Origin of the sequence: Natrialba sp. INN-245, from assembly GCF_009807105.1 — an archaeon.
GTDB classification, from domain to species: Archaea; Halobacteriota; Halobacteria; order Halobacteriales; family Natrialbaceae; genus Natrarchaeobius; species Natrarchaeobius swarupiae.
The window spans coordinates 56,184-113,854 of the sequence record NZ_WUBV01000046.1 but is presented as its reverse complement, the minus strand read 5'-3'; the positions used below and the strand labels follow the sequence as shown (position 1 = coordinate 113,854).

43 protein-coding genes and 1 pseudogene (2 of these 44 cut by a window edge) are annotated in these 57,671 nt (G+C 63.9%); 25 read left to right on the top strand and 19 right to left on the bottom strand.

Features of this window, described 5'->3' with window-relative positions; all coding sequences use genetic code 11:
* Nucleotides 1–101: the start of a bifunctional 4-hydroxy-2-oxoglutarate aldolase/2-dehydro-3-deoxy-phosphogluconate aldolase gene (locus GRS80_RS14565; protein WP_160048197.1), read on the bottom strand. Its footprint begins 553 nt before the window's first position; the window shows 101 of its 654 coding nt (coding positions 1–101); it begins with the start codon at nt 99–101; its stop codon lies beyond the left edge, outside the window.
* A 154-nt stretch (nt 102–255) separates the two neighbouring features.
* Nucleotides 256–1,317, bottom strand: a complete 1,062-nt coding sequence (locus GRS80_RS14560; RefSeq protein WP_160048196.1) for a TrmB family transcriptional regulator sugar-binding domain-containing protein — start codon at nt 1,315–1,317, stop codon at nt 256–258.
* A 166-nt stretch (nt 1,318–1,483) separates the two neighbouring features.
* Here GRS80_RS14560 and GRS80_RS14555 point away from each other — a divergent pair, with 166 nt between their 5' ends.
* Nucleotides 1,484–3,529, top strand: a complete 2,046-nt coding sequence (locus tag GRS80_RS14555; RefSeq protein ID WP_160048195.1) for a glucan 1,4-alpha-glucosidase — start codon at nt 1,484–1,486, stop codon at nt 3,527–3,529.
* A 68-nt stretch (nt 3,530–3,597) separates the two neighbouring features.
* Here GRS80_RS14555 and GRS80_RS14550 read toward each other — a convergent pair whose 3' ends face one another.
* The gene (locus GRS80_RS14550; protein ID WP_160048194.1) at nt 3,598–4,734 is read right to left on the bottom strand and encodes an ABC transporter ATP-binding protein; all 1,137 of its coding nucleotides are present in this window, start codon (nt 4,732–4,734) and stop codon (nt 3,598–3,600) included.
* Nucleotides 4,735–5,003: 269 nt separating this feature from the next.
* On the opposite strand from GRS80_RS14550, the gene GRS80_RS14545 reads away from it, so the two are divergent.
* Genes GRS80_RS14545 through GRS80_RS14535 form a run of 3 tightly spaced genes read left to right on the top strand, consistent with a single transcriptional unit; the run spans nt 5,004 to nt 8,181 of the window.
* Nucleotides 5,004–6,209 carry an extracellular solute-binding protein gene (locus GRS80_RS14545; protein ID WP_160048193.1) on the top strand — a complete coding sequence of 402 codons (1,206 nt, stop codon included), beginning with the start codon at nt 5,004–5,006 and terminating at the stop codon, nt 6,207–6,209.
* A 21-nt stretch (nt 6,210–6,230) separates the two neighbouring features.
* Nucleotides 6,231–7,259, top strand: a complete 1,029-nt coding sequence (locus GRS80_RS14540) for a sugar ABC transporter permease (protein WP_160048192.1) — start codon at nt 6,231–6,233, stop codon at nt 7,257–7,259.
* Between the two features lies 1 nt (nt 7,260).
* On the top strand, nt 7,261–8,181 hold the full coding sequence (locus tag GRS80_RS14535) for an ABC transporter permease subunit (RefSeq protein WP_160048191.1): 921 nt from the start codon (nt 7,261–7,263) through the stop codon (nt 8,179–8,181).
* A 42-nt stretch (nt 8,182–8,223) separates the two neighbouring features.
* Here the strand turns inward: GRS80_RS14535 and GRS80_RS14530 are convergent, their stop codons facing one another.
* The 3 genes from GRS80_RS14530 to GRS80_RS14520 all read right to left on the bottom strand — a co-directional run bounded on the left by GRS80_RS14530 (nt 8,224) and on the right by GRS80_RS14520 (nt 13,073).
* Entirely contained in the window at nt 8,224–10,479 is a 2,256-nt protein-coding gene (locus GRS80_RS14530; protein WP_343161592.1) for an alpha-amylase family glycosyl hydrolase, read from the bottom strand.
* Between the two features lie 172 nt (nt 10,480–10,651).
* On the bottom strand, nt 10,652–11,890 hold the full coding sequence (locus tag GRS80_RS14525) for a mandelate racemase/muconate lactonizing enzyme family protein (RefSeq protein ID WP_160048190.1): 1,239 nt from the start codon (nt 11,888–11,890) through the stop codon (nt 10,652–10,654).
* A gap of 112 nt (nt 11,891–12,002) precedes the next feature.
* Nucleotides 12,003–13,073, bottom strand: coding sequence for a glucose 1-dehydrogenase (locus tag GRS80_RS14520; protein WP_160048189.1), 1,071 nt, complete (start codon nt 13,071–13,073; stop codon nt 12,003–12,005).
* A 231-nt stretch (nt 13,074–13,304) separates the two neighbouring features.
* Here GRS80_RS14520 and GRS80_RS14515 point away from each other — a divergent pair, with 231 nt between their 5' ends.
* The 12 genes from GRS80_RS14515 to GRS80_RS14465 all read left to right on the top strand — a co-directional run bounded on the left by GRS80_RS14515 (nt 13,305) and on the right by GRS80_RS14465 (nt 25,343).
* Complete coding sequence (locus GRS80_RS14515) at nt 13,305–13,847, top strand: TlpA disulfide reductase family protein (protein WP_160048188.1); 543 nt, start codon at nt 13,305–13,307, stop codon at nt 13,845–13,847.
* 3 nt (nt 13,848–13,850) lie between these two features.
* Complete coding sequence (locus GRS80_RS14510) at nt 13,851–14,546, top strand: cytochrome c biogenesis protein CcdA (RefSeq protein WP_200840399.1); 696 nt, start codon at nt 13,851–13,853, stop codon at nt 14,544–14,546.
* 180 nt (nt 14,547–14,726) lie between these two features.
* Nucleotides 14,727–15,878 carry a chorismate synthase gene (gene aroC, locus GRS80_RS14505; protein WP_160048187.1) on the top strand — a complete coding sequence of 384 codons (1,152 nt, stop codon included), beginning with the start codon at nt 14,727–14,729 and terminating at the stop codon, nt 15,876–15,878.
* Between the two features lie 137 nt (nt 15,879–16,015).
* Nucleotides 16,016–16,804 carry a PHP domain-containing protein gene (locus tag GRS80_RS14500; protein ID WP_160048186.1) on the top strand — a complete coding sequence of 263 codons (789 nt, stop codon included), beginning with the start codon at nt 16,016–16,018 and terminating at the stop codon, nt 16,802–16,804.
* A 155-nt stretch (nt 16,805–16,959) separates the two neighbouring features.
* Nucleotides 16,960–18,864, top strand: coding sequence for a 2-oxoacid:acceptor oxidoreductase subunit alpha (locus GRS80_RS14495; protein ID WP_160048185.1), 1,905 nt, complete (start codon nt 16,960–16,962; stop codon nt 18,862–18,864).
* Nucleotides 18,865–18,866: 2 nt separating this feature from the next.
* Nucleotides 18,867–19,802, top strand: a complete 936-nt coding sequence (locus GRS80_RS14490; RefSeq protein ID WP_160048184.1) for a thiamine pyrophosphate-dependent enzyme — start codon at nt 18,867–18,869, stop codon at nt 19,800–19,802.
* 321 nt (nt 19,803–20,123) lie between these two features.
* Entirely contained in the window at nt 20,124–20,264 is a 141-nt protein-coding gene (locus GRS80_RS20460) for a hypothetical protein (protein WP_200840398.1), read from the top strand.
* Entirely contained in the window at nt 20,264–21,247 is a 984-nt protein-coding gene (locus tag GRS80_RS14485) for a putative sulfate exporter family transporter (protein ID WP_160048183.1), read from the top strand. Before GRS80_RS20460 ends, GRS80_RS14485 begins: the two co-directional genes overlap by 1 nt.
* A gap of 454 nt (nt 21,248–21,701) precedes the next feature.
* On the top strand, nt 21,702–22,679 hold the full coding sequence (locus GRS80_RS14480) for a substrate-binding domain-containing protein (RefSeq protein ID WP_160048182.1): 978 nt from the start codon (nt 21,702–21,704) through the stop codon (nt 22,677–22,679).
* A gap of 8 nt (nt 22,680–22,687) precedes the next feature.
* The gene (gene pstC / locus GRS80_RS14475) at nt 22,688–23,629 is read left to right on the top strand and encodes a phosphate ABC transporter permease subunit PstC (protein WP_160048181.1); all 942 of its coding nucleotides are present in this window, start codon (nt 22,688–22,690) and stop codon (nt 23,627–23,629) included.
* A complete protein-coding gene (locus GRS80_RS14470; protein ID WP_160048180.1) occupies nt 23,629–24,489 on the top strand; it encodes an ABC transporter permease subunit in 861 nt (286 codons plus the stop codon). Before pstC ends, GRS80_RS14470 begins: the two co-directional genes overlap by 1 nt.
* A complete protein-coding gene (locus GRS80_RS14465; protein WP_160048179.1) occupies nt 24,486–25,343 on the top strand; it encodes a phosphate ABC transporter ATP-binding protein in 858 nt (285 codons plus the stop codon). The genes GRS80_RS14470 and GRS80_RS14465 overlap by 4 nt, the downstream gene beginning before the upstream one ends.
* Before the next feature lie 736 nt (nt 25,344–26,079).
* Here the strand turns inward: GRS80_RS14465 and GRS80_RS14460 are convergent.
* Nucleotides 26,080–27,123 (bottom strand): alcohol dehydrogenase catalytic domain-containing protein, encoded by a 1,044-nt coding sequence (locus GRS80_RS14460; protein WP_160048178.1) that lies wholly within the window; start codon nt 27,121–27,123, stop codon nt 26,080–26,082.
* Between the two features lie 612 nt (nt 27,124–27,735).
* Here GRS80_RS14460 and GRS80_RS14455 point away from each other — a divergent pair.
* Together GRS80_RS14455 and GRS80_RS14450 are read left to right on the top strand one after the other, a co-directional pair.
* Complete coding sequence (locus tag GRS80_RS14455; protein ID WP_160048177.1) at nt 27,736–28,509, top strand: SDR family NAD(P)-dependent oxidoreductase; 774 nt, start codon at nt 27,736–27,738, stop codon at nt 28,507–28,509.
* Between the two features lie 391 nt (nt 28,510–28,900).
* On the top strand, nt 28,901–29,770 hold the full coding sequence (locus GRS80_RS14450; protein WP_160048176.1) for an SMP-30/gluconolactonase/LRE family protein: 870 nt from the start codon (nt 28,901–28,903) through the stop codon (nt 29,768–29,770).
* Nucleotides 29,771–29,961: 191 nt separating this feature from the next.
* Here GRS80_RS14450 and GRS80_RS14445 read toward each other — a convergent pair whose 3' ends face one another.
* On the bottom strand, nt 29,962–30,738 hold the full coding sequence (locus GRS80_RS14445; RefSeq protein ID WP_343161594.1) for an IclR family transcriptional regulator: 777 nt from the start codon (nt 30,736–30,738) through the stop codon (nt 29,962–29,964).
* A gap of 1,392 nt (nt 30,739–32,130) precedes the next feature.
* Here GRS80_RS14445 and GRS80_RS14440 point away from each other — a divergent pair.
* Nucleotides 32,131–33,192: an NAD(P)-dependent glycerol-1-phosphate dehydrogenase gene (locus GRS80_RS14440; protein WP_160048175.1), complete on the top strand. Its 1,062-nt coding sequence runs from the start codon at nt 32,131–32,133 to the stop codon at nt 33,190–33,192.
* A gap of 21 nt (nt 33,193–33,213) precedes the next feature.
* Here the strand turns inward: GRS80_RS14440 and GRS80_RS14435 are convergent, their stop codons facing one another.
* The 3 genes from GRS80_RS14435 to GRS80_RS14425 all read right to left on the bottom strand — a co-directional run bounded on the left by GRS80_RS14435 (nt 33,214) and on the right by GRS80_RS14425 (nt 36,563).
* Nucleotides 33,214–33,408, bottom strand: coding sequence for a hypothetical protein (locus GRS80_RS14435; RefSeq protein WP_160048174.1), 195 nt, complete (start codon nt 33,406–33,408; stop codon nt 33,214–33,216).
* A 107-nt stretch (nt 33,409–33,515) separates the two neighbouring features.
* Nucleotides 33,516–34,601 (bottom strand): M48 family metalloprotease, encoded by a 1,086-nt coding sequence (locus tag GRS80_RS14430; protein ID WP_160048173.1) that lies wholly within the window; start codon nt 34,599–34,601, stop codon nt 33,516–33,518.
* Nucleotides 34,602–34,703: 102 nt separating this feature from the next.
* Nucleotides 34,704–36,563, bottom strand: coding sequence for a S9 family peptidase (locus GRS80_RS14425; protein ID WP_160048172.1), 1,860 nt, complete (start codon nt 36,561–36,563; stop codon nt 34,704–34,706).
* 413 nt (nt 36,564–36,976) lie between these two features.
* On the opposite strand from GRS80_RS14425, the gene GRS80_RS14420 reads away from it, so the two are divergent.
* The 3 genes and pseudogenes from GRS80_RS14420 to GRS80_RS14410 all read left to right on the top strand — a co-directional run.
* A complete protein-coding gene (locus GRS80_RS14420) occupies nt 36,977–38,038 on the top strand; it encodes a glycosyltransferase family 4 protein (RefSeq protein ID WP_160048171.1) in 1,062 nt (353 codons plus the stop codon).
* Between the two features lie 87 nt (nt 38,039–38,125).
* Nucleotides 38,126–38,536 carry an HIT domain-containing protein gene (locus tag GRS80_RS14415; protein WP_160048170.1) on the top strand — a complete coding sequence of 137 codons (411 nt, stop codon included), beginning with the start codon at nt 38,126–38,128 and terminating at the stop codon, nt 38,534–38,536.
* A gap of 213 nt (nt 38,537–38,749) precedes the next feature.
* Nucleotides 38,750–38,977, top strand: a pseudogene (locus tag GRS80_RS14410) (DUF123 domain-containing protein); the annotation flags it as partial.
* A gap of 67 nt (nt 38,978–39,044) precedes the next feature.
* Here GRS80_RS14410 and gltB read toward each other — a convergent pair.
* Together gltB and proS are read right to left on the bottom strand one after the other, a co-directional pair.
* Nucleotides 39,045–43,601, bottom strand: a complete 4,557-nt coding sequence (gltB, locus tag GRS80_RS14405) for a glutamate synthase large subunit (protein WP_160048168.1) — start codon at nt 43,599–43,601, stop codon at nt 39,045–39,047.
* A 535-nt stretch (nt 43,602–44,136) separates the two neighbouring features.
* Complete coding sequence (proS, locus tag GRS80_RS14400; protein ID WP_160048167.1) at nt 44,137–45,624, bottom strand: proline--tRNA ligase; 1,488 nt, start codon at nt 45,622–45,624, stop codon at nt 44,137–44,139.
* Nucleotides 45,625–45,799: 175 nt separating this feature from the next.
* Here proS and GRS80_RS14395 point away from each other — a divergent pair, with 175 nt between their 5' ends.
* Complete coding sequence (locus GRS80_RS14395; protein WP_160048166.1) at nt 45,800–46,822, top strand: NADPH:quinone oxidoreductase family protein; 1,023 nt, start codon at nt 45,800–45,802, stop codon at nt 46,820–46,822.
* Nucleotides 46,823–46,902: 80 nt separating this feature from the next.
* Here the strand turns inward: GRS80_RS14395 and GRS80_RS14390 are convergent, their stop codons facing one another.
* The 4 genes from GRS80_RS14390 to GRS80_RS14375 all read right to left on the bottom strand — a co-directional run bounded on the left by GRS80_RS14390 (nt 46,903) and on the right by GRS80_RS14375 (nt 54,690).
* Nucleotides 46,903–47,490 (bottom strand): 8-oxo-dGTP diphosphatase, encoded by a 588-nt coding sequence (locus GRS80_RS14390; protein WP_160048165.1) that lies wholly within the window; start codon nt 47,488–47,490, stop codon nt 46,903–46,905.
* A 148-nt stretch (nt 47,491–47,638) separates the two neighbouring features.
* Complete coding sequence (locus tag GRS80_RS14385) at nt 47,639–51,406, bottom strand: ATP-dependent DNA helicase (protein ID WP_160048164.1); 3,768 nt, start codon at nt 51,404–51,406, stop codon at nt 47,639–47,641.
* Nucleotides 51,399–52,475, bottom strand: coding sequence for a PD-(D/E)XK nuclease family protein (locus tag GRS80_RS14380; RefSeq protein ID WP_160048163.1), 1,077 nt, complete (start codon nt 52,473–52,475; stop codon nt 51,399–51,401). Before GRS80_RS14380 ends, GRS80_RS14385 begins: the two co-directional genes overlap by 8 nt.
* Complete coding sequence (locus GRS80_RS14375; protein ID WP_160048162.1) at nt 52,468–54,690, bottom strand: hypothetical protein; 2,223 nt, start codon at nt 54,688–54,690, stop codon at nt 52,468–52,470. Before GRS80_RS14375 ends, GRS80_RS14380 begins: the two co-directional genes overlap by 8 nt.
* A 125-nt stretch (nt 54,691–54,815) precedes the next feature.
* On the opposite strand from GRS80_RS14375, the gene GRS80_RS14370 reads away from it, so the two are divergent.
* Nucleotides 54,816–55,223, top strand: coding sequence for a CBS domain-containing protein (locus tag GRS80_RS14370; RefSeq protein WP_160048161.1), 408 nt, complete (start codon nt 54,816–54,818; stop codon nt 55,221–55,223).
* A 66-nt stretch (nt 55,224–55,289) separates the two neighbouring features.
* On the opposite strand, the gene GRS80_RS14365 is transcribed toward GRS80_RS14370, so the two are convergent.
* Nucleotides 55,290–55,709 carry a hypothetical protein gene (locus tag GRS80_RS14365; protein WP_235019753.1) on the bottom strand — a complete coding sequence of 140 codons (420 nt, stop codon included), beginning with the start codon at nt 55,707–55,709 and terminating at the stop codon, nt 55,290–55,292.
* A gap of 68 nt (nt 55,710–55,777) precedes the next feature.
* Between GRS80_RS14365 and GRS80_RS14360 the strand changes: the two genes are divergently transcribed.
* Entirely contained in the window at nt 55,778–56,122 is a 345-nt protein-coding gene (locus GRS80_RS14360; RefSeq protein ID WP_160048160.1) for a hypothetical protein, read from the top strand.
* A gap of 182 nt (nt 56,123–56,304) precedes the next feature.
* Here the strand turns inward: GRS80_RS14360 and purB are convergent, their stop codons facing one another.
* Nucleotides 56,305–57,671, bottom strand: the 3' portion of a protein-coding gene (gene purB, locus GRS80_RS14355; protein WP_160048159.1) for an adenylosuccinate lyase. It continues 22 nt past the right edge of the window; the window shows 1,367 of its 1,389 coding nt (coding positions 23–1,389); the start codon falls outside the window, past its right edge — the gene reads right to left on this strand; it ends in the stop codon at nt 56,305–56,307.

The following is a 57,671-nucleotide window of genomic DNA, read 5'->3' as shown; positions in this document are numbered from 1 at the left end:
GCCCGCGCGACCGGCACGATCCGGTCCTCGTCGATCCCCCGAAGTACCGCGAGCACGCCGCTGTCGACGATTCGGTCCAGAACCTCGCTCGCGGCGGTCATTCGTTCCCTCCGTCTCCTGCCTGCGAGCGTGGTTTCGCCACTACCCGGTCGTTCGGAACGGACTCTCGGTTCCCAGATACTGATCGTCTCATCACGATTCGTCGATTCGCCACCCCAGGTCAAAACCGTTACTCACGAGCGAGGAAAAATCGGGCTACTCCTCGAGTCGGCGGAGCGTCACCGTCTCGGCCTCGAAGTCCTCGAGGAACGCACCGGTGCCGCCGACGGTGTAGCGCTCGCCGTCGACGGCCAGTTCGAACGCGTTCTCGATCGGGAGCGTCGAGGTCGCGGGCCGGACGAGGCTCTGGCGGACGTCGACGACCTCGCCCGTAAGCGTCGCGGGCAACTCGCGGTCGCCGACGGGCGAGCCGGTGACCTCAGCCTCGATCCGGGTATCCGTCGCCCGGTGTAACGCGAGCTGGAAGACGGCGTTTCGAAAGCCCTCCACGGTCCGAGGAAGCTCGCTCGGCGTCGTCACGTAGCGTTCCTCGGCGGTCGGCCAGTAGTTCGCCAGGAACGACCCCGCGAGCACGGGTGCGAGCTGGGGCTGAGTGAGCGAGATCGCGCGCGTATCGCTTCCGGAGTTGGTGAGCATCTGGCTGGGCGCAAGCAGTCCGTGTTGCTGGTCGACCGTCAACATCGTCGGCACGAGCGCGTCCCAGGTCCGGACCGTGCTCGCGGTTCCCGCGAGCGAAGCGATGTCCAGCCCCTCGCCTTCCGTCCCCCCCAGCAACAGGAGAACGAGCACGTCCCGTTTGACGGTCTCCTCGAGCGTCGATCGGATCTTCGGGAGTACGTTCGCCGGAAGCGAGAGCGTCACCTCCTCGTCGGCGCCAGCGAGCAACGTTTCGATTCGTTTTACGACCGTCTGGCGGGATTTGATCACCTCGAACTGCTCGCTCGAGCGTTCGGGCGTCGAGTACCGGGATCGAATCTCCGGCTCCATCTCCTGGACGTCACGCGTCAGCCGGTCGACGACCGTCTCGGGGTCGACGGGACGGATCACTGTCGGAACCGTGTGGTCGTCGACGGCGACCAGCCCGCGCTCCTCGAGTTCCTCGCTGATACTGTAGACGTACCGTTTCGAGACGTCTGCGGCGTCGGCGATCGAACTCGCTTTCGACTCGCCATGATCGAGGATCGCCAGATACGTGTCGATCTCCTTCTCGGAGAGCCCGAACCGCTCGAGAAGCGCCGTGAGCCCGTTGTCATCCATGAATTGTCAGTACGTCACAGGTTGCAACTCGAGGTGAAAAAATTCCCGGTCGGCCGTGGCGTCGATCGCGTACCCAGCATCGGTCTCGTCGCCCCGGCCCATTTTGAAAAGTAGGAATACATATTACAACAAATTTTAATCGGGTGGGGTCGTAGTGGCTGATACGATGGAACTTCACAGCGCCCTGAACGACGTCAAACGGTCGCGAGGGGACCCCCACCGATTTCCGGGTGAACGACGGTCGACGGCGGGTCTGTTCTCCGGTCTCGACGACCGACTCGTCCACGTCGCACCCGACGGCTCGCTCAGGGATTACTCGTATCCACTCACCGGCCTCGCCGGGATCGAACGGTCGCGCTTCGGGCTCGAGGAAGACGGCACGACCGACTGGTTCGACGGCGGCCAACAGCGCTACGTCGAGGACACCGCGGTCGTCGAAACCGTCCACGAGATCGACGGACACACCGTCACGCAGTACGACCTGACCGTCGACAGGACCCACCTGACTCGCATCGAGTGCTCGAGTGCTCTCGACGATTCCGACGTCACGCTCAGGGCGTGTCTCGGGTTCACACCGGAGGGTCGGGCCGGTCGCGTCGGCCAGCTTCGCCACGGGGACGCGGTCGAGATTCACCACGACCGCGAGCGCGATTTCGCCGCGACATCGACCGACGCCACCGTCACCGGACACGTTCCCGAACAGTTCGAGGAACTGCTCGCGGCCGAACCGAGTGAGTTTCCGCGGTCGACCGACGACGGCCGTTACGAGGAGGGGCGGCTCAGCCCGATCGCGATTCTCGACGTCTCTCTCGAGGGGGCGACGCCGGCTGCGACCATCGCGACGGTGCTTTCAGAGCCGGACGACGGCCGAACCGCCGGCCTTGAACGCGCCCGTGCCGCGGCATCCGATCACGGAAGCACGGACGCGCTCCTCGAGGCGGGACGCAAACAGTACGACCGACGGCTTCCCGACGGCGTGGGCGCAGACGGCCTCGAGGGAATCGCCACGGACCTCCGCGTGCTGGCGTTCCTTCGGGCGGCAAACGGCGCCCGGATCGCCGGCCCCGAGTTCGATCCGTTCTTCCGATACACCGGCGGCTACGGCTACACCTGGTTCAGAGACGACGCGGAGATTTCGTCGTTTCTTCTCGAGGCCGACCACCGCGCCGACATCGGGTTATCGGAGTGGCATCGCGAGAGCGCGCAGTTCTACGTGAAGACGCAACTCGCCGACGGAACCTGGCCCCACCGCGTCTGGCCACACAACGGGAGACTCGCCCCCGGCTGGGCACACGGCCGAGTGGAGGATGGGGACGCGGGATCGGTCGACTACCAGGCCGACCAGACGGCGAGTGTCGCGGCCTTCCTCGCGACCTACCTGCGACTCGTCGACTCGGACGACGACGGGGTTCGGGACGCACTGGCCGCCACGCTCGACGGCCTCGACGCCGTTCTCGAAGACGACGGCCTCCCGGGTCGCGTCCAGAACGCCTGGGAAAACATGACCGGCCGCTTTACCCACACCGCGGCGACCTACCTTGAGGCGTACGCGGCGATCGCCCGAGCGCCGCTTCCGGACGACCACCGAGATCACGCACGCGAGCAGGCCCAAGCGGTCTACGAGGGGATCGACGCCCTCTGGCTCGACGACCGTGGGCGGTACGCGTTGCGGCTCGAGGACGGTGAACTCGACGGCCGATTCGATGGGAGCACGTTCGCACTGGCGGCCGCTCACCGGGAGTACGACGCCCTCGCCGACGTCGACGACGATCGGATCAACCGACTCTGCCAGCACGTCGAGGCGACGCTCGAGGGACTGTATCGCGATCCCGACGGGCCGATCGAAGGAATCGCACGCTTCGAAGGCGATTCCTGGCGGACCAGCGACCAGATCGAACCGAAGATCTGGACGGTAACGACCGCCTGGGGGGCACAGGCTGCGGCCGAACTCGGCCAACTCCTCGAGGGCCACGACCCCGACGCCGCCGCCAGTTTCGAGGACCGCGGACGCGAGTTACTCGCGCTCGTCGACCCAGACGGACCGCTTCGCCGGGACGGCGGCTACCTCCCCGAACAGCTGTTCGACGACGGGACTCCCGACAGCGCGACGCCGCTCGGCTGGCCCCACGCCCTCCGGATCGCGACGGCGACGGCGCTCGAGACGGCCGCTCGAGCCGAGGATACCTCGAGTCAGCTTCCTGTACACGAGTAGGTGTGAGGAGGGGTTTCGAAAACGTACTTCTCGAGTCTTGTTGGACGAGTCCGCTCGTCTCGTCTGCGTCAGGGCGTCGCGGTCGGCGCTTCGTTCTCGACGCCGAAAATGTCGCGTCCGGTGTCGTGATCGAACAGGTGGACGTCAGACTCGTCGAACGTAAGCGATACGCGGTCGCCCGGGGAGAGATCGACGCCGGCGTCGACGCGGGCGATGAACTCGTCGTCGACGTCCAGGTGGAGGTAGCTGTCCGAGCCGACCGGTTCGACGACGTCGACCGTCGCCGTGATCGCGTTTTTCGCACCCGCGTCGGTGACCGAAACGTTCTCCGGACGGACACCGAGGGTGTACCGGTCCGCCTCGAGCGAAACGTCGTTGCGCTCGGCGTACCCTGCGGAGAGTTCGAACTGGAACCCGCCGGCGGGGTCCGACAGCTGTAACCGCCCGCCCGTCGCGTCGACGGCGACGTCGAGGAAGTTCATCGACGGCGAACCGACGAAGCCCGCGACGAACTCGTTGACCGGGTTCTCGTAGACGTCAGTCGGCTTCCCCTGTTGCTGGAGCGTGCCGTCGTTCAAGATGACGATCCGGTCGCCCATCGTCATCGCCTCGTGTTGATCGTGGGTGACGTAGACGGCCGTGATACCGAGTTCGTCCTGGATGCGCTGGATCTCGGCGCGCATGCTCGTCCGAAGCTTCGCGTCGAGATTGGAAAGCGGCTCGTCGAACAGGAACAGGTCGGGTTCCCTGACGATCGCTCGGCCGAGTGCAACCCGCTGTTTCTGCCCGCCGGAGAGTTCGTCCGGCTTGTCCTCGAGCAGTTCTTCGATGTCCATCATCTCGGCCGTCTCGACGACCCGCGTCTCCCGTTCGTCCGCCGAGAGATCGGTACTCATCCGGAGCCCGAACGCCATGTTCTCGAAGACGGTCTTGTGCGGGTACAGCGCGTAGTTCTGGAACACCATCGCGACGTCCCTGTTTTTCGCGTGAACGTCCGTTACGTCCTCCTCGCCGATCCGAATGCGACCCGAAGTCGGCCGTTCGAGCCCGGCTAACATCCGGAGCGTCGTCGTTTTCCCACAGCCAGACGGTCCGACAACGGTGACGAACTCCCCATCTTCGATCGCGAGGTCGAGGTCGTCGACGGCGACGACGGTTCCGACGTCGTACTCCTTCCGGAGCGATTCGACGCTGACACGTGCCATTTTCCGGGAGTTCGGTGAGGAGCTATAAAATGCTTTCTCAAAAGGTCCGATTTAGGATGAATTAGTACAGCATATATTTTCAGTCGGCAGTGGATGTCCACCCGATCTCCTCAGAACGTCGATCGGACCCCGAAGCACAATCACCACATATTCGGCGAATGACGCCCAAACCGCGCTAATTCGACGTTCAACGAAGTTGATACACCCCTGCTCGAGACGGTATCCTAACAATTAAATATATGAAGATATAATTCATCACTGTTTACGTCATGTCACTGGAACGCAGGCAACTACTCGCAGGGATCGGGGGGATAGCAACGCTGTCGGTCGCCGGCTGTCTCGGCGGAGACGACGACCAGCCGACGACGCTGTGGCACGACTTCTCGGACGCCGAGGAGACCGACCTCGTCGACCACGCCGAACGGTTCAACGAGGGACGAGACGACGAGTTGAACCTCGAGGCGATCTCCGAGATCGAAGATCAACTCAGTACGGCGATCCCGGCCGGCGACGGACCGGAAACGTTCGCGTGGGCACACGACTGGATCGGCAACTACCACGAACAGGGCTTTGCCTACGACGCCGCCGACGACGTGACTCTCGACCTCGACGCGACGTTTACGGACGCGGCGGCCGACGCCGTCCGATTCGACGGTGCAGTGTACGGGATTCCGTACGGTGCCGAGACGGTCGCACTCATGTACAACGAAGAACTGGTCGACGAACCGCCGGAGACGCTCGAGGAGATGGTCGAGATCATGGACGACTATCACCACCCGTCCGAAGGCCGATACGGCCTCTCGTGTCCGCCGGCGGATCCGTACTTCGTGAGCACGTTCCTCCACGCCTTCGGTGGCTACTTCTTCGACGACGAGACGGAATCGCTCGGCGTCGACGAGCCGGAGTTCATCGAGGGCGTCGAACTCCTCCAGGAGTCGATCTGGCCGTACGTTCCGGCCGACCCTGCCTACGAGTCCCAGGTGCCGGTGTTCGACGACGGCAACGCCCCGTTCGCGATCAACGGGCCGTGGGAGATCGACGGCTTCCGCGAGTCCGGAATCGAGACGACCGTCGCTCCGATGCCGGACATCGCTGGTGGCGATCCGACGCCGTTTACCGGCATCCAGGTCTGGTACTTCACCGCCACGCTCGAGGACGCCGACGAGGAAGCCCTCGAGACGGCGATCGACTGGGCGGAGTGGCACTCGACGAACGAGGACGTCATTCTGACGAACGCCGAGAACCACGGCTTCATCCCCGTCCACCAGGAGTACGCCGACGATGACGAGCTCGGTGACGACGTCGAGGCGTTCGCCGAAAACGTCGCGATGGGGGTTCAGATGCCGTCACACCCCCGTATGGATCAGGTGTGGAACCCCGTCGAGGACGCCCTCGAGCAGGTGTTCAACGAACAGGAAAGCGCCGAAGACGCAATGAACGCGGCCGCCGACGAGATTCGGGGCCGCTGGGAGTAACGACGGGTCTCTATCTCGTCTATGTCCACGTCATTCCTCGACCGCGTTACCGATCTCGGCCACCGACGGCTGAGAGCGGATCGAACCTCCCGAGACCTGTTCGGCTATCTCCTCGTCGGGCCGGGTATCGCCCTGTTTCTCTCGTTTATGCTGTTCCCGATCGCGTTCCTGATCTATCTCTCCGTTACCGACGCGACCCACGCCGGAACGGTCATCGGCGGGGAAGCGTCCCTCATCGGCGTCGACAACTACGTCGCCCTGTTCACCGACACCCAGTTCTGGAACTCACTCGGCATCACCTGGCTGCTCGTCGCCGTGAGCCTGCTGGCGAAACTCGTCGTCGCCGTGACGATCGCCGTCGTCCTCACCCACTCTCGAGTGCGAGGAAAACGGTACATGCGTGCGATCGTCATCGTTCCGATGGGCTTTCCCGAAATCTTCAGGGTGACGATCTGGCGAGGGCTGTTCAGTAGCGCCCGGTTCGGGCCGCTAAACGAGATACTCGCCATGTACAACGGCGCGGTCGAACGCGTCGTCGGCGTCGTCGACGCCGTCGCGTTCTTCGTCACCATAGAGGCGCCCGGACTGTTGCTCGTCGACATCCCGGTCGCCTGGCTTGGCGGTCGGTGGAGTACCTTCCTCGCGTACGTCACGACGGAGGTCTGGATGGCCTACCCGTTCATGGTGATCATCATCGTGAGCGCGCTCCAGGACGTCCCGATGGAACTCCACGACGCGGCGAAAGTCGACGGCGCGGGCTACCTCTACCGGTTCTACCACGTCACGTTGCCCGCGATCAAGCGACCGGTGATGTTCGCGTCGATCCTCACCGCCGCGGCCTCGTTCCAGCAGTTCCTGGTCCCGTGGGTGTTCAACCGCGGCGGTCCCGGTCGACAGAACGAACTCCTCCTGGTGTACGGCTTCCGGGAGGCGATCGAACTCAACGAGTACGCCTTCGCGTCCGCGATCATGGTCACCGCCATCGCCTTCATCGGGATGTTCATGTGGCTCGCAGTCAAGAAGGGACGGCTCGCGGAGGGGGTGAACTGAGATGCTCGAGACGATCACACAGACGGTCAGACAGGTACGATCCGGACGACGAAGCGTTGGCGACCTCGGTAAGACCGGGATCGGAACGGTCGCCGCCTTCGGAATGCTGGTCGTGCTCATGTTCCCGGTCTACTGGATCGTGACGGCCTCGTTCTCCCAGGGTGCGGGGTTGATGAGCTCCGACGGGCTGTTCGCCGATCCCGCGACGTACAACCTGGACGCCTACCGGTGGGTCCTGTTCGAGTCGGACTTCATCTTCGACAACGGCGAGGTCGGCGAGCCTGGCGCGCTGTTCAACAGCCTGATCGTCGTCTTCGTCACCGTCAGCGTCTCGCTGTCGGTCATCATCCCCGGAGCCTACGCGCTCTCGAGGCGCAAATTCGCCGGCCGAGAGAAGATCCTCTACGGCTACGTCCTGTTCACGCAGGTCGGTGCCGGCCTCTCGATCGCGACGCTCATCGCGCTGTACGCGCTGTTCGTCAACCTCGGGTTGAGCAACAACCTGCTCATCCTCGGCGTCTTCTACGCCGCGGGGGCGGTCCCGTTCAACACGTGGCTGCTCAAGACGTTCATGGACAACATCCCTGTCTCCTACGAGGAGGCCGCGATCGTCGACGGCGCGAGCCAGTGGCAGGTCATCCGCGAAGTGATCCTCCCGCTCTCGAAGCCGGGTATCGCTGTCGTACTGATCTTTACGTTCCTCGCCGGCTGGAACGAGTTCATCATCGCCCAGACGCTTCTCCGACCGGAGAACTACACCCTCTCGGTCGAACTCTACTCGCTCGCGGCCAACGAGTACGAGACGCCGTGGACCGAGTTCGCCGCGTTCGCGAGCCTCTTTGCCCTGCCGGTGGCGATCATCTACTTCGCCACCCAGAGCTACGTCGAAAGCGGCCTCTCGTTCGGCGGTATGGAAGGGTAGACAGACCCGCAACCTGTTTTTTCGAAACCGCCCTCGAGCGGGCTACTCGTCGACTTCGAGGACGACTGCCGTCTCGACGCTGATCGTGCGGTCGAACGTGGACTCCTCGCCCGCCATCCCACGGTCGGCACCGTTGTCACTCTCGTCGCGAATGCCCGGTCCGTCGCGCTCGTTCCGAACGACCGTCTCGCCGGTCAGCAGATCCGTCTCGGCGACCGCTTCGTCGACTCCGATCGTCGCCGCTCCCTCGCCGAAGTGAAGCGCGACGACGACCCGTCGGCCACGTTTGGGATCCGCTCGAGCGTACGCGACGGCCGCGTCCGTCTCGGTTCCGTACTCGATGCGCTCGAGGTCGGCGTCGGTCTGGAGGGCGGGATGGGATTTTCGGAGGTCGACGAGTCGCCGGTAGTATGCGAGCAGTTCCTCGTCTTCCTCGCCCCAGTTCATCGGCTCGCGTCGCTTGCGGAGCCCGGTCTCCTGGCCCGCATAGAGCATCGGAATTCCCGGAAGCGTAAACGTCGCCGCGCCGGCGGCTAACTGGGCGTCCCGACCGTACGACGACAGGTACCGGTCCGTATCGTGGTTCTCGACGTAGGTGAGCCACAGCGAGGAGAGGTGACCGCCGCGTCGAGCCCGCTCGTCGACCGCGTCGAGGACGAGACTCGCGTCCGGCGAGTCGCCGTCGGACTCGAGGACCGAATCGGTGAAGGCGTCGACTACGGCGTTCGTCTCCTCCTCGACCCCGTCGACGTCGGTCGCGACGGCGTTGCCGATCGTCTCGAGTGCGCTGTAGAGTCTGTCGTCGTGGTGGGCGTGAAAGCGACCGCCGCCCATCTCGACCGACGACGGGAGCGTCTCGTCGAGCAGGAAGAACTCGGCGTCGGCGCTCGTCACCCGGTCGTACACCTCGGCCCAGAAGCTCAGCGGCACGCCCCAGGCGACGTCGGTCCGGAAGCCGTCGACTTTCGGGGCCCAGAAGTCGATCACGTCGAGAAGGTACTCCCGAACCGCCGGGTTCCCGTGGTCGAGGTTCGGAATCTCGCCCCAGTCGAAGTAGGCGTCGGGTTCGCGGGCCTCGACATCTTCCCAACGATACCAGTCGCGATAGCGCTCGTGGTCGGGGTGGTCCTCGTCGATAGCCGCCTCGAAAAAGGGGTGCGTGTCCGCCGTGTGGTTGATCACGAGATCGAAGACGACCCTGATTCCCCGCTCGTGGCAGGCGTCGACCAGCGCCTCGAACTCCGCGAGCGTACCGAGATCCGGGTCGACTCGGAGATAATCGGTCGTGTGGTAGCCGTGGGGACCACCAAGCTCGTCGGGCGTGCCGAAGCCGCGTTTGGTCTCGAGAAACGGCGTCAGCCAGAGGACGTCGATCCCCAGTTTCTCGAGGTGGTCGAGTCGGTCGGCGAACGTCTCGAACGTCGGCTCGGACTGATCGGGGTACCGGCGGATAAACGCCTCGTAGACGACCGCGTTCTCGACCCACGCGGGCGGCTCGAACGGTCGCTCGATCCGCACGCCGTCGCCGTCCGCGTCGTCGCGGGCCGTACTGTCGCCGTCAGCACTGTCGCCGACCGGAACCACCTCGAGCGCGTCGGGCAACGAGTACCGGCCGTCGTCCGTTACGGCGACCGCGTAGATCCGGGCACGCTCGGTTACGTCCTCGAGCGCGATCGTGCCGTCGGAAGCGACCGCGAGGTCGTCCCGATCGTCGACGTAGTACTCGACCTCGAGCGCGGCTTCGTCGGCGTCTCCCTCCATATCCTCGCTGCCGCCCACAGCGGTCGATATCCGCCCTGACAACGTCGCGTTGGGCAGGAGTTCGATCCGGTCGCCTCGAACGTCGGCCTCGAGGCGGATCCGCGGACGGGGTTCGGTACCATCCGCCTCGGAGTCCGGAAACGCACGAACGGTCAGTTCGTGGACGCCGTCGGGTGCCTCGAGTTCCAGTATGTATACGCCCGGAACGTCGGGGACGAACTCGGCTACTGGCCCGTCCGTCGGCTCTGCCCTCGAGTCGGGCGGCGCGTCGGCGACGCGCCAGGCGTATCCCCCCTCTGCGTCCGGATTCCAGGGCGCGAGGTCGTCCCGTGGTTCCATCTCGTTTCCGTTCGGATTGACGATCCCGTCGCCGACGGTGACGAACCGTGGCGGCCCTGGGTGATGGCTCCCGTCGCCGCTCTCGAACGCGTCGCCGGTCGACTTGCCGCCGTCGGTTCGTTCCCGTCCGGTTCGTCCTCGTTTAGTTCGGTCTTCTCGCTCGAGTGGCTCGCTCGAGTCGCGTCTTCGATCGGTCACAGTCGACTCTCTCTGTCGGGGAATAAATTTGTGATGTATTCGTACACCACTAATATTTTATTCGGTGTGCGCGTTCCCGGATAGACACTCGAGAGTCGCCGTCGACCGGCTGGACGCGACGCTTGGCAGTCGAGTCGGCATCCACAAAAAACGCGAGAGACGTGCGGCGAAGTTAGGCTTCGTCGAACAGTTCTTCGCCGTCGACCATATGCTCGGCGACGGCGTCCATATCGAGGGTGACGCCGAGTCCCGGCTCCTCGGGGACCTCGATGTAGCCGTCTTCGATGACGTCCTCCTCGACCAAGTCCTCCCACCAGCCGAGTTCGTAGGAGTGGTACTCGACGGCCAGCGAGTTCGGAATCGCCGCACCGACGTGGGCACTCGCGGTCGTCGCGACCGGCGAGGAGACGTTGTGCATCGCGACCGGCATGTAGTAGAGATCCGCCAGATCGGCGATCTTTCGGGTCTCGCGCATGCCGCCAACCTTCGGCATGTCGGGTGCGATGATGTCGACCGCCTGCTCTTCGATCAGTCGGCGCTGACCGTGTTTGCGGTAGACGTTCTCGCCGGCCGTAATCGGCGTCGTCGTCGACTGGGTCACTTCGCGCTGGACGTCGTGGTTCTCCGGCGGCACGGGGTCCTCGAGCCACCAGACGTCGTACTCCTCTAAGCGCTCTGCGAGGCGCTTCGCGCTGCCGGCGCTGAACGTCCAGTGGCAGTCGAAGGCGACGTCCGCACGCGAGCCGACGCGTTCGGTGACGGCCTCGACGATCGACGCCTTGTGCTCGATCTCGGGGCCGCGCAGGTGACGGTTCGCGCGGTCTTTCTCGTGGCCCGAGGGGACGTCGAGGTCGAACTTGAGCGCGTCGTAGCCGAGTTCGGAGACGACGCGTTCGGCCTCGTCGGCACAGGCGATCGGGTCGGCTTCTTCCTCGGTGTGACAATCACAGTAGACGCGAACCTCGTCGCGGTACTTGCCACCGAGTAGCTGGTAGGCGGGCACCTCGAGGATCTTGCCCGCCAGATCGTGAAGCGCGACTTCGATGCCGGCGATCGCGGTGACGGTGATGCCGCCGATCGAGCCTTCGCCGGACATCTTCTGGACGAGGTGTTCGCAAAGTCGGTCGATGTCGAGCGGGTTCTCGCCCTGCAAGAACGGCGTCATTCGCTCGATGAGTTCGGGTGCGCCGGCCCCCCAGTAGGCCTCGCCGGTGCCGACGATGCCGGCGTCGGTGTAGATGCGCACGAGCGTCCACGGGAAGTTCCCGTCGACCATCGTCGTCTGGATATCGGTGATCTCGACGTCGCGTCCGCCCCCGCGCTCTCGCGTGACGTTCATCGTCTCCGCCGAGAGATCCCGCATCGTGTACTCGGCGTTCGGATCGTGTAGCTGTGAGTAATCGACTCCCATAGGAGAGATACTTACTCGAACGGTAGTAATAGTTACCATCTGTCGCCTGCGAGGGAGAAACTAGACGCGGGTCGCCGACATCCCGCCGTGGCGGGTGATCTCGACGGCCCGATCAGATCGCGTCGAACTCGACGGCCGTCTTCACGACGTCGTCGCCCGTCTCGAAGGCGGATTCGAACTCCTCGAGCCCGTAGACGCCAGTGACGAGGTCGTCGGCGAACCACTCCGGGAGCTGGGAGAGCGTATCGATTGCGGCCTCGAAGTGGCCCCGATGCGAGTTGACGGTGCCGACCAGCGCCTTGTTGTGCAAGACCATCTCCCGGTGGAGCCGCCCGCCGTCGACCTCAAACTCCCACGGCTCGGGGACGCCCAGCAGGACCCCGACACCGTTGGGCGCGAGCGCGTCGACCGTCTCGAAGGCGTGTTTGGGATAGCCGGTCGCCTCGTATATAAGATCGATCCCTTCGTGTGCCTCGGGGATCTCTGGGACCGAAGTTTGGCGTGAGTCGACGTACGTCGCACCGAGCTCCTCGATCATCTCGATCGTCGGATCGGGTCGGTCACGTCGCCCGAGACAGTACGTCCGGTCGATCTCGAGGGTCTCCTCGAACATCGCGAGCGTGAGCAGGCCGAGCGATCCGTTGCCGAGGACCAGTGCCGACTCCGGCTCCCACTCGAACGCCGAGCGGGTGGCGACGGCGTGTTCGATCGCCTTCTCCGAGATGCTGACCGGTTCGACCAGAAATCCGAGCGCCGCGAGGTCGTCAGGAATCGGGACGAGGTACTCCGCGGGGCTCGTGACGTACTCGGCCATGAAGCCGTGGGCCCCGGCGATGCCACGTTCGACGTACTCGCCGCCGGGTGCCATGTCGGGTTCGCCGCGCTCGAAGTACTCGTTGCCGACGCCGCCCGGCCGTCGCCGGACCGTCGGAACGACGTACTGGCCCTCCTCGAGGTCGGTCCCGTTTGCGTCCTCGACGACGCCGACGGCCTCGTGTCCGAGCACGAGTTCGTCTTCGCCCGCGGGAACGTCGCCGTGGTGGCCCGCGATGACTTCGTGGTCGGTCCCGTCGACGCCCACTCGAAGCGTCCGAACGAGCGCTTCGCCGGCCGTCGGTTCGGGTCGTGGTCGTTCGACGAGAGTGGGTTCTCCGGCCCCCGGTTCCACAGCGATGGCTTTCATACCGTCCGAAACGAGCCGGCCGGACAAAAGATTTACCCATCCTGTAGTAAACATGTGACAGTCGCGTCACAGCCGGTGTCGCGAGTCCTCGAAAACACCGGTACCGAGGCCAGCAACGTCGATACCGGTACCGCCGACGCGACGCCGATCGCTCGTGAGAAATGGCAGTGGCGGCTGTCATCTAGGTCGTCGAAAGAAAGCTTCTTGTGGTGGTGTCAAGAATCCAATTATATGGTCTCCAACCCCCCCTCCAGACCGCTCACGCGGCGTGCAGTGATCGCACTTGCGGCGTCGGTACCCCTCTCCGGCTGTCTCGGCGCGATCAACAGCCTCATGGGCAACCAGGTCCCCTCGAGCGTCCCCGCGGATCTCAGCCACGAGAGCCTGGGCGTCGTCGATAGCGGCGACGAGATCGATATCGTCACCGACGCCGACCTCACGCTCGTCTACTTCTTCGCGACGTGGTGTGGGCCGTGTGGTCCCCAACAGGAGGAACTCCACGACGTTCGCGACGAGTACGATACCGAGACGCTGGCGATGCGTGCGATCTCCCCAGAGGACGACGAACAGGACGTATTCGAGTACTGGGAGGCCGAAGAAGCCGAGTACCCTGCCTGCATCGACCCCGACTCCGACGTCCACGCTGAGTTCGGCATCAGTGCGTACCCGTCGCTCGTGCTGGTCGATTCCGACGGTGAGGTTCGATGGCACACCTCCGGGACGACCGACGCCGAAGACATCATCGAGCGAGTAGACGAGGAACTCGACGGATAACCCGTGCTCTCGGACCTACGCCTCCTGTTTGCGTTCACCGCCGGATCGGCGACGTTTTTCGCCCCGTGTGCGTTTCCGATGCTTCCGGGGTACGTCGCTTACTACCTCGGCGACGACGTCACGGGCTCGACGCGCGCGGCGATCAGACGGGGCTCGGTCGTGAGTCTCGTCGCCAGCGCGGGCATGTTCGCCGTCTACCTCGGACTGGTCGGCATCGCCGTCGCCGTCGGCTCGCAGTACTTCCACCGGCTGGTGTTACTCGGCGGCGCCGTCGGACTCGCGCTGATCGTCCTCGGAATCGCGATGCTCGGCGGACTCACCCACGGCCGCCTGTTTACGATGCAATTGCCCGAACGCGACCGAAGCTATCGCGGCTACTTCGCCTTTGGCGTCGCCTATGCGATCGCCGCCGCCGGTTGTACGGCCCCGTTTTTCATCACGGTCGTCCTCTCGAGTCTCTCGAGTGGTCCGGTAGCGGCGTTCCTCACTGTCGGCGCGTACGCCGGTGGCATGGTCGTGATGCTCGTCGCGGTGACGCTTCTGACGGCGGTCGGTCACGAATCGCTGTTCCGCCGGATCGTCCCCTCGGGACGGATCCTCGAGCGCGCTGGCGGCGCGCTGTTGATCGTCGCCGGCGTCGTCCAGCTCTACCTGTTCCTGTTCGAGTACGGCGGCCTCGCACAGCTCGGTCTCGCCTGATACGGATTGTCGTCCCGCTGTCCCGGCGCGACCGCCTCGTTCTGTATACGGATTGCTGTCCCCGTGTACCACCGCACCCGAAGACGGGTCCAGGATGCGGCGGTACTGACGGACAGTAGACCGTATACTCCTCCGTCGATTCCGTAGGGCTAAGTGGCCACGTCCCAGAACAGAGGGGTAATGAACGGCAACCGCTTCGGTCGCCTCTTTCAGGTGACCACGTTCGGCGAGAGCCACGGCGAGGCGATGGGCTGTACCGTCTCGGGCTGTCCCGCCGGCCTCGAGCTCTCCGAGGAGGACATCCAGGAGGACCTCGATCGGCGAAAGCCCGGCCAGTCGATGATCACCACCAGCCGCGGCGAGCCCGACGACGTGACGATCAACTCCGGCATTCAGGACGGCTACACGACGGGAACGCCGATCGGGATGGTTATCCAGAACAAAGACGCCCGGTCGGGCAAGTACGAACCGTTTATCACTGCGCCTCGTCCCTCCCACGGCGACTTCACCTACTCCGCGAAGTTCGGGACGCGAAACTGGGGCGGCGGCGGGCGCTCCTCCGCACGCGAAACCGTCAACTGGGTCGCCGCGGGCGCCATCGCGAAGAAACTGCTTGCGCTTCAGGGGATCGAACTCAAAGCCCACGTCAACCAGATCGGCGACGTCGAGGCACCCGAGGTGAGCTTCGAGGAGATGCTCGAGCACTCGGAAGAAAACGACGTCCGCTGTGCCCACCCCGAGACCGCGGCGGAGATGCAGGAACTGATCGAGAAGTACCAGGAGGAAGGCGACTCCATCGGCGGCAGCATCGAGTTCGAGGCCCGCGGCGTCCCCGTCGGCCTCGGCGCGCCGCGGTTCGACTCGCTCTCGGCCAGGCTGGGCCAGGCGATGATGGCGGTTCCGGCGACGACGGCCTTCGAGTTCGGCCTCGGAACCGACGCCGCGGAGTGGACCGGCAAGGATCGCAACGACGACTGGGAGTTCGACGACGACGGGAATCCGGTTCCGGTCGAGAACGACCACGGCGGCATTCAGGGCGGCATCTCGAGTGGCGAACCGATCTACGGCGAGGTCACCCTCCACGCGCCGACGTCGATTCCCAAGAGCCAACAGACCGCGGACTGGGAGACCGGCGAACTCAAAGAAGAACAGGTCATCGGCCGCCACGACCCCGTCCTCCCGCCGCGTGGCGTGCCGGTCGTCGAGGCGATGCTCGCGCTCACCCTCGTCGACTTCATGCTGCTGTCGGGTCGGCTCAACCCCGACCGCGTCGACGACCAACCCGGCGAGTACGACACAGACTACCACCCGAGTAATCCACGAAACGAGTGAGCGGATTCTCCGCCCGCGAAGCGACTCGGCAACGGACGGCTTCGATGGTGGCCCTCGCATCACGGTGACCGTCCAGCAGAAGCGCCACGGTTGGTACCCAGCAGAAGGGCTAACCCGTCAGCTCCCCTACGCGCCGTATGCGAGATTTTCACCTCCACTCGAACTACTCCGACGGCGAGTTCCTCGAGGCGATGGTCGAGGCCGCCGAGGTCGCCGGACTCGAGGGGATCGGCTTCGCCGACCACTGCAACGTCGCCCCGCGCGAGCACACGGTGACGATGCGAAGTCGCTACGGATTCAACCTCGATCTCACCTACGAGCGCCGACGACGGGCGATCGAGCGCCTTCGCGAGGAGACGTCGATCGAGATCTACGACGCGGTGGAGATGGACTACGATCCCCGGGACGAAGCCGCGATTCGGGACTTTCTCGAGACGGCGGCGTTCGATTACACGATCGGGAGCGTCCACACGGTCGACGGGAGAAACGTACAGGTCCCATCGAATTTTCGGGGCCGAAACGACGCCGACCTCAACGGTGTCGTCGCGGCGTACTTCGATCGGCTCGTCGCGCTCGTCGAGTCCGAACTGTTCGACGTCGCCGGCCACGTCGACCTGATCGCACGGACGCCGCCGCTACGGGGACGGGCGACGGACGAGCAGTACCGGCGGGTCGCTCGCGCGTTCGCCGATTCGCGGACGGTGCCGGAGATAAACGCCGGCCGAGCGCTGACCGACGCCGGCATCGTCCACCCCAATGAGTCGTTTCTCGAGGAGCTTCGAGCGTTCGACGTCCCCGTCACGGTTGGCACCGACGCGCATCGGCCCGCCGAGATCACTGACCGAGCGGAGTTCCTTCGCGAGTTTCTCGACGAGTGTGGGATCGATCTCGTCGGTCCGCCGGGGCTCGAACTTGAGAAACGGTAAACTAGTTTTCTATGAAAACTAATATCGATACGTAACGAGGAATTTACAACGGACGTTCATTCTTCATGAAAGATCCTTGGTAATCTATAGCAAAGGCTTTAGGTCCGGTAGAGCAAAATTCGGGTACGGTTGGCCCACCGGCCACTGATTTACCTATGAGCGACGACGAACTCATCTGGCGAATCGCAGGGGGTTCCGGAGACGGGATCGACTCGACGAGCCAGAATTTCGCGAAGGCGCTGATGCGCTCGGGGCTCGACGTATTCACACACCGCCACTATCCCTCGCGGATCCGTGGTGGCCACACGTACGTCGAGATCCGGGCCGCCGAGCACGAGGTACAGTCACGGGGAGACGGCTACAACTTCCTGCTTGCACTCGGGGACTCGTTCGCCCGAAACCCACAGGAGGAGGCCTACTACGGCAACGAGGAGATCAAACCTCTCTCGGAGAACCTAGACGAGTTGCGCGAGGGTGGCGTGATCGTCTACGACGAGGGACTGATCGACGAGGAAGCGGTTGCGACACTCGACCTCGAGGAACGTGCCGAGGAGAACGGTTGGCACGTCTATCCGGTCGATCTGCGCGGCCTCGCCAAGGAACACGGCCGCGAGGTCATGCGTAACACCGCAGGGGTCGGCGTCACCGCCGCCCTGCTCGATATGGAACTCGAGCACATCGAGGATCTGATGTCCGATGCGATGGGCGGCGACGTCCTCGAGTCGAACCTCGAGATTCTCCACGACGCCTACGAGATGGTCGAGGACGAGTTCGAGACCGGACACGACCTCCGCGCCCCGACGGGCGACCACGAGACCGAGCAGGCGCTGCTGTCGGGCTCGAACGCGATCGCCTACGGAGCCATCGACGCCGGCTGTCGATTCATCGCCGGCTATCCGATGACGCCGTGGACCGACGTGTTCACCATCCTCAGCCAGAACTTCCCCGACATGGGCGGGGTTTCCGAGCAGGTCGAGGACGAAATCGCCGCAGCCGCACTCGCCGTCGGTGCGAGCCACGCCGGCGTCAAGGCCATGTCCGGCTCCTCAGGTGGCGGCTTCGCCCTGATGAGCGAACCGCTCGGGCTCGCGGAGATGACCGAGACGCCGATCGTCCTCGTCGAGTCGATGCGTGCCGGTCCCTCGACCGGGATGCCGACCAAGCCCGAGCAGTCCGACCTCGAGTTCGTCCTCTATACGAGCCAGGCCGACTCCCAGCGCGTCGTCTTCGCGCCGGGCAACATCGAGGAAGCCTACGAGCAGACGCGACTGGCCTTCGAGATCGCCTGGGACTACCAGATTCCGGCGATCCTCATCTACGACCAGAAGCTCTCCGGCGAGAACAAGAACGTCGACGTCGACTTTTTCGACCGCGAGGTCTCGCCCGACCTCGGCTCGACGCTGACCGAAGAAGAGCTCAAGGAGGCCGCACACGACAACTCCGGGAAGTTCAAGCGCTTCAACTACGAGGACGCCGAGAACGGCGTCGCCTCGCGGTCGATCCCCGGCCAGAAGGGCGGCCGTTACCTCGCGACCGGGAACGAGCACTCACCGGTCGGTCACATCAGCGAGGACCCCGACAACCGCGTCGCCCAGATGGAACGGCGCCTCGAGAAGCTCGAGGCCATCCGCGCGGAACTCGACGAGGAACGCGAGTCGACCCAGACGTACTTCGGCCCCGACGAGGCCGACTACGGCATCATCACCTGGGGCTCCTCCCAGGGTGCCGTCCAGGAGGCCGTCGAGCGGCTGAACGAGCAGGGTCACTCCGTCAAGGGGATCAGCGTCTCCGATATGATGCCCTTCCCCGAGACGGAAGTGACGGAGTTCTTAGAGAGCGTCGACGAGGCGATGGTCGTCGAGATGAACGCCACCGGACAGTTCCGCGGCCTGATCCAGAAGGAACTGGGTCAGTACGGCGACAAGATGACCAGCCTGCTGAAGTTCAACGGCAACCCCTTCGAGCCCGCCGAGGTCGTTGAGGGTTACGAAGTCAACGTTGCCGAGGAGGACCAGCAGCCGGAGGCACAGGTACGAATCGAACCCGCGGCAGGTGACTAACCATGAGTGCATTCAACGCGATCGGTGAGAAACGAGAGATCGACCGGGACGAGTTTACGCCCGGTGTCGAACCGCAGCCGACCTGGTGTCCGGGCTGTGGCGACTTCGGTGTCCTGAAGTCGCTCAAGCAGGCCCTGCCGGAAGTCGGAAAGACCCCCGAAGAAGTGCTGACCGTCACCGGGATCGGCTGTTCTGGCAAACTGAATAGCTATCTGGATACGTACGGCTTCCACACGATCCACGGCCGCTCGCTGCCCGTGGCCCGTGCCGCCAAGCTCGCGAACCCGGAACTCGAGGTCATCGCCGCTGGCGGCGACGGTGACGGCTACGGCATCGGTGGCAACCACTTCATCCACACGGCCCGCGAGAACCACGATATGACCTATATCGTGTTCAACAACGAGATCTTCGGCCTGACGAAGGGCCAGACCTCGCCCACCAGCCCGAAGGGCCACAAATCGAAGACCCAGCCCTCGGGCAGCGCGAAGACGCCTATCCGGCCGCTGTCCCAATCGTTGACCGCCGGTGCGAGCTACATCGCCCGCACCGCCGCCGTCAACCCGAACCAGGCCAAGGAGATCATCAAGGAAGCCATCGAACACGACGGCTTCGCCCACGTCGACTTCCTGACCCAGTGTCCGACCTGGAACAAGGACGCACGCCAGTACGTCCCCTACATCGACGTCCAGGAGTCCGACGACTACGACTTCGATCACACCAACCGGGAAGAGGCCGCCGAGATGATGCGCGAGACCGAGGACGTCCTGAACGAAGGTACCGTCCTGACCGGCCGCTACTACGTCGACGAGGACCGCCCGTCCTACCAGCAGGAGAAACAGGCCGTCGGCGAGATGCCCGACCAGCCGCTCGCCGAACGGTACTTCGACGACGACGCCGAGTGGGAGCGCAGCTACGATCTGCTCGAGCGCCACAAGTAGGGCACGAACCGGTTCGCGTTCGCGTTTTCGATCGTTCCAGACCGCATCCCCGAGCCGCATTTCGCGGCGCTCCCGTTCGGTACTTATAATCCGACCAACTGGCGACGCTCGAGGCAGTCTCGTGTCTCGAACTCTGTTCCGATGTCGGGACCGCCCGACGCCGACGTCGAATTGAAGAGACGTATCGCTGCGCTCGAGTACCCGCAGCCTCGAGTCGGCTGGGGAAAACTCGGATTTTCGTCATCAGTACACGCAACATTGTCCGCTATTTCGGACAGGATCGACAAGCGTAAAGTGACGCGAAGCGGAGGTATCGAACGAATGTCGTTCGATCGCTGGGCGGCGGCTGCCGAGATGGTTCGAACCCACTGGAGGGACCTCGAGCGGGACTGGCAAAGCGTTGCTGTCGGCGCGGTGATCGTCGTACTGGTCGGTGCGTTCGAACTTCCGATCCCCTGGTGATGTCCGCCCGCCGATTTCTCCCCGGGCTCGTGGTTCTCTGTCTCGGCGCGGTTCTCGCTCGAGGAATCGAACTCGTCCTCGGCGCGAACCACCTGCTCGTCGCGATCGGACTCGGGTTCGTTCTGGCGAACGCCGTCGGCGTCCCCGATCGCCTCGAGCCGGGGATCGCCACTCACAAACTCTGGCTCGGTGCCGGAATCGTCCTCATGGGTGCATCCCTGACACTCGATACGCTGCTCGAGGCCGGCGTCGTCGTGGTGGCCGTCATCGCGCTCGTCACCGGATCGACGATCGTCGTCGTCGAACTGCTCTCGCGGAACGTCTTTGGCCTCGCTGATCGGCTCGGTTCGTTGCTCGCAGCCGGCTCCGGTATCTGTGGCGTTTCGGCCATCGTGGCGGTCGGCGGAGCGATCCGCGCACGCGAAAGTCAGGTCGCGTACGCGGCGGCGACGGTCTTGCTGTTCGATGCGGTGACGATCGTCGTCTTCCCGATCGTGGGTGACGCACTCGAACTGTCGGGGACTGTCTTCGGGATCTGGGCCGGTGTCAGCATGTTCTCGACGGGACCGGTCGTCGCCGTCGGCTTCGCTCATTCGGACGTCGCCGGCCAGTGGGCGACGGTGACGAAACTCGCACGAAACGCACTGATCGGCGTCGTGGTACTCGGGTACGCGGGGTACTACGCCCGATCGGCGGACGGAAGCCGACCCACGGTTCGGACGCTCTGGGACGAATTTCCGAAGTTCGTCCTCGGCTTTCTCGCGCTCGTCCTCGTCGCCACGGCAGGTGTGCTCTCCCCTGACCAGCTCGCTGCCATCGAAAATGCCTACAACTGGCTGTTCGTGCTCGCGTTCGTCGGTCTCGGAACGGAGATCCGGCTCACAGAACTCCGGAAGGCGGGACCGCTCCCCGTTCTCGTCGTACTGATCGCGTTGCTCGTTGCCAGTACGCTCTCGCTCGCGACCCTCTCGGTCCTTCTCTGATACGGACCGCTACACGTCGGTACCGGTCGATCACAGACCGGCGACCGATCAACCGGCAATCAGTCATCACAGACCGTACGAAAACGCCCGGTGTGTCGAGATATCGGACCGTCGCAGACACAGGCGATATTTGCAGAAGGCGCTGCTGGCTCCAATCACGGCTAGATTCGTCGGAACGAGCGACCACCAGAATCGAGCCGGCGGAAGGACGTGCTTCGATCACTCGGTGCCACGACGACTGTCGCGGGCGACGGTGGCCTCAGACTCAAGTAGCGGGCCCCTATCCCCCGTTTTCGACTACTCGAGATCGACTGGTCTATCGTGTGTGGGAAACTGTCCTACGGGTGTCTGTGACAGGCACGGATACGAGGGTATTGCTGGTTTCACCGTGAGGAGGGGAGCATTGCAGGCTGACGAGGGGTTACAAAACCCGAGTCCAAACGGCGGGGTAACGATGGATGGATACTATTCGCGTCGTGCTTTGTTGAAAGCGACAGCTGTGGGCGGTGCGGTTTCGGTTGCGGGGTGTACGTCGTCCAACGGGGGGTCAGCCGTTCGAATCTCGGGCGGGGTCGGTCCGCTGCCGATGGTCGAGGTCTGGGCGGACATCTACGAGGATCAATCCGACGCCTCGTTCGACATCAGCGGCGGCGGAACGGGTGTTGGCGTCTCGGACGTACTGAACGATCAGGTCGACGTCGCGATGATGGGACGCCAGCCCGAACAGGAGGAGATCGATCAGGGACTGTTCGCCGTCCCGATGCTCGTCGATACGGTCGTCGGCACGGTCAACGTCGATAACCCCGTTCTCGACGACATTCAGGAGAGTGGGTTCACCCGCGAGGACCTCGAGGCGATCTTTACGCGGGAGATCACGAACTGGGGCGAACTCGTCGACGCCGACGTCGACGAGGAGATCGTCGTCTACGGCCGCTCCGACGCCTCGGCCGCGTACAAGCAGTGGGGAGACTTCCTCGGCGGAGAGGATGACGCCTACACTGAGAACGAACTCGAGGAACTGGCCGACGCGAACCACGACGGCGATCAGCGAGTCGCGGAGGCCATCGCAAGCGACGAGAACGCTATCTCGCTGAACAACATCAACTACGTTTACGATCTGGAAAGCGGCGAACTCGAGGGCGACATCCGGCCGGTTCCGCTGGATCTCGACGGCGACGGCACGCTCTCGGAGGACGAGGAGTTCTACGAGACCCGCGAGGAGTTCCTCGCCGCCGTCGAGGAGGGGACGTATCCCGCGCCGCCGGCCCGCGAGATGTTCCTCGCCTCGAACGGTCCGTTCGAGGATGAAGCGTACGACTTCGTCGAGTTCGTGCTGACTGACGGCCAGCAGTACGTCCGCGAAAACGGCTACGTGCCACTTGAAGAGGACCGACTCGACGAGGCCCAGGAAACCCTGGCGAACGGACCGTGAGGTGACCGATGGAGGAATCGATAGAATCGGGAGACGCCGACCGACGATCGGATCGTCTCGGCCGGCGACTGCTCGCCGAGCGACTGAGTAGCTACTGGCTTCGCGGCGCCGGCTACTTCGCGATCGGAATGTTCTGTCTGATCGTCCTGACGCTCGTCCACCGATCGCTGCCGCTGCTCGCGGAGTACTCACTGGTGCAGATGTTGACGTCGGCGAACTGGGATCCGTCACAGAACCAGTTTGGCTTCCTGCCAGCGATCGTCGGCACGATCTACGTGGCCGTCGTTTCGATGCTCATGGGGACGCCGATCGCGATCCTGGTGGCGATCTACATCGCCGAGTACGCCGGGGGACGGCTGAAAGTGATCGTCTCGTCGTTCATCGACGTACTCGCCGCGATTCCGAGCGTCATCTTCGGACTCGTCGCGTTGCTCGTCGTGGTTCCGTTCGTCGGTAACTACCTCGCCCCGGCGGTCGGCGCCAGCGCGACCGGTCTGGGTATCTTCACCGTCAGCCTCGTGATGGCGATCGTCGTCACGCCCTTCATGATCTCGCTGTCCGTCGAGTCCCTCGAGGCCCTCCCCGACGAGTTGCGCGAGTCCTCGCTCGGCGTCGGCGCGACCAAGTGGGAGACGATCAGATCGGTCCTGTTGCGCGCGGCGGGGCCGGGTATCTTCTCGGCGGTCCTGCTCGGCTTCGGACGCGTCTTCGGCGCGACGATCGTCCCGGCCATGCTCATCGGCGGTCAGACGCAGATGCCGGACTCGCTGTTCGCGACGGGACAGACGCTCCCGACGCTGATCGTCAGCGACTTCGGCGAGTTGATGTCGATCCCGATCACCCAGTCCGCGCTGATCTTCGTCGGACTCATGCTGGTCGTCGTCGTCTGGTTTTTCAACTTCGGGGCCATGCTCGTCCAGCGGCGACTCAGACGGAGGTGGCAGTACTGATGGATCGATACGCCAAACAGCGACTGTTCGGCGTGCTCGTCCGGGCTGCGACCGCACTCGTCGTCGGCGTCATGCTTCTGGTCGTCGGCGTGACGATCGTCAGAGGTGGCGCCGCGCTCCTCGGCGATCCGTCGATCGTGTTTACGCCGCCGGGATCGCGGTACATGCTCGAGGGAGACGGTGGCTTCCTCCACGCCGTCCTCGGGAGCATCTTCATCGTCGGTCCCGCGACGGTCGTCTCGATGGTTCTCGCCATCTCGACGGCGATCTATCTCCAGAGTGATTACTCGAGCGAACGGTTCTCCGATACCGTGAACATGTTCCTGAACGTGCTCTGGGCGACGCCGCCGATCGTCTACGGGGTGTTCGTCCTGACGGTGATCATCGCCGTCGGCGCCCGGACCAGCCTGTTTTTCGGTATCGTCGCCATCGCGATCTTCCAGTATCCGATCATGACCCGGTACACCGACGAGGCGCTGCGGTCCGCGCCGGAGACGGTCACGGAGTCGGCGTACGGACTCGGTGCGACACGATTCGAGACGGCGCGGATGACCGTCCGTGCGGCGCTTCCCGGCGTCGTCGCCGGAATCATCATGGGCTTTGCCCGCGGGATCGGTGACGCCGCGACGGTGCTGTTTACCGCCGGTCGGAGCACCCAGATGCCCGCCGGTCTCTTCGAACCGGCGACGACCCTGCCGATTCTCATCTTCGATCAGTCGACGTCGTTCAACGCGGAGGTTCGGTCACACGCGTACGCGGCGTCGTTCGTTCTCATCGTCGCCGTCCTCGGGCTGATTCTGATCTCGAAGCTACTCGCCGGACGGTTCGCACGATACGCACCAGGAGGAAGACACTCATGAGCCAACAGATCGCACTTCGAACGGAAGACCTCGCCGTAACGTACACCGGAAATCGCAACGTCGAGGCGCTGAAAGGCGTCGACGTCGAGTTTCCGGAAAACCGCCTGACAGCGATCATCGGCCCCTCCGGCTGTGGGAAGTCGACGCTGTTAAAATCGCTGAACCGCCTCCACGACATCCAGTCGAACGTCGACGTCTCGGGCGACGTCCTCCTCGAGGACCGCTCGATCTACGACACCGACGAGCCGGCACCCGAGATTCGCAGACGGATCGGCTACGTTCCGCAGACGCCGACGCCGTTACCGCTGTCGATCTACGAGAACGTCGCCTACGGCGTGAAGATCCACGGCGACTACGAGTCGAAATCGGAACTCGACGACCTGGTCGAGAGCTACCTGCGGAAGGTGAACCTCTGGGAGGAGGTTCGTGACCGTCTCGAGACGCCCGCAGCCGAACTGTCGACCGGCCAGATTCAGCGGCTCTGTCTCGCTCGTTCACTCGCCGTCGAACCCGACGTGTTGCTCTGTGACGAAGTGACCTCGGCGCTCGACCCTATCTCGGCCGAACGGGTCGAGGAGACGCTCGAGTCACTGAAGACGGAGTACACGATCGTCATGGTCACACACAGCATGGACCAGGCCAGACGGCTCGCGGACGAAGTGGTGTTTCTCTACCTCGGCGAACTCGTCGAGTCGAACGACACCCAATCGTTCTTCGAAAACCCACAGCGTGAACGAACGCGGTCGTTCGTCAGGGGCCACCCCATCGCTGAGACCGACGGCGACGAGGCGAGCGAGAGCGACGCCGAAGCCGAATCGGAACCGGCAGACGAGCTGGTTCCAGCCGAACGGTAGCTCGAGGGGACGTTCGATCAGTTGGTCGTTTCAGGTGCGACCGAAGCTTTCGTGGCTGCTTGAGGAGCGTAGGACGTGGATCTCGACGTCGTCGGGGAACTCGCGTACGCCGACGCCGACAGCTGTGACTGTCTCGAGCGTACGAAAGCGCCGTGCGCCTCGGTCCGTCGACGCCAGCCCGTGTGGACTCGACGCCGCAGCAGAACAGCGTCGGCGAGTCGAAGTTGTGGGATCAAACTCGGGGGATCACGAGACGAATTCAGACAGATGTTCCGACAGGCTCGCCCCCTCGCCACTCGAATTAGACTCCGGTAGACACCAAAGCTATCGGTACCCATACCTATATATTAAATCGGCATATCTGCGTCATAGTGTCGAACTGCCGTTCAAACCACCTCACGGATGTCACCGACACAAACACAGTGTCAACCCGGGCGAAGAGTCGGTACAATGCTCGAATTGTGGGTTTGATAGACTCGATTTGTTGACCCTCATCTCCTCTCAACCGAACACTATTTGACGACTACCAATGTTTGTGTCGAGATCGATTAATCGGCGTCAATACGTTTAGTTGGCGGCACACACGATACAATCGATCGGAACCGTCCGCAACGCAGTTCGTTCGGACCAATATAGTAACAGAATATATAGTAATAGCATCTATTATCATCTATCGTATTATAAGGACGAACCGACAAATTCGAGAAGTAACTCGCCGCCACGCAACGCTCGGCGATCACTCTCGGAGTAAACTCACGTCGAACACCGGCTTGCACGTCTCACCGCCCAGAAACGCTTCGAACGCCTCGTCCACCTCGAGCAGCGAGTAGCGATCGTCGAGGACGGTCTCGAGGTCGACGTCGCCCGTGGCGATCAGCCGGAGAGATCGGTCGAAATCCTCGTAGGTAGACGCGTACGAACACTGCAGATCCAGTTCCGACCGGACCAGCGGCGAGTAGGGCATCGTCGTCTCGCCAGTCTGCCCGACGACGACGATCTGGCCGCCCTTGCGCACCTCGTCTACGGCCATCGTCAGCCCGGACGGGTGGCCCGTCGTATCGAAAACGACGTCGTAGCCGACCCCGTCGGTCAGTTCTTCGCGAACGGCCTCGAGGTCGTGTTCCTCGACGTTGACCGTCCGAAATCCGAGTTCCTCGGCCAGCGGGAGTCGGTAACTGACGTCGTTGCCGACGCCCGCCACGACGACGTCGCCGCCTTGCGCGTCGGCGATCTGCGCCGTAAGGAGACCGATCGGACCGGGACCGGCGACCATGACGCGATCACCTGCGCCGACGCGGGAGTTGTGGACGACCGCTCGTGCCCCGATGCTGGTCGGTTCGACCAGCGCGGCGTGGCGCGGGTCGACGTCGTCGCCGACGCGCTGTAGCGCCGATTCGGGGACCGAGATGTACCCCGCGTACGCGCCGTCGTGGTCGACGCCGGTGATCACAGCGTCCTGACAGACGTTTTCCTCGCCGATCTTACACTGGTAACAGGAACCACAGCTACGAATTGGCCGCTCGACAACTCGATCACCCAGCTCGAGGCCGGCGACGTCGTCACCGACCTCGACGACGCGGCCGGTGTACTCGTGGCCGATCACCGTCGGCAAGCTCATCCGTTCGAAGGCGGACTTGAACTTGTAGATGCCTGCGTCGCTTCCACAGAGGCCGGCGTAGTCGACTTCGATCAACGCCTCGTCGGCAGCGGGTTCGGGTCGCGACCGATCGACGAGTTCCACCGCGCCGTACTCACGGCTCGTTTTGGCAAGTGCGCGCATACCTCGACTCGGCCAGCGGTCAGTATAATTCTGTTGGACGGTCGGTCGATCAGTACGAGTCGGAGGTGCCATCGGCCGTCCTCACCCCGTTGTGCTTTTAGTCGATCATGGAGTCATCCGAATTATTTATCAGCATATGTTTATCATTACAACAGGTTCGTTCTCTATATAGAGGGTATACCAGTCTGCAGACCGTTCTCGACGGGGGAGGACAGACTACATACCGTATCGTATATTCGAATCGGAACCGCGTCATACGAGCTATCGGCCAGTTTTGCGTCTCCATCCGTTTCGGAAAATTACAACCATACATGTGTAATGATGGAGTTCCCCAACTCCGTCGAACGTGGTGAAATCGAAGCCACACACCAGGTTCGGCTCGAATGGGACTCGTCCAGCCGCGTTCCCAGAGGGATCGATTTGGAACACGGGACATCTCGAGGACAAAATATGTCAGGAAACACTGTGAAGTAGCGTTCTCTACTACAGAATATTATCGTCGAACAGATGGTCGGGACGGATCGACGAGACAGTATCGCAATCAGTGTAACGATGGATTCATCGCTTGCGGTCGTGGAAACCTATTCGTAGATGGACCCGTGTAGGTGACGTATGGACGAGTACGTGCACCATCCGGTAACCGTAACGGGCAAACGAGCGATCGTCGTCGGCGGAACCAGCGGACTCGGCCAGGCGATTGCGGTCGGGTTCGCTGCCGACGGTGCCGACGTCATCGCCACGAGTCGAAGCGAGGACCGTGTCGACGAGACCGCCGACCTCCTCGAGGACCACGGTGCGAGGACGGCCCGGGTACTGTGTGACGTCACCGACCGAGACTCGCTCGAGCGGGTTCGCGAGGTCGCCCAGGAGGCCCTCGGCGGAATCGACGTCGTGGTCGCCTCCCAGGGCGCGATCTCCCGCGAGGACGTCCGGAAAATCGATGACGCGGACTGGGAGTTCGTGACCGACGTCGCGCTCGACGGCGTTCGGCGCGTCACGCAGACGTTTGCCCCGGCGATGGAGGAGGGCGGAAGCATCGTGAACATCTCCTCGCTCGCGGCGCGGCTGGCGATGGAGAACCTGCCCGCCTACTCGGCGGCGAAAGGGGGTGTCGAGGCGTTTACCCGCGCGTCCGCGAAGGAACTCGCACCTGACGTTCGAGTCAACGCCATCGCACCCGGCTTCTTCATCACCCCACAGAACGCCGACACCTACGCCGCGGGGACCGAGAAACGGACGCGAATTCAGGAGCGAACGCCGCTGGGCCGCGTCGGGGAGCGCGAGGAACTCGTCGGCACGGCGATCTACCTCTCGAGCGATGCGTCGTCGTACGTCACGGGGGAGGTGCTCACGGTCGACGGCGGATTTGCACCGAGTGCGTTCTGAGGCCCGCTCCACGTCGACAACCGACCAAACTCAGGTGTGGTCGTCGTGTTGGTGCGAACCGGGTTGCGAAGAGATAGATCAGCAGCAAACTGGTACGGATCGTCTCCTGCGATACCGAATCGAACTGACTTCGTTCGCGTGGTTTATCCTTTTTACCAGTCTACTATACAGTATATGAAATAGGGTAGTTGTGCAACGATCAACCGAAGTGCCGTGAATCGATCGTTCGCAAAACGGATTTCCGATATCGTCGCAGTGTTGCGATCGTCGTCGAAACCGCTGCACTCCCGGACACAGTCGAGTGCCAACCCAAACAGTGCTGGTGGCTGCTTTGCGAGCGAGGGGAATCAATGAGTACAGATTCAAGTGTAAACGCCCGACAATAATGACTATGCCCGAACGAGAACGTATTGCGGATACCCGTGCTCACACCGGTGAGGGGCCTCTATGGCACCCCGACGATCGACGACTGTACTGGGTCGACATCCCAGCCGGCGAACTCTACGGATACGACCCCGCACGCGACGAGTACGAACTCGTCTACGAGACCGACGGCGTCCCGATCGGCGGGTACACGATCGAGGAGGACGGCGCGTTGCTGTTGTTCACCCACGGTACTGTCAGCCGGCTCGAGCCCGGCGACGACATCGCCCAACCGGTGGTCGAGATCGACGCCGAGACCCGGTTCAACGACGTTATCGCGGATCCCGAGGGTCGGGTATTCTGCGGGACGATGCCCGGCGACGACGAGCTGGGCGACCTCTACCGCCTCGAGCCCGACGGCACCGCGACCGTCGTCATCGAAAGTGTTGATATTCCAAATGGAATGGGGTTCTCTCGAAACCTCGAGACGTTTTACGTCACCGAGTCCGAGGCTCACGCGGTGTACGCGTTCGACTACGACCGGGAGACGGGCGCGCTTACGAACCGACGGACGTTCCTCGAGACGGCGGACGGCGACGGCGTTCCCGATGGCATGACCGTCGACGCAGACGACCACGTCTGGTCCGCGCGCTGGGACGGCGGTCGGGCCGTGCGATACGATCCCGACGGCAGGGACGTCGACACCATCGACCTCCCCGCACGGAAGGTCGCCTCGGTTACGTTCGGGGGACCAACGTACGAGGATCTGTACCTGACGACCGCGCTCACCGACGGCGATCGGGAGACAGAGGGCGACGGCGCAGGCGCGGTGTTTCGGGTCCCCGACGTCGGCGTGAGCGGGGTACCGGAGTTTCGATCGCGGATCGCCCTCGAGTGACGCGTCCCGCCGTTCGTATACCGCCGTCAACACCGCAATGTGGCGTTGTGACTCCGAGACGAACCCAATCTGCACTATTGTACCACGTCGTTCTCGAGCGGAGAATACCGGCGTTTCTGCTCGTCGTCCCTACTCGGAGTCCGCTCGGCGCGATGACGTCGTCGCCGATGGAAGGGGTCGTTCGCCCATCGTCAGGAGTAGTTGTACTCGAGTTCGATCACGTTCGCCGTGCCGAGGGCCGCCTCCGGCAGGTCGTTGTAGAACCGGTCGTCGCCGACCCGGTGAACGGGACAGGAGACGCTGACGGCGGCGATACTGCGGTCTGTGTCGTCGGTGATCGGCGCGGCGATACACCGTAGCCCGTTGAGACGTTCCTCCCGATCGACGGCGTAGCGTTGCTCGCGCACCGTCTCGAGTTCCGCGAGGAACTCCTCACGATCCGTGATCGTGTGACTCGTCTCCGCGGGGAGTCCGTGTTCCGTGAGGATTCGCTCGACCTCTTCGTCTGGCCGAAACGCCAGGATCGCTTTCCCGAGTCCAGTACAGTGCAGTCGAACTCGCTTTCCCTCGTGTGTATCGAGTTCGACCGCGTTGTCGCCTTTCGCTTGGTAAAGGTAGATCCCCATTCCGTTTTTCTCGACCAGCAGGTTCACCAGTTCGCCGGTCTCGTCCGCGAGTTTGTCCACCTCGGCTTTCGCGGCGTCGTAGATCGGCGTTCGGTTTCTCGCGTACGCACCGAGACCGAGAAACGATAGCCCAATGTAGTACTGGTCGCCGTCCTTGTCGACGTACTCCTCGTTCGCGAGCGTCGTCAGGTGGTTGTGGACCGCACTCTTACCGATGTCGACGCGGTCCGCGATCTCCGAGACGCCCGCGCCGTCGAGTTCTTGAATCACCTCGAGGATCTCGAACGTCCGGAAAGCAAATTGACGACGATGGTCGGCCGGATTGGAGGGGAATCGTTCGATCTCCGTTCGCGGGAGTCGCGTCGTCGATCGATCTCGACCTCGCGTTCCTCGCAGGTGTTCCTGCCCGGATTCGGCCACTACCCGCTCGCTATCAGCGACGGTCAGTTAGAAGGTATCGGGCGCGAGCCGACACCACACGAGCTGGTGCATCCCTGAATACCCAATCTTCCGATATTGTATGGTTTCGTATATTATTACCCGTCTGATCTCGATCTACTACTCACTACTGGATACAAAGAGGGAGCTACAGACTCGAGGGCAGCGAGCCACCGGTTCCGTTGCGGTCGTGGCGACTGTGTCCAGTGGCATTCCACGCCTGCAGGGACGAACTCGGTGGCGTGGGGCCGGTTCGGCCCTGTAGTCGACGCGTGGGAGGGTACTAGTTCACTGACGACCGGTACTGGCTCTCTACGGTGGTCGATCTCGAGACGAGTGAATACCGTTGTGTTCGGCATTTCTCGGCGGGAATATGGGTTTCGGGGATACGTGCCCGGTGAGTTGTGCGCGAAACCCGTCGTCGACGCCGTACTCTCGTCGATTCTGCCGATTAGGTGAGCGACACACACCACCGCTGATACGGGTTACTGTAGCGATGTATCGGTGAGACCGCCGTCCGGGTCGCGGTCTCACCGGAACTGATCGACAGTACACCGTATGAGGCGACCCGTTTCAACGCGAACGCCACAGCCGACGAACTCCCGCAAGAAGTATATTTTAGTAGGTACTTCTTTGAACGTACCACTTTGGCTATTGCTCTAGTGATGCTAATTCCGAGACGGTCGAACACTGGTTGCAACCCCTCGAGTACTGCTGGCATCGGCTTCTCTCAGCACTGCCACCGCCAGTGATCCCTGGCGACTGAATTTACGACAATTGTCGTAGCAACATTTTAGTGTTCGACGATAGTATCGAGTGTATGGAGTTCGACTGCCCGTACTGTTCTGCACGGATTCCGCTGTACGACCGGTCTGTTCGGTGTCATCACTGTGGATACACCCCGAACCACGGAGCCGACTAGCTCGCCTGCTGGGACGAACGACACTGGTTCGTAGAGGCTCACACGAACAGACGTCCCCCATCACTAACACAACAGGTCTCTCTGCTTCTATATGTATTTACTATACATAATTTATTATGTGTGAAATTTTATGTGTGATACGAATCCGGTATGGGGGATAATTAGTGTATCCAGAAGAGCGTACGTTACCGATGTAGAACGCAGCTGAAGCGGAATCGTTTCTAGACCTGTCGAGAATAACACGTCGTGTATCACCAGCTATTGATCGATTCACATAGTGTTTGCTGTACTGATTATTACGGCTAGCGCCGGGCCTGTCCCGGCCTCGAGCGAACGGATAAACACGTATGGTTCGGGAGTGTGTCACCCCACGTATGTTCGAGAAATCGAAGTGGATACGACTGCCGCGAAACGTCGTCGTCGGCCACGGCGTTCGGTCGGCGGTCGTCGACACGGTCGACGATCTCCACCTGCAGGGGCGACCGTTGTTCGTGACGAGTCCGACGCCGCGGAACGTGGTGACGGATTCGATCGCCAGCGACTTCGAGGAGGCGGGAATGGATCCGGTGACCGTGACGGTCGAGTCGGCGACGTTCGACTCCGTCGAAACCGTCATCGAGACCGCAGAGCGCGAGGATGTTTCCTACCTCGTCGGCGTCGGCGGCGGAAAGGCGATCGACATCGCGAAGATGGCGAGTGAACACCTCGGAATAGGGTTTCTCTCCGTTCCGACCGCAGCGAGCCACGACGGCATCGTCAGCAATCGCGGCTCCGTCCCCGACGGTAACACCCGCCACAGCGTCGCGGCGGAGCCTCCACTGGGCGTCGTCGCCGATACCGAAATCTTAGCCGACGCGCCGTGGGAGTTGACGACCGCGGGCTGTGCCGACATCATCTCGAACTACACCGCCGTGATGGACTGGCGGCTGGCCAGACGGCTCAAAGACGTCGAGTACTCCGAGTACGCCGCCGCACTCTCGGAGATGACCGCCGAAATCCTCGTCGACAACGCCGACCTCGTCCGTCCCGGTCTCGAGGAGTCGGCCTGGATCGTCACCAAAGCGCTCGTCTCCTCGGGCGTCGCGATGAGCATCGCCGGCTCCTCGAGACCCGCAAGCGGGGCGGAACACCTCTTTTCGCACCAGCTCGATCGGCTCGCACCCGACGCCGCATTACACGGTCACCAGGTCGGTGTCGGCTCGATCATGACCGCGTACCTCCACGGCGGCGAACGCGGTTTCTGGCGGGACATCCGGGATGCCCTCTCGAGTATCGACGCGCCGACGACCGCCGCCGAACTCGGGATCGACGACGACACGGTGATCGAGGCGTTGACCTCGTGTCACGAGATCCGCGATCGGTACACGATCCTCGGCGACGGGATGAACGAACGCGCGGCTCGAGAGGTCGCGACGAAGACTGACGTCATCGGCTGAGACGGATCGCTCTCCGGATGTTCAATCGAGGCTTCCCTCGGAAACGGCTGACGGCGGGTCAGTTCGAACGCGTTGGGTCCCCGCGACGGACGCGACGGCGGCCCCGCAGCCGGCGATCGCGAGGTGTGTCCAGTACGTCGTCAACCGGTAGAGGATCGCCGCCGGGGCATCCGATCGGTAATACGGTCTGCTGTAAATCGTTACCGGCGAAACCACGAGCCGTCTGTGGTTTCACCGGAAAACCGTTACAGCAATCCGTATAAGACAGTCCTCGAATCAAACGTGTCCGTCCAAACTGTGAAGTCGGAAACCCTGTGAGCGGATTAGCGGGGAGAACGGTCTTCGAGAGCCTCGAGTCGTCGCTCGAGCGACGGATGCTCGTAGAAGAGCTCGGTCATCCCGCTGTGTCGTTTCGGAATCAAATCTAGCTCGTACAGACGTTCTACCGTGTTCGCCGTCTCGGTCGGGGACGTCACGGCGGCCGCGAAGGCATCGGCCTCGAACTCGTGGTCGATTGCACGATTGCTGTTGTAGACCACGACGAGAATCGTGACGAGAAAGAGAAGCGGGGCCCACACGCTCGCACGGAGAAGTGCCGCGGTAGCGAGCGCGTATCCACTCCAGCATATCGCCGACCCCAGCGCCTGTCGACGCAGGTGCCCGTTGTCCAAGTGACCGAGTTCGTGTGCGACGAGCGACTCGAGTTCGCGTTCGGAGAGAGATTCGATGGCGGCTTCGGTGACGTATATCGTCCGCCTGCCTGGAAGAATTCCGCTCACCGCCGCGTTCGAGTTCGAAACCCTGCTCAGGACGCGAAATCTGACGTCGTCGAACCCTGCCTCGTCCGAGAGCACCCGCAATCGGCCCTCGAGAGCCGACGGAAGCTCCGTCGTCTCGTTCGTCCACTCGGTGATCGCCGGACCCGCGGCATGAAAGCCGACGACGCCGACGGCAACGAGGCAGACGGCGGCCAACGGGGCGGTGCCCAGTGCGACGATAGCGAGTGCGCCACCGCCGAACCAGACAGTGCCCTGAAACAGGACGGATCGAACCGCAGCCAGCGGCGACTCGAGACCCGCATACTCGAGCAGGCCGAACGCCGAGAGGACGACCACGTGAGTGGACCCGAGAACGACGCCCGCGACTGCGAGCGCTCCCACCAACGCCACCTCGTGTCGTGGCCCGCTCGGAAGAGTGAACACGCCGTACCCGAGCAACGCGACACCCGCACCGGTCCAGAGCACCGAATAGAGGCCCGCAATTCCCTGGATTCGTTGGACGATCGTTTCACCGTCCGCGTCGCGAACGACGAACGGGAGATACCCACTCGAGAGGATGGTAACGAATAGTAGCCATCCGATCCCGCTCGCCACGACGATCCGACTCGGGGTGTACGAGAGATCGATCATCGGGGCGGTCGTCCCGACAGACGGGTATCGAGTCGGTCGTGTTCGCTTCTTACGTTTCCAGCGATCACTGGTATCCCTATATCAGTACTGGTGTAACATATATCAAACGTGTTCGTCGAGGAAATCTGCAATCGCAGAGTAGGCTTCGATGCGGTTCTCGAGTTTCGAGAAGCCGTGGCCCTCGTCGTCGAAGATCAGCTTCTGGACGGGGACACTCTGCTCGTTCGCCTGTTCGGCGATCTGTTCGGCCTCGCCGACCGGCACCCGAGGGTCGTTCTCGCCGTGGAGGACGAACAGCGGCGCCTCGATGTGCTTGATGTTGTTCGTCGGCGAGATTTCTTCGAGGAACTCGCGGTCGTCCTCGAGACTTCCGTACTCCGCCTCGCGGAGTTTTCGCCGCCAGTCGCCGGTGTTCTCGAGGAACGTGACGAAGTTCGCGATGCCGACGACGTCGATGCCCGCAGCCCAGAGGTCGGGGTACTCGGTCAGCGCGGCCAGCACCATGAACCCGCCGTAGGAGCCGCCCTTGGCGGCGATGCGGTCGGGATCGACCGCGGGGTGGTCCTGGAGCCACTCGACGCAGGCCTCGATATCGGCGACGGAGTCCATTCGCTTCTCGACGTCGTCCAAGGCGGCGTAGTCGGCGCCGTATCCTGCGGAGCCGCGAACGTTCGGCTCGAAGTAGGCGTAGCCCCGATCGAGGAAGTACTGCTTGACGCTCGAGAACGACGGTCGGCGCTGACTTTCGGGACCGCCGTGGATGTCGACGACGACGGGTGTTTCGCCCGCGTCAGCGTCGTCTGGGAGGGAGAAAAATCCGGGCACCTCGAGATCGTCGAAGCTCTCGACGTGGACGAGTTCGGACTCGTCGAACGTCTCGCGCGGAATGCCCGCCGTCGGCGCGTCGGTCCACCGCTCGGTCTCGGCGGTCTCGACGTCGTGTGACTCTGTCTCACCGTCCGAACCACGTCGTTGCCCGATGTCGACGACGAAGACGTTCGTGTTCACCGTATCGCCGCTCGTCGACAGCGCGAAGCGTTCGGCGTCGGGTCCGAAGCTCACGCCGCCGGCGACGCCGCCCGGGAGGTCGGGTCGAGGGAACGTCTCGAACTCGGTCGGATCCGCGTCGTCGAACTCGCCGACGGTCAACTCGGTGTATCCCTCGACGTTCTGGGAGTAGACGAACCGACCGGTTTCGTCGTCCAGCGCGATGCCGTCGACGTTCCACCCGTCTCCCTCGGTAACCGTCTCGAGGTCGCCGGTCTCGACGTCGAGATAAGCCAGATAGAGGGTATCCGCGTCCCCGTGGTCGGTGACGAGGTAGATCCCCTCGCCGTCTGGCGCCCAGTTCGCGCTCTGGTAGCGGACGTCGCTCTCGTGGGGGGTGAGGTGGTCGAGTTCTTCTGTCTCGAGGTCGAGCACGTACAGGTCCTGGTCGAAGTTCGAGTACGCCTGTGAGACGAGCAGCCGGGTGTCGTCCGGGCTCCACCCCGAGACCGAGAGCCAGCCGTCGCCTTCGTGGACGAGCCGGGCGTCGTCCCCGGTCTCGTCGCGACCCTGGACGTAGACGTCGAAGACGGACTCCTCGCGTCGGTTCGACGCGAACGCGAACCGTTCGCCGTCGTGGCTGAACCCGCCCCACCGGTGTTTAGCGTCGGGCATCGCCGTCAGATTCTCGATCGCGCCGGTTTCGGCCTCGAGTCGGAACAGCTGTGCTCGTTCGTTCCCTCCCTCGTCCATCCCGAAGATCAGTTCGGGACGTTCGGGCGACCACGTCGCGAACGTCACCCGCTCGTCGGAGAACGTTCGCTGCTCGGGCCACTCCTGTGGACCCTCGAGGGTCCAGACCTGGGACGTTCCGGTCGTGTCCATCAGAAACGAGAGTCGTTCGCCGTCGGGGCCGAACGACGCACCGTACGCGCTTCGAATGTTGAGATAGCGTTCGATGTCGTACGCAACCATACCGAGAACACGCGGGCGGAATCAGTAGTCGTTTGCATTTCGTCCCATCGATTCATACGGTCGACGGTGACTGATACGGATTGCTGTAACTATTTACCGGGGCAACCGCGCCTCGCCTTGCGGTTGCCCCGGTAAGGACTTACAGCAGTCAGTATGATACGGATTGGTGTCCCATTCGACCGGTGGTCGATGACTCCGTCCGAGCGATCACCGGTCCCGAACGACAACGGTCCGTATGATCGCCGGTCGATCGACGAGACCGGCTCAGACTATCGGACAACAGTCAGTGACGATTTTCGACCCCCCGTTCGGTCGAACAGCTGTGACTCGTGTTGTCCAACAGTCTCACTCGAGGCTCGGTGAACCGACGGAAAGAAGTGACTTTTTATCCCATCGTTGCGTCCCGCTTGCATATGCGCGTTGCGTTCGTCTCGTTCGAAACCGTTCACCACCGGGATTCCGAGACGAACCGACGACTCCACTCGGTTCTCGAGTTGCTTTACGAACGAGGTCACGACGTCCACGTGTTCTGTGCGCGGTTCTGGGATGGCGACGTTCCAGCGTTCGAACGTGACGGCGTGACGTATCACGGCGTATCGTCGGGACTCGAGGCGAAATCGTCGTTTCTCGCGCGTCTCCCCGGGATGATTTGGGCGTTCGATCCCGACGTCGTTCACGCGGGTGCAAATCCACCGGAACAGGTGGTGTCGGCTAGCCTCGGTGGAACGCTTGCAGGTGCACCGACGGTTCTCGAGTGGCACGGTGACGGCGGCATCGAGAACACCTGGTGGAATCGCCGAGCGGGCCGGTGGGCCGATCGGATCGTAGCGCCGTCGGAGATGGTCGCGACCTGGATTCGGGAACTGGGGATCGCCAACAGCGCCATCGACGTCGTCCCCGACCCGGTCGATCTCGATCGGATACGAGAGATCGACCCGAACGACTCCGTCGATGTGGTCTACGCCCGCCGACTCGACGAAGCGGCCAACCTCGAGAGCCTGTTTCTCGGACTCGCCGAACTCCGGGGCCGAGACTGGCGGGTAACCGTCATCGGCGACGGACCCGAGCGCCCGGTGTACGAACGACTCGCGAGCGACCTCCGGATCGACGACCGCATCATCTTCGCGGGGGATCTCTCGCTCGAGGACCGAATTGCGACCTACCGCGGCGCACACGTCTTCGCTCAGACCGCCGAACACTGCGTGTTTCCGACGGAGATGCTGTGGGCGCTGGCCTCGGGATGTGTCGGCCTCGTCGAGTACCACACCGCCTCGAGCGCCCACGAACTCGTCGAAGGCTGGGATCGGGGCTTTCGGACGACCAGCGAGGAGGAACTCGCCGACGCCATCCTCGCGGCGGGTGACCTCGAGCGCCGCGACTACGACGAGACGTTCGCGGAGTACGACAGGGACGTCGTCCGCGATCGGTATCTCACCTCGTATCGCGCGTTGCAGGACACCTCCGGCTTCCTCTGATCGACCACTCGTCGGTCGAGACGGGCCGTTCTCCGGCCACTCCGTTCTACCAAAGTACTTATAATTCGATCCCGAACATATCTCGGTATGGACGACGACTGTACGTTCTGTCGAATCGTCGCCGGCGACGGCTCGGTCCGCGTCGTCTACGAGGACGAGCGGACGGTGGCGTTTCTCGACCGCCGACCGGCCACCACAGGACACACGCTGGTCGCCCCTCGCGTCCACGAGGAGGAACTCCTGACGACTGACGCATCGGCGACCCACGCCGTGTTCAGGACGGTCGAAACCGTCTCGACGGCGCTCGAGGAGACGCTCGACCCCGACGGCTTCAGCCTCTTTCACACCAGCGGGCCGCTGGTCGGTACCGTCGAGCATGCCCACGTCCATCTCGTTCCCCGGTTCGAGGACGACGACGTCTCGCTATCGTTACCGCGGGACCGGCTGACGGCCGACGATGGAGCGGAGTTGGCCGCTCGAATTCGAGAACGACTGTGATACGGTTCACTGTCGGAGCACATCGGACCACGATGAACGACCGAAACGAGGATCGACGTTACGAGCGTGGCACCGACGGAACACGCCACGAGCGCGACGGAGACTGACGCGGAGTTGGGGGCCTACCGACTCGCCGCCACACTCGAGTCCGCGGCGTCGAACGTTTTTGATCGTTCGGTGGCGAGTACCGGTATGGGAACGAGCGTCGCCACGTACGTCCTCGTGATCGATGTCGGCCATCCGGCGACGTCGCTCGAGGACGTGGTTATCTATCCCGACGCCGACCACGAGTGTGAACTCGCAGGCACGCTTCTAGGCGAGTTCGTCGACGGATTTGGAGCCTCGGACTGTGACTGTCGTGCCCACCTGCTCGCGACGCCGCCGACCGACGTGGTTCTCGAGGCGGCCGTCGACGCTGGGGGCCGCCGTGTGAGCGGGTAAACTCGAGCAACCGACGGACGGATCGCGGTCGTACCGGCACTGACGGACGGCACACGGACGACGACCGTCAGTCGTCGCTTGCGGCGAACCCTGCGGACTCGGCCTCGAGTTCCGCTTTCGCCGAGCCCGGAAGTTCGCCCCGAACGTCGTCGGATCCCTGTTCGGTGATCGCCTCGTGGTAGGCGTCGGGCATGACCTTGACGAAGCACTCGAGTGCGCGCTCCCAGTTCTCGAGAAGCTGACTCCCGCGGTCGGAGCCAGTGTAAGCGACGTGATTCTCGACGAGGCGACGAAGCATCTGCTCGTCTTTCTCCTCCAGTTCGTCGTGCAGCGAGACCATCTCAGTGTTGGCGCGCGATTCGAACTCGTCGTAGGGGTCGTAGACGTAGGCGACGCCACCGGACATGCCGGCAGCGAAGTTCTTTCCCGTCTCCCCGAGGACGGCGACGACGCCACCGGTCATGTACTCACAGCCGTGGTCGCCGACGCCCTCGACGACGGCTTTCGCACCGGAGTTGCGAACTGCGAACCGCTCGCCTGCAACGCCGTTGACGTACAGCTGGCCATCGGTCGCGCCGTAGAGTGCGACGTTACCGATGGAGATGTTCTCGGTTGGGTCGTACGCCGCTGCTTCGGGCGTGCGGATCGTGAGTTTCCCGCCCGACAGCCCCTTTCCGACGTAGTCGTTGGCGCTGCCGTTCAGGTGCATCGAGACGCCGCTGGCCAGGAACGCACCGAAGCTCTGGCCGGCCGTCCCCTCGAGGTCGACCGCGATCGTATCCTCCGGGAGGCCGGGTTCGCCGTAGCGGCTGGTGATCCGGTTCGAGAGCATCGCGCCGACGGTGCGGTCGACGTTCGTGACCTCGGCCGAGAGCGTGACCGGGACCTGCTCCTCGATGGCGTTAGCCGCGGCCTCGATGAGATCGCGGTCGAGTTGGGCCTCGAGTTCGTGGTCCTGTTCGCGGAGCTTTCGGCGGACCTCGCTGCCGGGGTCGGCGAGAACCTCCGAGAGGTCGACGGTTCGAGCCTTCGGGTGGTCGACGTCTTCGCGCTGGGAGAGGGCGTCGACGCGGCCGACCATCTCGTCGACGGTCTCGAAGCCGAGTTCGGCCATGATCTCGCGCAGCTCCTGTGCGATGAACGTCATGTAGTTGATAACATGTTCGGGTTCGCCGGGGAAGCGCTTGCGCAGGTCCTCACGCTGGGTGGCGACGCCGACCGGGCAGGTGTTCTTGTGACACTGTCGGGCCATCACACAGCCCTCGGCGACGAGGCTCGCCGTGCCGAAGATGTACTCCTCGGCGCCGAGCAGGGCGGCGACGGCGACGTCACGGCCGGTCTTCATCCCGCCGTCGGTCGAGACACGGATCCGGTCGCGGAGACCGGTCTGACAGAGCATCTGGTTGGCTTCGGCGAGACCAAGTTCCCAGGGGAGCCCTGCGCTCTTGATCGACGTCCGCGGTGAAGCGCCCGTGCCGCCGGAGTGTCCCGAGATGTGGACGACGTCGGCGTTTGCCTTCGCGACGCCGGCGGCGATCGTACCGATGCCGGCCTCGGAGACGAGTTTGACGTTGATGTCGGCCTCCTCGTTTGCGGCCTTGAGGTCGAAGATCAGCTGTTTCAGGTCTTCGATCGAGTAGATGTCGTGCAGCGGTGGTGGGGAGATGAGACCGACGCCGGGCGTCGACTTGCGGACGTGGGCGATCATCTCGTTGACCTTCTCGCCGGGGAGGTGGCCGCCCTCGCCGGGCTTGCTTCCCTGGGCCATCTTGATCTGGAGTTCGTCCGCCGAGGAGAGATACGTCGAGGTGACGCCGAATCGACCCGAGGCGACCTGCTTGACGTTGCACTCCTTTTCCGTGCCGAAGCGCTCGGGTGGCTCGCCACCTTCACCCGAGTTCGACTTGCCGCCGATGCGGTTCATCGCGATCGAGTTGTTCTCGTGGGCTTCGGGCGAGAGCGAGCCGAGCGACATCGCCGCCGTCGAGAACCGCGTGACGATCTCCTCGATCGGCTCGACGTCCTCGATCGGAACGGAGTCGCGGTCGGAATCGAACTCGAGCAGTCCCCGAAGCGTCTGGAGGTTCTGCTGTTGTTCGTTTATCTGCTCGGCGAACTCGCCGTAGCGCTCGTAGTCGTTCGACCGGACCGCCTGCTGGAGCGCACCGACCGTCGCTGGATTCCACTGGTGGTGGATGCCGTCCGAGCGGTGTTCGAACTCGCCGTAGCGCTCGAGTTCCGGTTCGCCGTCGCCGAAGGCGCTCTCGTGGCGCTCGCGGACATCCGCTTCGATCTCGGCGAGGCCGATCCCCTCGGTTCGGTTCTCGGTTCCCTCGAAGTACTCCGCGACGAGATCAGAGTCGAGCCCGACCGCTTCGAAGATCTGGGCACCCTGGTAGCTCTCGATCGTCGAGATCCCCATCTTGGCCATGATCTTGAGCAGCCCGTCCTCGAGGGCGCCGACGTAGGCGTCGATCGCGACCTCGGTGTCGGCGCCGTCGGGGCCGGCGGTGATGTCCTCGATCGTCTGGTAGGCGAGGTACGGGTTGACCGCGCCGGCACCGTAGCCGACGAGCGTCGCGAAGTGGTGGACGGTGCGCGGATCGGCGGATTCGACGACCAGGCCGACGTGGTTTCGCAGTCCGTTGCGCACGAGGTGGTGGTGGACGCCACCGGTCGCGAGTAGGCTGGGAATCGCGACTCGATCCTCGTCGACGCCACGGTCCGAGAGGATGATGACGTCGTGGCCATCGTCTTCGATCGCGGAAACGACGTCGTCGCGGACCCGATCGATCGCAGCCTCGAGGTCCGGCCCCGGCTCGTCGCTCGTCGGCTCGTAGGTGATGTCGACCGTCGCCGCCGTGATGTCGTTTGCCGAACAGTCGCGGACCGCCTCGAGTTCGGCGTCTGTCAGGATCGGCGAGTCGAGCACGAGTTGACGGGCGTGTTCGGGCGATTCGTCGAGGAGGTTGCGCTGGTGGCCCAGCCGCGACTCCATCGATGTGACGAGTTCCTCGCGGATGTAATCCAGCGGCGGGTTGGTGACCTGGGCGAACAGCTGCTTGAAGTACGAAAACAGCGGACGGTTGAACTCGGTGAGTACCGACAGCGGCGTGTCGTCACCCATCGAGCCCACCGGATCCTTGCCCTTCTGGGTCATCGGTTCGATCAGGTTCTCGAGTTCGTCGTGGGTGTAACCAAACGAGGTCTGCTGATCGCGAAGCCCGGAGACGGACCGTCGGGGCGCGCTCTCATCGGTTGTCATCACGTCCTCGAGTCGAACCTGTTCCTCGGCGACCCACTCGCCGTAGCGGTCGTCGGTGAGGTCGTCGAAGACCTCGTCGTCCGGAATGACTTGTCCCTCGTTCGGATCGGCGAGAAACAGCTGGCCGGGCTGAAGACGGCCACGTTCCTCGATCTCCTCGGGTGGAGTCTCGAGGGCGCCGGCTTCGCTGGCCATGATGAGGCGGTTGTCGGTCGTGATGTCGTATCGGCAGGGTCGCAGGCCGTTGCGATCGAGGACGGCACCGATGCGTTCGCCGTCCGTGGCCGCGACGAGGGCGGGGCCGTCCCACGGCTCGACGAGGGAGGCGTGAAAGTCGTACCAGTCCTTTCGCTCCGGATCCATCGCGTCGTCGCCGCGCCACGCCTCGGGGACGAGCATCCGCAGTGCGTGTTCCAGATCACGACCGTCCTGCATCAGGAGTTCGAGCGCGTTGTCGACGCTCGCGGTGTCGGACTGGTCGGGATCGTTGATCACCGGTTTGACGGCGTCGACGTCTTCCAAAACGTCGCTCTCGAGGTCCGTCTCGCGGGCACGCATCCAGTTGATGTTGCCCTGGATGGTGTTGAACTCGCCGTTGTGGATGATGTTGCGGTAGGGGTGGGCGAGGTGCCACGCACCGAGGGTGTTCGTCGAGAACCGCTCGTGGACCATCACGAAGTTCGAGGTGATTCGGTCGTCGGTCAGATCCGGATAGTAGCTGGGTACCTGGACGCCCTTGAGCAGTCCCTTGTAGACGACGGTCTTCGAATCGAGCGAGACGACGTAGAAGCGATCCGCGCCATCGACGTCAGCATCGTCGGTCGCATTTTCGAGGGCACGACGAGCGACGTAGAGTCGTCGGTCGAACTCCTCCTCGGTGACGCTCTCGTCGTCCGGAGTGACGACGACCTGCCGGACGTCGGGTTCGGAGTCGACGGCCGTCTCGCCGAGATCGTCGTTGTTCGTCGGAACGTCACGCCACTCGAGTACCTCGAGGTCGTAGCGCTCAAGGGTCTCGTCGACGAGAGAGACGAGTTCCGTGCGGGCATCGTCGTTCTGTGGAAAGAAGATCGAACCGACCGCGTACGTCTCGGGGAGATCCGTCTCGAGAACGTCCTGGAAGAACCCATCCGGAATCTGAAGCAAAATCCCCGCGCCGTCACCGGTGTCTTTCTCCGCACCGGTCGTTCCGCGGTGCTCGAGGTTCTCGAGTAATTCGAGTCCGTCGGCGACGACGTCGTGACCCGTCTCTCCGTCGAGATCCATGACGACGCCGACACCGCAGTTCGAACGTGATTCCGTTGGATCCGCAAGTCCCTGCTGGCGCTCGGTGGATAGCGAGCAGTGTGGCTGTGACATACACACCTGTAGCGAGAACACCTATAAGAGGGTACTCCATAATCACTAAATGTATTATAGACACATACAATCGTGTATAAGGTGTATTGTCCTCCTCGAATGTGCCGGAACGACCGTGACGAACCGATCCCGTTGTCGAACGTCGTCTCGGTGGACTGAGACGGTTCCCTGTCGGTCAGTGTCGGCACACCTGCGACCCCTGGGGCAGGTCCGCCGGTCTATCTGGACAGCAATCCGTCTGATCGTCGGCTTTTCGAACTATCCTAACGGTATTCGTCAGCGTCCTGTTCGTATAGCCCCCCACGGGCCGAAATGGCCCATCGAGGGTCAGAAGTGTCAGAGGCACGTAGTGTCCACGGCGAGGTGAACACCACACGTTCTATTCGGAGCCGACCGGCAAGGAATCTTTGGTTAAAGGGTTAGGTTTGAGTGTCGACGACACGCATACACGACCGTCGACGAGGGTGACGATTCGTCGCGTCAATCGCCTCGGGGCATTCCCCGATACCCCTTGTACAATTCCAACCGAGATCGGTTAGTAACTCTTCGCGAAGTAAGCGAGCTGGTCCGCAGGTTCCCCACAGACCGCACACGTTGCATCCTCGTCGTCGGGTGCTTTCGGGGCTCCTGCGGTGGTTCCACCCTGATCTTCGAGCGGTTGCATCACGATTTCGGCGGAAACCTTCTCCTTGATCGCCTCCTCGCAGGCGGGATCGCCACACCACGGCACCTTCACGTAGCCGCCGTGTTTGCCGATCGTTCCCATGATCTCCTCGGGGCTGTCGGCCTCACGGATGTTGCTCTCGAGGTTCTCGGCCGCCGTGTCGTACAGCTTTTCGTAGATCGTCTCGAGGTGGTCGTCGACGGTGTCGACGATCTCCTCGCGGTCTTCTACCGATTCCTCGTTGTCGGGTCGGTGGACGAGCGTGACCTCCGCGTCGTCGACCTCGTAGGGGCCGATCTCCAGACGAAGCGGGACGCCGTTGAGCTCGTGTTCGTTGAACTTGAAGCCGGGGTTACGCTCGTCGCGATCGTCGAGTTCGACGCGGAAGCCGGCCGCCTCGAGGTCGTCGGCGATGGATTCGGAGTACTCGAGGACGTCCTCCTTCGTATCCTCTTGCCAGATGGGGACGATGACGACCTGCGTGGGCGCGATGGTCGGCGGGAGCACGAGGCCCTGGTCGTCGGAGTGGGTCATGACGAGCGCTCCGAGTGCACGCCAGGAGAGGCCCCACGACGTGGTGTAGGCGGTTCGTTCTTCCTCGTCCTCGTCGACGTACGTGATGTCGAACGCCTCGGCGAAGCTCTGGCCGAGATGGTGGCTGGTCCCCCCCTGGACGGACTTGCCGTCGGGCATCAGCGCCTCCACAGTGGTCGTCGTGTCCGCACCGGGGAACTTGTCGTGTTCGGGCTTCTTGCCACGAAGCACCGGAATCGCAAGCACGTCCTCGTAGACACGTTCGTACTGCCCGAGTCGGGTCCAGACCTCTTCCCATGCCTCCTCGTTGGTGGCGTGGGCGGTGTGGCCCTCCTGCCACATGAACTCCTTCGTCCGGAAGAACGGCTTCGTCTCGGTGGCCTCCCACCGGACGACCGAACACCATTGATTCAGTCGGAGGGGGAGGTCACGGTGACTCCGCGTCCAGTCGGCCATGAAGGGCGCGATGATCGACTCGCTGGTCGGGCGCACGGCCAGGCGCTCCTCGAGTTCGTCGTGGCCACCCTGGGTCACCCACGCGACCTCGGGGTCGAACCCCTCGACGATGTCCTTCTCGCGCTCGAGGAAGGATTCCGGGATGAACATGGGGAAGTAGACGTTGTCGACGCCGGTCTCTTTGAACCAGCCGTCGAGTGCGTCCTGAATCTGCTCCCAGAGGGCGTAGCCGCGGGGCTTCGTGACGATGAAGCCGCCCATCGGTGCGTAGTCCGCGAGGCCCGCTTTCTGGACGACTTCGGCGTACCACTCGCCGGGTTTGTGCGATTTCGACTCGGTGATCCCGAGTTCCTGACTCTCGTCGCTCATTGTGTCGACAGTCAGTCAGCGCGGTCTTAAACCATGCGAACGACGGGCGACGACGCGTTCCTGCGGTAACGATCGACACCCATCTTCGCGTCCCACCACAGCACTGTTCCTCGCGACAACTGTCGTCACCGGCCGACGGCCGACTTTTATGCCGATCGGTAACGCCCATCGTCGTATGCGAGCCATCGAGGTCAACTCCTACGGCGACAGCGATCGACTCGAGGCCATCGACGCGCCGATTCCGGAACCGGGGGCGGGTGAGGTTCGGATCGACGTCGAGGCGGCCGGCATCAACTTCGCGGACGTCATGCAACGGCGCGGGCAGTATCCGGGCGGTCCCGAACCGCCGTACGTTCCGGGGATGGAGGTCGCGGGAACGGTCGACGCGGTCGGGGAGCGGGCGGAGCCACCCTCTGCGGACGGCGCGAGTGGCGGTGAACCCCGAGCGGCCACCGACCTCGAGGAGGGCGACCACGTCGTCGCGATGGTCGGCCGCGGCGGCTACGCGGCGTACGCGACCGCGCCCGTCCAATCGCTGTTCCCGATCCCCGAGGGGATGGCGTTTACGGAAGCCGCCGGCTTCCCGGTCCAGTTTCTCACCGCTTACGCCTGTCTGTTCGGGTGGGGCGACCTCGAGGCCGACGAATCGGTGTTGATCCAGGCCGCTGCGGGCGGCGTCGGGACGGCGGCCGTCCAACTTGCGTCGAACGCCGGTGCGGAGGTGTTCGGCACCGCGAGCAGTACAGGCAAGCTCGAGCTCGCCGCCGAACTCGGCTGTGATCACCCGATCAACTACGAGGAGACGGACTTTCGCGAGGTCGTCGACGAACAAACGGGTGGCGAGGGTGTCGACCTCGTCTTAGAGAGCGTCGGCGGTGACGTCTTCGAACGGAGCCTCGACGCGATGGCCCACTTCGGACGGATGGTTACCTACGGCGTCGCGAGCGGCGAGCCGGCCGCGGCCGAGAACCGACGGTTGCTGTTCGAAAACAAGTCCGTCAGGGGCTTTCACCTCGGCCAGGCGGCTGCTCGCGATCCCGAGCGCATCGTGGAGGCCGTCCCCGAACTGACGGCGGGGCTGACGAACGGGGACCTCGAGGTCGTCGTCGGCGAGACGTTCGCACTCGAGGACGCCGCCGACGCCCATCGGTACCTCGAGTCACGGAAGAGTTCGGGGAAACTCGTGTTGGTGGTGTAGCAGTCGCTCGCCGGGTTCGACCCACTGTCCACGGGATCGTCGAACGTCCGGCAATCGGTCATCGCAAACCGTCCGAATTGTTATCCCTCGCCCGCGACGTCTTCGAGCGTCACGTCCCACTCGAGGTCGTGGTCGACGAAGTCGGCTTCGTCGAGTGGCTTTCCCCCTTCGAACGCGAACTCGCCGACGACGGTTCGCCCCTCGAGGACGCCGGGAAGCCAGAGCCGGTCGTCCTCCCACATTCGGTCGTAGGGAACCTCCTCGATTGGGACCCACTCGGGGCGGGCCTCCTCGGAGGGCCGCGCCTCGCCGGCGAACGACTCGGTGCGGTAGACGTGACAGAACGTGTGACCCTCGCCGTCGAGCGTGAACGTCAACTCGGCGGCCTTCTCGATGTCCGCCGGATCGATCTCGAGGCCGACTTCCTCGCGGGTCTCCCGGACGGTACACTCGCGTGGCGTCTCGCCGTCCTCGCGTTTGCCGCCCGGACCGTTGTACCAGCCCTCGCCGAGTCCGCGTCGTTTCTCGATCAGGAGCACCTCGCGCTCTGTTCTCTGGGCGTCGTCGACTGATTCATACGGTCTGCGATCGACCGGTAACGACTCATCGCGGTCCGTATCACCGGTGGCGTCCACCCTAAGAGCGAAACACAGCGTCGCCTCGATCATACGATCCGGTTTGGCCGGCCGCTGATAAAACGTCCTCTCGAGTCGGAAGCGGCGACGCCAGCAGGTCATACGGTTTACTGTAGATCAGTTCCGGTGAGACCGCGACCCGGACGGCGGTCTCACCGGAAAATCGCGACAGTAATCCGTATCAGTCGTCGTCTGCGATCGCGGGCGTGAACTCCTCGGGGGCACAGCCGAGCGATCGGTGCGGACAGTATCGGCAGTGCTCACCGGGGGACGTCTCCGCGTACGACGGGTCGTCGACCGACTCGAGGGTCTCGCGGACGGCAGACCACGACGGCAACGCCGCCGGCTCGTAGAGGTCGACGGCGGGCCCCGAATCACCGACGTAGACGTAGCCGACTCCCGCGATCGGCTCGTCGAACCGCTGCCGACAGGCTCGAGCGTACAGCGTCAGCTGGGTCGCGTCCGCGAGATCGATCCGCCCGGCCGTGGCCTTGTAATCGAGGACGACGAGATCCCCGAAATCGCCGTCGATCGGCGCTTCGTTGGTCTCGACCGGCGGGAGCCGTCGGATCGAGTCGACGTAGCCGACGACGTCGCCCGCCACGCCGGAGACGTTCGCGAGCGAAAACGGGCGCTCGGCGGCGAGTTGGTCCCAGTCGGCGACCGGCAGATCGAATCCGGGCGCGGTCGCCGCGAAGTAGCGATCGACGCAGTCGAGTACCGGCTCGCGATAGGCGGCGAGGTCGCGGGCGGTGAGCTGGCGGATCGCCGCCTCGCGCCACTCTTCGCTGGTTCGATACCCCCGGTAGAACGCCTCCTCCGCGACGTCGTGAAAGACCGTTCCGACGACGCGTGAACGCGAGACCGACGGACTGATCCGATCCGATGCCGTCGGGGTCGTCCCTGCCAGTGGATCGTCGATCGCACGGACGACGTGGTCGAGGTAGTGTTTCCGGGGGCAGGTGCCGTGGGTATCCATCGCGGTGTAGCTGTGACGTATGGCGACCGACAACTCCGAGGCGGTCGAGAGCGACTGGATCGGGAACCGCGTGGTCTCGGGGGTCAGCGCCGAGAGCTGTCGGCCACTCGGTACTCGAACGGGGCGGTCGGCGGTGTCTCCCCGTCGGAGAGCGTCCGCGGCGTCGGCCGCCGGCAACAACGTCCCGTCGCGAAGCAACCGGCCCAGTCGGTGGACCGTCTCGATCGCCTCGTCCGTCTCGAGGGGTTCGACGCTTCGATCGTCGTAGCCGGCGTAGTAGGTGATCGTGCCCGGACTCGAGTCCGCCGAGCGCGCGATCGCATCGGTTCGATCCGCGACGGTGTCGGGATAGCTCTCGCGAACCCGCTCGAAGCTCTCGGAAAGCGACGACCACAGCGCCATGCGCTCGCCGGCGACCGACCACTCGATCTCGGCGTGTAGACAGCCCTGTGCGGTCGAGACGCCGAGCTCGTCCTCTCCACCGTCGTACTCGTAGGGGGAGCCGAAGACGAACAGGTGGTTCTCGGCACGGGTGAGCGCGACGTGGAGCACCCGCCACTCCTCGGCGACGGTCTCGGCGGCGAGATCTGCGAGCAACGGCGAGTCGACGTCGTCGTCGTCGAGCGTCGCCGCGAGCAGTCGATACCGGGCGCGCTCGGCGTAATCGTTCTCGACACACCACTCCTCGTCGGAGAGGTAGGGGACGAGTACGGTATCGAACTCGAGGCCTTTCGCCTGGTGGACCGTCATGACGTCGATCCGGTCGTCAGATCGTGTGCCGCGAGTGCGCTCGCGTTCGCTCCCGCGGAGGGTCCGCTCGAGTCCGTCGACGAACGCCGTCGAGAGCGAGCGGATCGCCGCGTCGGACTCGTAGGCCGCGACGAAGCGCTCGAGTCGCTCGAGGTCGGCCCGTTCGTCGGCCGTCAGGAACCACTCGAGGCGGGTCAGTTCGCGGAACCGACGGACGAACCCCGGCAACGGGTAGACGTCACGCATCCGCTCCAGTTCGGCGAGATGCTCGCGCGCCCGCTCGAGGCGTTCCGAACGCTCGAGAGTCCCTAAATCGACGTCGAAGACGGCGTCGTACAGCGATCCGTCCCGACGCTGGAGCGTCTCGAGGTCGGCCCCGGGGAGGCGGTAGCGGTACAGCAACACGCGTCGAAGGTGAGCGTCCGCACCGGGGTCGACGAGCACCCGGAAGTACGACAGCACCGTCTGTACGCCGGGTGCGATCTCTCCGCGTGGCGAGCCCGAAATCTCGTAGGGGATCCGGCGCTCCTGGAGCGCGTCGGCGACGGCCTGGGCGTGGCGGTTCGTTCGGACGATGACGGCGATGTCGCCGAGCGACCGTCGGGGTACGTTCTCGGACTCGCCGTTCAACAGCCTCGAGACCGTCGTCGACACCTGTTCGGGCGTCGACAGTCCGAGCTCGTCGCTCTCGACTTTGACGACGCGATCCGGACGTGCGTTCGGACCACCGCCGGTCTCCGAGCCGTCGTCCGTTCGCTCGCTTCCCCCTGTCGTCGGCCCGCCGTCCGTCCCGGTCTCGCGGTCGACCTCTCTCAGCGTCTTCGAGGACTGTGGGCCGTACTCGCAGTGATTTGCGAGATCCAGTATCTCCTGGCGCGACCGGAAGTTGAGCCCGAGTTCGATCGATTCGTGGTCGTCGTAGCTCTCGGCGAGCCTGTCGAGCCCTTCGCGGTCGGTGCCGCGCCAGCCGTAGATCGCCTGGTCCTTGTCGCCGATTGCGAGCAGATCGGGCCGGTCGGGGCCGCTGGTGAGCGCCGTAATCAGGCCGAACTGCGTCTCGTCGGTGTCCTGGAACTCGTCGCAGTAGACCTGTTCCCACCGGGTCGCGATCTCGTCGGCGATCGATTCCTCTGTCGACAACCCGTTCGTTCCGCCTCCGGCGATCAGAGCTGCGTCGTCGCCGCGGACCAGCCCGGTGGCCGTCCGCACCAGTTCGTCGAAGTCGAGCGCGCGCTCGTTCGACAGGTGCTCGTGGTAATCCGCGTAGACGTCCACGTAGTGGCGGGCAAGCCGGAGGAACTCGACGTAGTGTTTGAGCCGTCCAAACGGGCTCTGCTCGAGTCGATCGGTCCGCCGTCCCCAGATTTCGTTGCCGAACAGCGCGCGCGGAAGCTGTTTCGTCGTCGGATCGTCGAGCGAGAGCGTCTCGATCGTGTTCGTCACGCAGCGTTGGAGTACCCGGAGGTACCGATCGACGTCACGAACCACCTCGTCGTCGCGAAACGCCGCCGGTGCCTCGGCGATTTTCTCCCGGCAGAACGAGATGAGCGTGCCGTACTCGACCAGCGACTCGCGACCCGCCTCGAGGTGTTCGTCCCGGTTGAAGAACCGAAACGCCTCGTTGTCGAACGAGAGCTCTTCGCTTGCCTGCCTCTCGAGCCAGAGGACGAACTCGGTCAACAACTCGAGCGTCCGGACATCGGGGAGGGTTGCCCGAAGCGTCTCCGGCGTGACGTCCTCGCGGCTCATCGTCCGGACGAACCGTTCGACGGCGTCGACGAGGTCGGTCGTCGAGCCGTCGCCGCCCGACGCGGCCGCGAACTCGTACTCGTTTTCGGCGAGCAGGCGGGCGACGATCCGGCGGCGCTTGCGTTCGGTGACCACCTCGAACTCGGGGGAGTAGCCCACCGCGTAGGCGTACTCCCGGACCAGCCGATAACAGAACGAGTGGTAGGTGTGGACGTCGATCGCCGCCGCAGTCTCCGGTCCGAGGCGGTCGGCGACCGCGTCACGGATGCTCCCCGCCGCCTCGTTTGCGAACGTCAACACGAGCACGCCGTCGGGGTCGATCTCGCCGCGTTCGATCGCACGCTCGAGGCGAGCGATCATCGTCGTCGTCTTTCCAGTGCCAGCGCCGGCGTCGACGGAGAGACAGGCCGCCCGGCTTTCGATGACCGTCCGCTGGTTCCCCCTCGGCTCGAGTTCGTCGTCTTCACCCATCGAACTGCACCTCCGAGGCGATGTGGTCCTGACAGCAGACCGCGTACCCACAGTCGGGGCAGGCCGTCCGCCTGACGTGGTCCCACCGATCGGTGGGATCGAACTCCCCGGCACCGATGCGTTCGACGATCGCGGCGAGGCGGCCGTCGACCGTCTCGTTTCGGTGTTCGTGAGTCAGTCCGTACGTGTGCTGGTCGACGTAGACGTCCGTCAGATCGGCGATCTCGAGGCTCGTCTCGACTGATTCGCGAACCCAGTTGACCGACGTCCGCGAGCGATCCGCGAGCGGGATCTGAACGTACCGACACGTCCTCCCGCCGAGGTCGAGGCGATCCCGGAGACGCCGGAGACCGTCGAGGACGACCGCCGTCTCGAGCAACGCGGCGACGGCGGCGGGGTCGTAGACGTCGCTCTCGCGGTCGAAGTGATCGGCGAAGTGGCCGGCGACGTCGCCCTCCCACCGGGATCGATACCGGAGGAGGCCGAGCGGGGCGAGCGTCGGCACGAACCGAGCCGCGACGAGCGACGAGCCGTCGCGGAAGACGTAGTCGACGTCGGCTTCGATCTCGATCGGGTGTGGATCACCGTCGGGACCCAGGTTGGCGGACTCCTCGGTTGCCGTCGGGGGCACCGTCCGCGAGAGCGCCATGTCTGGACCGACGACGTCGCCAATCGTCACGTCACCGCCGGCACACCGCTCGAGGCCGCCAGCGTGGTCGACTCCGACCTCTTCGACGTACGCCCGGAGCGTCGCCTCGAGCACCGTCCGCTCGTGTCGGCGCTGGGTTCGGGAGTGAAATCGCTCGTCGTGATCTGCCCACTGCTCCGACAGCGTCGTCCGACCGGACTCGAGGAGTGCGTCGTGCGTGGTCTTCCCGGTCTGTAACGCCGCGCAGATCGCTCGCCTGAGCAGATCGACCCGATCCGCGCCGCCGTTCTCGCCGGCGGACTCGAGGTCGTGGACGTGGGCAAACTCATACCGGCGCGGACACCGGAGGTAGGTCTCGACGCCGTCGACCGAGAGGCGTTCGACTGGCTGTGGGGGACCGTCCAGGCCGCCCTCACTCATCACGAATCACCTCGCCCGCCGCGAACTCGAACTGCGAGCGGATCGCCGCCGCGAGATCGGGGTCGATCTCGCCCTCGAGAACCAGGGCGATCTCACAGAACAGCGCTTCCGTCTCGCCGAGATCCGCCTCGCCCCCGGTGCTCGCCTCGCGGAGCACCCGCTCGAGTTCGCCGTGTGGCTGTTCGAGAATCGTTTCCACGGCGCTCGTCGCGCCGCGGACCGACGAGGTGGCGTCGGTGGTGACGTCCTCGAGTTCGAGGCCTGGGGTCGAGTCGATCAGCGTGAGGTAGCGTGACTCGTCGTGCGTTCGACGGAGGCCGCCCGACCCCCGTTCGTACGAACAGCAATAGAGAACGCTCTGTGCGGCCCGCGATCCGAGCGCGAGCCGCCGTCGGGACCGTTGTGCGTGGTATCGTTCGAAGGCGGTACCGACGCCGTCGTCGCTCGAGGGCGGCGCGAACGTTGAGTCGACGGCGGCCGGCGAGAGGTCGGTGACGGCGGGGTAGGTCGACAGTTCGCGGAGCCAGGCCGTCGGGAACAGCTGGGTGAGAAACTGCTCGCCGGGGTAGATCTCGTCGATCAGGTCGAGGACGAAGACGACCTCCCGCGAGTCGTACTTCAGGTCCTCGATCGGTCGAACCGCCACGCCGCCAGTCGGCGCTCGGGCGTCGACCGTGTGGACGTACGGTGCGTCGTACCGGATCGTTCGCCGGAGCATCCGCCGAAGCCCCCGCCAGTCCGGTCCGACGAGATCCGTCTCCTCGACGAAGCGGGCGATCTCGAGCACCCGTCTGACACCCTCGTACTGTTCGCGGGCGTCGACCCACTCCTCGGTCGCGGCGATCCGTCCTTTCAGATCGGTTTCGAGTATCCACCGTGCGAGCGACCGCGAGACGCCCGTGCCCGAACACGTCTCGAGCAGTGCGGGCGAAAAGTCGTCCACCCGCGCTCGCAGACGCTCGAGTGCGGCGTCGTGATCGTCGTCCCGTCGGCGGTCGTAGCGGTCGGTTTCGACGCCGCCGCGGGCGCGTTCACACTGGACCGTCACGAACGCGTACAGTTCGTTGACCGCCGGATCTTCGGCCAGCGACGGCGTGCCGATCGTCGCCGTCGGCACGCCCGCCTCGCGCAGCGCTCGCCGCGTCTCGGGAACCCGTTCGATCCGCGGGACGGCGACCGCGAACTCGTCGTATCGCCAGCCGTGGCGTTCGCGCAACGACCGGATCTCGGTCGCAACGGCCCTGATCTGGTCGCGTTCGGTCCGCGTCCGGATTCGCTTCGCTCGACCCGACCGTCCCGCGGTCGATTCGCCGGTCGCGAGAAATCGCGTCAGCTCGTCGTGTGGCGCCCGATCGCCAGATCGGCCCTTCCCGCTCGTCCCCGACGAACCATCGTCCGCGGTCGTCTCCTCGAGCGTCTCGATCTCGAGACCGTCGCCGACGACGTCCTCGATCCGTCCCGTTTCGACTCGCGTTCGTTCGACGCTTGCGTGGCGCTCGCCGAGACAGACGAGGTCCGCGTCCTCAGAAAGCGCCGCGAGATACCGACGGTCGAGCCGGCGATACTCCTCGAATTCGACGGCGAGAACGGCGTCGACGGAGTCGGTCACGCGAGTTCGGAGCCCGTCGACGTTGGCCTCGAGTACCTCGACTGCACGGGGAATCACGTCCGCCCGCTCGACGTAGCCTCGGCTCGCGATCTCCTCGTGGAATCGGTCGTTGATCGCGTAGAGGAACGCGAGACAGTCGTGTGGCGACTCACCCCCGCTCTCGAGGGCGTCGAGGCGGATGCCCTGGCGTGTCGCCTCGAGCAACAGCTGGCCGACGTCGCGGACGAAACTCTCGTGTGTCGACGCCCGCTCTATGTACGCCGGGACGTCCCGACTCGTGCCGTCGATCACGAGCGAGATGAGTTCGATCCGCTCTTCGTACTCGAGGCGGTCGAGCGTCGGGTCGAACTCCTCGACGACCTTGGAGGCATGTTCGGGCACCGATTCGACCCGCGGCGAGCGGGGTGAGCCGGTCGTCGCCGCAACGTCGGAGAGTTCCGTCGTCATGCGCTCGAGGCCGGCCGGGTGACGTTTCAATACGAGCACGTTTCGCGGCCCGTACTCGTCTGCGAGGGCGGCGTACTCGGCGGCGACCGAGTCGACGGGATCGCCGATCGGTCCGGGACGGAGTTTGCACGTCCCCTCGAGGGGAGGGTCGGTTGACATCTCTGACACGTCACCGTGTATGTTCGAATTTGTATTTAAAGATGTGTAGAACGTCCGGTGAGGTGACCGATAGCACAACTCACCGGTTCGACAACCCTTATACTATGCAAGGGAAATAATGCAGTATGCAAGATATTTTCGTCGCACGAGTCATGTCCACGTCGCTTCGGACGGTAACGCCGGATACGCTCGTCGAAGACGCGGGTCAGGTAATGCTCGAGAACAATATCGGCTCGGTGCTCGTCGTCGACGACGACGGCCACCTCGAGGGAATCCTGACGACGACGGACTTCGTCGACATCGTCGCACAGAGCTATCCGAAAGCGGAGACGACCGTCTCGCGGTATATGAGTACGGACGTCGTGACGGCCTCCGCCCAGGACAGTATCCGAGATGTCGCTGATCTGATGGTCGAAGAGGGGTTCAAACACGTCCCCGTCGTCGACGAGGAAGAAGGGGCAATCGGAATCATCACGACGACGGATCTCGCTTCCTACCTCTCACGGGTCCACTCGCCCAGCCCCAAAGAGTAGTCGGCGACGGTCGGTCGAGCCACCGTTCGATCGACGCGGATAGCGGTTCGTCCGGGCGACGCTCCGTCAGTTCGAGGACAATCGCGACCGGGCTGGCACACATCGATCCACCAGCCCCGATCGTCGGTGCTCAGGACCGCTCGTCATCCGACCGTCGGTTCCGACCTCGTTTTCGCGCATCCATCGAACCGTCTCGTCGAGGAGATCCCAAAGCGTGCGACTCTCCTCGAGCGTCAGCGCTACGTCCGCGTGACCGGTTCCGTGATCGCCGGCCATCGCGTCGATGCTCAGCAGTACCAGTCCGTCGCCGCCTGTATCCGGCCGCACGGAGACGTCGCCTCGAGCCGGATACTCCCGGGGCAGGCCGATCCCGAGGTCGTACTCCCCACGCGTGACGCCAACCCTGATTCGGTCGAAGTACTCGAGGTCGAACGAATCCGTCGGATCGTCCCGACCGTCACGGCTGTCGTCCACATAGGAGAACAGTCCATATCAATTCTGTCGTGGTACACGCCAACCGTGATGGACGTTCCGCCACGAGTCCCACCCCGAGTATGTCCAACAAGCCGCCATCACCCTCCATTACGTCCCCATCGCCGACCGAATGCGACGGCGACGACCGCGTCGTCGCGACCACTCCAGAACTCGTCGCGAGTATCGAATCGTCGACCGGCCACCAACTCGAGGAAGCGGCTCTCGAGGAACTGTTGATCGTACTGGATCGAGCCGACTGTCTCGAGTGGGTATCGGTCACGCGAACGGGCGACTACGTCTGGGATCTGACCGATACCCCGGACCAGATCGCCGCCGTCGTCGCCGACGTCGTCGTCGAACAACTGTGTTCGTGGCTCTCGGCGTCAGGACGCGGAACGTCCGAGGCGGGGATCACCGACGAGTGAGAAAACGTCTCTCGCCCGGTATCGAACTGACTCTCGGTGACCTCGTGTGACGCACTGTCCTTGACATCCTCCCCGCGCTAAACCAGTCGACGCCGACGTCCGTATCGATATCCCGCTGAAAGTTATCGGCGGTTGCGTTCCACCACTCTTCGACGTCTTTCGTCATACTACAGGAATCGCGCTCACTCGAGTCCGTCGACTAGCTCGCTCGCGACGCCGGTGTAGCCGGTCGGCGTCAGCGCGTGCAGTTCCTCGCGGACGTCCTCGTCGACCTCGAGGTCGTCGAACATCGCTCGGAAGTCCTCGAGGGTGACGTCCTTCCCGCGGGTGACGGCTTTGACCTGCTCGTAGGCGTCCGCCTGGCCTTCGCGTCGGAGGATCGTCTGGACGGCCTCGCCGATAATTTCTGGCGTCGACTCGAGGTCCTCGCGCATGACGGCCTCGGTGGGGACGACCTTCTCGAGGCCGGCGGCGGTCTTCGAGTAGCCGATCAGACAGTGGGCGAACGCGGGGCCGATGTTGCGTTTGACCGTCGAATCCGAGAGGTCACGCTGGAGCCGAGAGGTGGTGACGTAGTCGGCGAGGAAGGTGAGATCGGAGTTGGCCTTCGAGAGGTTACCCTCGCTGTTCTCGAAATCGATGGGGTTGACCTTGTGGGGCATCGTCGAGGAGCCGGTCTCGCCGGCAACGGTCTCCTGGCCGAGGTAGCGATCGGAGACGTAGAGCCAGACGTCGAGGTCGAGATCGAGCAAGACGTCGTTGGCGCCGCGGAACGCGTCGAACAGTGTTGCGAGGTCATCACAGGGATTAACCTGTGTGGTGAGTGACTGAAACTCGAGGTCCAGCCCGTCCGTGACGAACTCCGCTGCGAACGACTGCCAGTCGACCTCGGGATAGGCGGCGTGGTGGGCAGCGTACGTTCCGGACGCGCCGCCGAGTTTCCCCCGCAGGTCGTCGGTCGCCTCGCGGATGCGGCCGGTCGCACGGCCGAGGCGAGCCGCGTAGACGGCCATTTCCTTGCCGAACGTCGTCGGCGTCGCGGGCTGGCCGTGAGTTCGGGCGAGCATCGGGAGGTCGCGGTACTCCCGTGCCATCTCGGCCAGCGAGTCCTGGACCTCGTACAACGCCGGAAGCAGGACCTCGTCGACGGCGTCGCGGACGAGCAGCCGGTGGGCGAGGTTGTTCACGTCCTCGCTGGTCAGTCCGAAGTGGATCCAGGCCGAGGCGTCGCTGTCCTCGGGAAGTCGGTGGCGAACGAAGTACTCGGCGGCCTTGACGTCGTGGTTCGTCGCCTCGAAGCCGGCGTGACCCTCCGTCTCGAGTTTCTTGATTAGCTGGGCGTCCTCCTCGGCGAACGTGGTGTAGAGGCCGCGCAAGTGTTCTCGCTCGTCGCTATCGATCTCGAGTGGCGTGGCCTCGAGGTCGGCGAGTGCGATCAGGTACTCGACTTCGACTCGGACGCGGGCGCGCATGAGCGCGGCCTCACTCGCGTACGGCGACAGCGGTGCGGTCCGTCCACTGTACCGTCCGTCGAGCGGCGAGACGGCGT

Bases quoted from the DNA above. Each gene is read 5' to 3' on its own strand.
- GRS80_RS20460 (WP_200840398.1), top strand. From the start codon at position 20,124: ATGTCGTTCGATCGCTGGGCGGCGGCTGCCGAGATGGTTCGAACCCAC.
- GRS80_RS14560 (WP_160048196.1), bottom strand. From the start codon at position 1,317: ATGGATGACAACGGGCTCACGGCGCTTCTCGAGCGGTTCGGGCTCTCC.
- GRS80_RS14470 (WP_160048180.1), top strand. From the start codon at position 23,629: ATGGATCGATACGCCAAACAGCGACTGTTCGGCGTGCTCGTCCGGGCT.
- GRS80_RS14460 (WP_160048178.1), bottom strand. From the start codon at position 27,123: ATGCGCGCACTTGCCAAAACGAGCCGTGAGTACGGCGCGGTGGAACTC.
- GRS80_RS14450 (WP_160048176.1), top strand. From the start codon at position 28,901: ATGCCCGAACGAGAACGTATTGCGGATACCCGTGCTCACACCGGTGAG.
- GRS80_RS14385 (WP_160048164.1), bottom strand. From the start codon at position 51,406: ATGGGTGAAGACGACGAACTCGAGCCGAGGGGGAACCAGCGGACGGTC.
- GRS80_RS14545 (WP_160048193.1), top strand. From the start codon at position 5,004: ATGTCACTGGAACGCAGGCAACTACTCGCAGGGATCGGGGGGATAGCA.
- GRS80_RS14550 (WP_160048194.1), bottom strand. From the start codon at position 4,734: ATGGCACGTGTCAGCGTCGAATCGCTCCGGAAGGAGTACGACGTCGGA.
- GRS80_RS14430 (WP_160048173.1), bottom strand. From the start codon at position 34,601: ATGATCGATCTCTCGTACACCCCGAGTCGGATCGTCGTGGCGAGCGGG.
- GRS80_RS14425 (WP_160048172.1), bottom strand. From the start codon at position 36,563: ATGGTTGCGTACGACATCGAACGCTATCTCAACATTCGAAGCGCGTAC.
- GRS80_RS14500 (WP_160048186.1), top strand. From the start codon at position 16,016: ATGCGAGATTTTCACCTCCACTCGAACTACTCCGACGGCGAGTTCCTC.
- GRS80_RS14360 (WP_160048160.1), top strand. From the start codon at position 55,778: ATGTCCAACAAGCCGCCATCACCCTCCATTACGTCCCCATCGCCGACC.
- gltB (WP_160048168.1), bottom strand. From the start codon at position 43,601: ATGTCACAGCCACACTGCTCGCTATCCACCGAGCGCCAGCAGGGACTT.
- GRS80_RS14525 (WP_160048190.1), bottom strand. From the start codon at position 11,890: ATGGGAGTCGATTACTCACAGCTACACGATCCGAACGCCGAGTACACG.
- GRS80_RS14490 (WP_160048184.1), top strand. From the start codon at position 18,867: ATGAGTGCATTCAACGCGATCGGTGAGAAACGAGAGATCGACCGGGAC.
- GRS80_RS14375 (WP_160048162.1), bottom strand. From the start codon at position 54,690: ATGTCAACCGACCCTCCCCTCGAGGGGACGTGCAAACTCCGTCCCGGA.
- GRS80_RS14465 (WP_160048179.1), top strand. From the start codon at position 24,486: ATGAGCCAACAGATCGCACTTCGAACGGAAGACCTCGCCGTAACGTAC.
- GRS80_RS14515 (WP_160048188.1), top strand. From the start codon at position 13,305: ATGGTCTCCAACCCCCCCTCCAGACCGCTCACGCGGCGTGCAGTGATC.
- GRS80_RS14495 (WP_160048185.1), top strand. From the start codon at position 16,960: ATGAGCGACGACGAACTCATCTGGCGAATCGCAGGGGGTTCCGGAGAC.
- GRS80_RS14485 (WP_160048183.1), top strand. From the start codon at position 20,264: ATGTCCGCCCGCCGATTTCTCCCCGGGCTCGTGGTTCTCTGTCTCGGC.
- GRS80_RS14455 (WP_160048177.1), top strand. From the start codon at position 27,736: ATGGACGAGTACGTGCACCATCCGGTAACCGTAACGGGCAAACGAGCG.
- GRS80_RS14415 (WP_160048170.1), top strand. From the start codon at position 38,126: ATGGACGACGACTGTACGTTCTGTCGAATCGTCGCCGGCGACGGCTCG.
- GRS80_RS14420 (WP_160048171.1), top strand. From the start codon at position 36,977: ATGCGCGTTGCGTTCGTCTCGTTCGAAACCGTTCACCACCGGGATTCC.
- GRS80_RS14540 (WP_160048192.1), top strand. From the start codon at position 6,231: ATGTCCACGTCATTCCTCGACCGCGTTACCGATCTCGGCCACCGACGG.
- GRS80_RS14535 (WP_160048191.1), top strand. From the start codon at position 7,261: ATGCTCGAGACGATCACACAGACGGTCAGACAGGTACGATCCGGACGA.
- pstC (WP_160048181.1), top strand. From the start codon at position 22,688: ATGGAGGAATCGATAGAATCGGGAGACGCCGACCGACGATCGGATCGT.
- GRS80_RS14380 (WP_160048163.1), bottom strand. From the start codon at position 52,475: ATGAGTGAGGGCGGCCTGGACGGTCCCCCACAGCCAGTCGAACGCCTC.
- GRS80_RS14390 (WP_160048165.1), bottom strand. From the start codon at position 47,490: ATGATCGAGGCGACGCTGTGTTTCGCTCTTAGGGTGGACGCCACCGGT.
- aroC (WP_160048187.1), top strand. From the start codon at position 14,727: ATGAACGGCAACCGCTTCGGTCGCCTCTTTCAGGTGACCACGTTCGGC.
- GRS80_RS14440 (WP_160048175.1), top strand. From the start codon at position 32,131: ATGTTCGAGAAATCGAAGTGGATACGACTGCCGCGAAACGTCGTCGTC.
- GRS80_RS14395 (WP_160048166.1), top strand. From the start codon at position 45,800: ATGCGAGCCATCGAGGTCAACTCCTACGGCGACAGCGATCGACTCGAG.
- GRS80_RS14370 (WP_160048161.1), top strand. From the start codon at position 54,816: ATGCAAGATATTTTCGTCGCACGAGTCATGTCCACGTCGCTTCGGACG.
- GRS80_RS14555 (WP_160048195.1), top strand. From the start codon at position 1,484: ATGGAACTTCACAGCGCCCTGAACGACGTCAAACGGTCGCGAGGGGAC.
- GRS80_RS14520 (WP_160048189.1), bottom strand. From the start codon at position 13,073: ATGAAAGCCATCGCTGTGGAACCGGGGGCCGGAGAACCCACTCTCGTC.
- proS (WP_160048167.1), bottom strand. From the start codon at position 45,624: ATGAGCGACGAGAGTCAGGAACTCGGGATCACCGAGTCGAAATCGCAC.
- GRS80_RS14480 (WP_160048182.1), top strand. From the start codon at position 21,702: ATGGATGGATACTATTCGCGTCGTGCTTTGTTGAAAGCGACAGCTGTG.